The 57,671-nt window shown below is 65.3% G+C and carries 47 protein-coding genes and 5 tRNA genes (2 of these 52 only partly in view); 24 read left to right on the top strand and 28 right to left on the bottom strand.

Annotated elements, in window-relative coordinates; translation table 11 throughout:
- The 4 genes in view from QPK31_RS12925 to QPK31_RS12910 are tightly spaced (at most 57 nt apart) and all read right to left on the bottom strand, a layout consistent with a single transcriptional unit that may run on beyond the window.
- A protein-coding gene (locus QPK31_RS12925; RefSeq protein ID WP_290423335.1) for an SDR family oxidoreductase crosses the window boundary here: on the bottom strand, positions 1–89 show its 5' portion. It extends 808 nt beyond the left edge of the window; 89 of the gene's 897 nt are visible here — the first part of the coding sequence; its start codon is at positions 87–89; the stop codon falls past the left edge of the window.
- A gap of 11 nt (positions 90–100) precedes the next feature.
- The gene (locus QPK31_RS12920; RefSeq protein WP_290423334.1) at positions 101–883 is read right to left on the bottom strand and encodes an SDR family oxidoreductase; all 783 of its coding nucleotides are present in this window, start codon (positions 881–883) and stop codon (positions 101–103) included.
- 30 nt (positions 884–913) lie between these two features.
- Positions 914–1,216 carry a Dabb family protein gene (locus QPK31_RS12915; RefSeq protein WP_290423333.1) on the bottom strand — a complete coding sequence of 101 codons (303 nt, stop codon included), beginning with the start codon at positions 1,214–1,216 and terminating at the stop codon, positions 914–916.
- Positions 1,217–1,273: 57 nt separating this feature from the next.
- The gene (locus QPK31_RS12910; RefSeq protein WP_290423332.1) at positions 1,274–2,452 is read right to left on the bottom strand and encodes an acetyl-CoA C-acyltransferase; all 1,179 of its coding nucleotides are present in this window, start codon (positions 2,450–2,452) and stop codon (positions 1,274–1,276) included.
- Positions 2,453–2,772: 320 nt separating this feature from the next.
- On the opposite strand from QPK31_RS12910, the gene QPK31_RS12905 reads away from it, so the two are divergent.
- Positions 2,773–4,473 (top strand): MFS transporter, encoded by a 1,701-nt coding sequence (locus tag QPK31_RS12905; RefSeq protein WP_290423331.1) that lies wholly within the window; start codon positions 2,773–2,775, stop codon positions 4,471–4,473.
- 50 nt (positions 4,474–4,523) lie between these two features.
- Here the strand turns inward: QPK31_RS12905 and QPK31_RS12900 are convergent, their stop codons facing one another.
- Positions 4,524–4,907 carry a hypothetical protein gene (locus QPK31_RS12900; RefSeq protein ID WP_290423330.1) on the bottom strand — a complete coding sequence of 128 codons (384 nt, stop codon included), beginning with the start codon at positions 4,905–4,907 and terminating at the stop codon, positions 4,524–4,526.
- Between the two features lie 19 nt (positions 4,908–4,926).
- Between QPK31_RS12900 and QPK31_RS12895 the strand changes: the two genes are divergently transcribed.
- On the top strand, positions 4,927–5,151 hold the full coding sequence (locus tag QPK31_RS12895) for a hypothetical protein (RefSeq protein ID WP_290423329.1): 225 nt from the start codon (positions 4,927–4,929) through the stop codon (positions 5,149–5,151).
- Here the strand turns inward: QPK31_RS12895 and QPK31_RS12890 are convergent.
- The 3 genes from QPK31_RS12890 to QPK31_RS12880 form a co-directional block, all read right to left on the bottom strand.
- Positions 5,129–5,758: a metalloregulator ArsR/SmtB family transcription factor gene (locus QPK31_RS12890; RefSeq protein WP_290423328.1), complete on the bottom strand. Its 630-nt coding sequence runs from the start codon at positions 5,756–5,758 to the stop codon at positions 5,129–5,131. The two genes, QPK31_RS12895 and QPK31_RS12890, sit on opposite strands and share 23 nt — an antisense overlap.
- The gene (locus QPK31_RS12885) at positions 5,755–6,981 is read right to left on the bottom strand and encodes an MFS transporter (protein ID WP_290423327.1); all 1,227 of its coding nucleotides are present in this window, start codon (positions 6,979–6,981) and stop codon (positions 5,755–5,757) included. The genes QPK31_RS12890 and QPK31_RS12885 overlap by 4 nt, the downstream gene beginning before the upstream one ends.
- Positions 6,982–7,124: 143 nt before the next feature.
- On the bottom strand, positions 7,125–9,212 hold the full coding sequence (locus QPK31_RS12880; RefSeq protein ID WP_290423326.1) for a 3-hydroxyacyl-CoA dehydrogenase NAD-binding domain-containing protein: 2,088 nt from the start codon (positions 9,210–9,212) through the stop codon (positions 7,125–7,127).
- A gap of 183 nt (positions 9,213–9,395) precedes the next feature.
- On the opposite strand from QPK31_RS12880, the gene arfB reads away from it, so the two are divergent.
- The 3 genes from arfB (at position 9,396) to QPK31_RS12865 (ending at position 11,876) form a co-directional block, all read left to right on the top strand.
- Positions 9,396–9,794, top strand: a complete 399-nt coding sequence (gene arfB, locus QPK31_RS12875; RefSeq protein ID WP_290423325.1) for an alternative ribosome rescue aminoacyl-tRNA hydrolase ArfB — start codon at positions 9,396–9,398, stop codon at positions 9,792–9,794.
- Between the two features lie 9 nt (positions 9,795–9,803).
- On the top strand, positions 9,804–10,568 hold the full coding sequence (locus QPK31_RS12870; RefSeq protein WP_290423324.1) for a hypothetical protein: 765 nt from the start codon (positions 9,804–9,806) through the stop codon (positions 10,566–10,568).
- A 585-nt stretch (positions 10,569–11,153) separates the two neighbouring features.
- Positions 11,154–11,876 (top strand): MarC family protein, encoded by a 723-nt coding sequence (locus QPK31_RS12865; protein ID WP_290423323.1) that lies wholly within the window; start codon positions 11,154–11,156, stop codon positions 11,874–11,876.
- A gap of 25 nt (positions 11,877–11,901) precedes the next feature.
- Here QPK31_RS12865 and QPK31_RS12860 read toward each other — a convergent pair whose 3' ends face one another.
- Positions 11,902–13,410: a CYTH and CHAD domain-containing protein gene (locus tag QPK31_RS12860; protein WP_290423322.1), complete on the bottom strand. Its 1,509-nt coding sequence runs from the start codon at positions 13,408–13,410 to the stop codon at positions 11,902–11,904.
- 153 nt (positions 13,411–13,563) lie between these two features.
- On the opposite strand from QPK31_RS12860, the gene QPK31_RS12855 reads away from it, so the two are divergent.
- The gene (locus tag QPK31_RS12855) at positions 13,564–13,761 is read left to right on the top strand and encodes a hypothetical protein (RefSeq protein WP_290423321.1); all 198 of its coding nucleotides are present in this window, start codon (positions 13,564–13,566) and stop codon (positions 13,759–13,761) included.
- Between the two features lie 33 nt (positions 13,762–13,794).
- Here the strand turns inward: QPK31_RS12855 and QPK31_RS12850 are convergent, their stop codons facing one another.
- Positions 13,795–15,447, bottom strand: a complete 1,653-nt coding sequence (locus tag QPK31_RS12850; protein WP_290423320.1) for a 3-(methylthio)propionyl-CoA ligase — start codon at positions 15,445–15,447, stop codon at positions 13,795–13,797.
- Between the two features lie 120 nt (positions 15,448–15,567).
- Entirely contained in the window at positions 15,568–16,542 is a 975-nt protein-coding gene (locus QPK31_RS12845; RefSeq protein ID WP_290423319.1) for an IS1595 family transposase, read from the bottom strand.
- Positions 16,543–16,712: 170 nt separating this feature from the next.
- Here QPK31_RS12845 and QPK31_RS12840 point away from each other — a divergent pair, with 170 nt between their 5' ends.
- The 6 genes from QPK31_RS12840 (at position 16,713) to QPK31_RS12815 (ending at position 21,354) form a co-directional block, all read left to right on the top strand.
- The gene (locus tag QPK31_RS12840) at positions 16,713–18,203 is read left to right on the top strand and encodes a protein adenylyltransferase SelO family protein (RefSeq protein ID WP_308633772.1); all 1,491 of its coding nucleotides are present in this window, start codon (positions 16,713–16,715) and stop codon (positions 18,201–18,203) included.
- Positions 18,204–18,224: 21 nt separating this feature from the next.
- Positions 18,225–18,620, top strand: a complete 396-nt coding sequence (gene msrB / locus QPK31_RS12835) for a peptide-methionine (R)-S-oxide reductase MsrB (RefSeq protein ID WP_290423318.1) — start codon at positions 18,225–18,227, stop codon at positions 18,618–18,620.
- 36 nt (positions 18,621–18,656) lie between these two features.
- Positions 18,657–19,289 carry a septation protein A gene (locus QPK31_RS12830; RefSeq protein ID WP_290423317.1) on the top strand — a complete coding sequence of 211 codons (633 nt, stop codon included), beginning with the start codon at positions 18,657–18,659 and terminating at the stop codon, positions 19,287–19,289.
- Entirely contained in the window at positions 19,286–19,576 is a 291-nt protein-coding gene (locus QPK31_RS12825) for a BolA family transcriptional regulator (RefSeq protein WP_290423316.1), read from the top strand. Before QPK31_RS12830 ends, QPK31_RS12825 begins: the two co-directional genes overlap by 4 nt.
- A gap of 126 nt (positions 19,577–19,702) precedes the next feature.
- Entirely contained in the window at positions 19,703–20,485 is a 783-nt protein-coding gene (locus tag QPK31_RS12820; protein ID WP_290423315.1) for a peptidylprolyl isomerase, read from the top strand.
- Positions 20,486–20,577: 92 nt separating this feature from the next.
- Positions 20,578–21,354, top strand: a complete 777-nt coding sequence (locus QPK31_RS12815; protein ID WP_290423314.1) for a peptidyl-prolyl cis-trans isomerase — start codon at positions 20,578–20,580, stop codon at positions 21,352–21,354.
- A gap of 284 nt (positions 21,355–21,638) precedes the next feature.
- Here the strand turns inward: QPK31_RS12815 and purL are convergent, their stop codons facing one another.
- Positions 21,639–25,664 (bottom strand): phosphoribosylformylglycinamidine synthase, encoded by a 4,026-nt coding sequence (gene purL, locus QPK31_RS12810; RefSeq protein WP_290423313.1) that lies wholly within the window; start codon positions 25,662–25,664, stop codon positions 21,639–21,641.
- Between the two features lie 205 nt (positions 25,665–25,869).
- Here purL and QPK31_RS12805 point away from each other — a divergent pair, with 205 nt between their 5' ends.
- Positions 25,870–27,498, top strand: a complete 1,629-nt coding sequence (locus tag QPK31_RS12805; RefSeq protein WP_290423312.1) for a tetratricopeptide repeat-containing response regulator — start codon at positions 25,870–25,872, stop codon at positions 27,496–27,498.
- A gap of 292 nt (positions 27,499–27,790) precedes the next feature.
- On the opposite strand, the gene QPK31_RS12800 is transcribed toward QPK31_RS12805, so the two are convergent.
- Positions 27,791–31,405 carry a hydantoinase B/oxoprolinase family protein gene (locus QPK31_RS12800; RefSeq protein WP_290423311.1) on the bottom strand — a complete coding sequence of 1,205 codons (3,615 nt, stop codon included), beginning with the start codon at positions 31,403–31,405 and terminating at the stop codon, positions 27,791–27,793.
- 95 nt (positions 31,406–31,500) lie between these two features.
- On the opposite strand from QPK31_RS12800, the gene QPK31_RS12795 reads away from it, so the two are divergent.
- Entirely contained in the window at positions 31,501–33,003 is a 1,503-nt protein-coding gene (locus tag QPK31_RS12795; RefSeq protein WP_290423310.1) for an NAD(P)H-hydrate dehydratase, read from the top strand.
- 134 nt (positions 33,004–33,137) lie between these two features.
- Here the strand turns inward: QPK31_RS12795 and QPK31_RS12790 are convergent, their stop codons facing one another.
- Positions 33,138–33,854, bottom strand: coding sequence for an ABC transporter ATP-binding protein (locus QPK31_RS12790; RefSeq protein ID WP_290423309.1), 717 nt, complete (start codon positions 33,852–33,854; stop codon positions 33,138–33,140).
- On the opposite strand from QPK31_RS12790, the gene QPK31_RS12785 reads away from it, so the two are divergent.
- Positions 33,853–34,479 carry an arylesterase gene (locus tag QPK31_RS12785; RefSeq protein WP_290423308.1) on the top strand — a complete coding sequence of 209 codons (627 nt, stop codon included), beginning with the start codon at positions 33,853–33,855 and terminating at the stop codon, positions 34,477–34,479. The two genes, QPK31_RS12790 and QPK31_RS12785, sit on opposite strands and share 2 nt — an antisense overlap.
- A gap of 20 nt (positions 34,480–34,499) precedes the next feature.
- Positions 34,500–35,555: a tRNA 2-selenouridine(34) synthase MnmH gene (gene mnmH, locus QPK31_RS12780; RefSeq protein ID WP_290423307.1), complete on the top strand. Its 1,056-nt coding sequence runs from the start codon at positions 34,500–34,502 to the stop codon at positions 35,553–35,555.
- Positions 35,556–35,982: 427 nt separating this feature from the next.
- On the opposite strand, the gene QPK31_RS12775 is transcribed toward mnmH, so the two are convergent.
- The 13 genes from QPK31_RS12775 to QPK31_RS12715 form a co-directional block, all read right to left on the bottom strand.
- Entirely contained in the window at positions 35,983–37,896 is a 1,914-nt protein-coding gene (locus tag QPK31_RS12775) for a SurA N-terminal domain-containing protein (protein WP_290423306.1), read from the bottom strand.
- Between the two features lie 113 nt (positions 37,897–38,009).
- A tRNA-Asp gene (locus tag QPK31_RS12770) sits at positions 38,010–38,086 on the bottom strand.
- A gap of 19 nt (positions 38,087–38,105) precedes the next feature.
- Positions 38,106–38,182: transfer RNA gene (locus QPK31_RS12765), tRNA-Asp, on the bottom strand.
- 19 nt (positions 38,183–38,201) lie between these two features.
- Positions 38,202–38,278, bottom strand: a tRNA-Asp gene (locus QPK31_RS12760).
- A 19-nt stretch (positions 38,279–38,297) separates the two neighbouring features.
- Positions 38,298–38,374: transfer RNA gene (locus QPK31_RS12755), tRNA-Asp, on the bottom strand.
- A gap of 125 nt (positions 38,375–38,499) precedes the next feature.
- Positions 38,500–38,772, bottom strand: a complete 273-nt coding sequence (locus QPK31_RS12750; RefSeq protein ID WP_290423305.1) for an HU family DNA-binding protein — start codon at positions 38,770–38,772, stop codon at positions 38,500–38,502.
- A gap of 480 nt (positions 38,773–39,252) precedes the next feature.
- Positions 39,253–41,658: an endopeptidase La gene (gene lon / locus QPK31_RS12745; protein WP_290423304.1), complete on the bottom strand. Its 2,406-nt coding sequence runs from the start codon at positions 41,656–41,658 to the stop codon at positions 39,253–39,255.
- Positions 41,659–41,925: 267 nt separating this feature from the next.
- Entirely contained in the window at positions 41,926–43,194 is a 1,269-nt protein-coding gene (clpX, locus tag QPK31_RS12740; protein ID WP_229435564.1) for an ATP-dependent Clp protease ATP-binding subunit ClpX, read from the bottom strand.
- Between the two features lie 147 nt (positions 43,195–43,341).
- Entirely contained in the window at positions 43,342–43,959 is a 618-nt protein-coding gene (gene clpP / locus QPK31_RS12735) for an ATP-dependent Clp endopeptidase proteolytic subunit ClpP (RefSeq protein WP_267498632.1), read from the bottom strand.
- Between the two features lie 74 nt (positions 43,960–44,033).
- Complete coding sequence (gene tig, locus QPK31_RS12730) at positions 44,034–45,374, bottom strand: trigger factor (RefSeq protein ID WP_290423303.1); 1,341 nt, start codon at positions 45,372–45,374, stop codon at positions 44,034–44,036.
- Positions 45,375–45,405: 31 nt separating this feature from the next.
- A tRNA-Leu gene (locus QPK31_RS12725) sits at positions 45,406–45,492 on the bottom strand.
- Positions 45,493–45,821: 329 nt separating this feature from the next.
- Positions 45,822–48,908: an efflux RND transporter permease subunit gene (locus QPK31_RS12720; protein WP_290423302.1), complete on the bottom strand. Its 3,087-nt coding sequence runs from the start codon at positions 48,906–48,908 to the stop codon at positions 45,822–45,824.
- Positions 48,905–50,068 (bottom strand): efflux RND transporter periplasmic adaptor subunit, encoded by a 1,164-nt coding sequence (locus tag QPK31_RS12715; protein WP_290423301.1) that lies wholly within the window; start codon positions 50,066–50,068, stop codon positions 48,905–48,907. The genes QPK31_RS12720 and QPK31_RS12715 overlap by 4 nt, the downstream gene beginning before the upstream one ends.
- A gap of 171 nt (positions 50,069–50,239) precedes the next feature.
- Between QPK31_RS12715 and hpnC the strand changes: the two genes are divergently transcribed.
- From hpnC to QPK31_RS12675, 8 genes are all read left to right on the top strand, one after another.
- Positions 50,240–51,061, top strand: a complete 822-nt coding sequence (gene hpnC / locus QPK31_RS12710) for a squalene synthase HpnC (protein WP_290423300.1) — start codon at positions 50,240–50,242, stop codon at positions 51,059–51,061.
- A gap of 85 nt (positions 51,062–51,146) precedes the next feature.
- Entirely contained in the window at positions 51,147–51,980 is an 834-nt protein-coding gene (gene hpnD, locus QPK31_RS12705) for a presqualene diphosphate synthase HpnD (RefSeq protein ID WP_290423299.1), read from the top strand.
- The gene (gene hpnE / locus QPK31_RS12700) at positions 51,980–53,383 is read left to right on the top strand and encodes a hydroxysqualene dehydroxylase HpnE (protein WP_290423298.1); all 1,404 of its coding nucleotides are present in this window, start codon (positions 51,980–51,982) and stop codon (positions 53,381–53,383) included. Before hpnD ends, hpnE begins: the two co-directional genes overlap by 1 nt.
- A gap of 31 nt (positions 53,384–53,414) precedes the next feature.
- Positions 53,415–53,564 carry a hypothetical protein gene (locus QPK31_RS12695; RefSeq protein ID WP_229435557.1) on the top strand — a complete coding sequence of 50 codons (150 nt, stop codon included), beginning with the start codon at positions 53,415–53,417 and terminating at the stop codon, positions 53,562–53,564.
- A 16-nt stretch (positions 53,565–53,580) separates the two neighbouring features.
- A complete protein-coding gene (locus tag QPK31_RS12690) occupies positions 53,581–54,381 on the top strand; it encodes a DUF1700 domain-containing protein (RefSeq protein ID WP_290423297.1) in 801 nt (266 codons plus the stop codon).
- Positions 54,382–54,390: 9 nt separating this feature from the next.
- Positions 54,391–55,194 carry a head GIN domain-containing protein gene (locus QPK31_RS12685; RefSeq protein ID WP_290423296.1) on the top strand — a complete coding sequence of 268 codons (804 nt, stop codon included), beginning with the start codon at positions 54,391–54,393 and terminating at the stop codon, positions 55,192–55,194.
- 288 nt (positions 55,195–55,482) lie between these two features.
- On the top strand, positions 55,483–56,298 hold the full coding sequence (locus QPK31_RS12680; RefSeq protein WP_290423295.1) for a hypothetical protein: 816 nt from the start codon (positions 55,483–55,485) through the stop codon (positions 56,296–56,298).
- A gap of 81 nt (positions 56,299–56,379) precedes the next feature.
- Positions 56,380–56,769, top strand: coding sequence for a DUF6869 domain-containing protein (locus tag QPK31_RS12675; protein ID WP_290423294.1), 390 nt, complete (start codon positions 56,380–56,382; stop codon positions 56,767–56,769).
- 101 nt (positions 56,770–56,870) lie between these two features.
- Here the strand turns inward: QPK31_RS12675 and QPK31_RS12670 are convergent, their stop codons facing one another.
- Positions 56,871–57,671, bottom strand: the 3' portion of a protein-coding gene (locus tag QPK31_RS12670; RefSeq protein ID WP_290423293.1) for a TonB-dependent receptor. It continues 1,209 nt past the right edge of the window; 801 of the gene's 2,010 nt are visible here — the last part of the coding sequence; its start codon lies off the right edge, out of view; its stop codon occupies positions 56,871–56,873.

Below are 57,671 nucleotides of genomic sequence, written 5' to 3'. Positions count from 1 at the left end.
CCGAGGCTGGCCGCCGTGTCGGCGAATTCGCGTCCCAGGCCACTGCCCGCGCCGGTGATGACGGCAACTTTACCGCTGAAGTTTTTCATGTCGATTCCCCTCAGACCGCGGACACGCCGCCGTCGACAGCCAGGATCTGGCCCGTGATGTGCTTGCCGGCGTCGGAGGCGAACAGCACCACCGCGCCCTTCAAGTCCTCGTCGTCGCCCAGGCGCGCCAGCGGCGCATCCTTGGCCAGCACGTCGGCGCCGATGGTCGCCAGCACGCCCTTGGTCATTTTAGACGGGAAGAAGCCCGGCGCGATCGAGTTCACGGTAATCCCGTGGCGGCCCCATTCGCCGGCCAGCGCGCGCGTGAAGTTCACGATGGCGCCCTTCGAGGTGTTGTAGGCGATCGTGCTCATGGTGCCCGGCGGATTGCCGGCCAGGCCCGCAATCGAGGAGATATTCACGATGCGCCCATAGCCGCGCGGGATCATCGACAGCTTGCCCACCGCCTGGCTCACCAAAAAGATACTGCGCACATTCAGGTTCATGACCTTGTCCCAGGCGTCGAGCGGGTGTTCCTCGGCCGGGGCACCCCAGCTGGCGCCGGCGTTGTTGATCAGGATATCGATCTGGCCGAGGCGGCGCAGCGCTTCCTCCACAAAAGGCCCCACGTTCGCTTCGTGCGACAGGTCGGCCGCAATCGCCGAGGCCTCGATGCCTTTCGACGCCAGGTGGGCCACGGCGAGGTCGAGTTCTTCCTGCTTGCGCGAGGAAATGACCAGGCGCGCGCCCTGCTCGCCGAGCGCTTCGGCCATCTGCAGGCCGAGCCCGCGCGAGCCGCCGGTCACGAGGGCGGTCTTGCCTTGCAATGAAAAGAGTTCCTGGGTAGTGCGCATGCTGTCTCCGTTGTTATGGTGTGTTTCGGTTCAGGCTTCGTAATCCATGCACTGGCGCTCGTCGCGCACCGCCTTGAAGAAAGGCATCAACGCCTTGTGGGTCGGGTGGCTGGCATAGGCTTCCAGCGCTTCGCGGCTCTCGAAGGCCGAATTCAGGACCACGTCGTAGGTCGCTTCCAGACCCGGCTGGGCGAGCGCCACCTCGAATTGCAGGATGCCCGGGACGATGGCCGCGCATGCGTCCAGGCGGCGCTTCATCTCGCGGGCATTGCCCAGGCGGTCGGCGCCCTCGGCTTCTTCCTTCAGTTTCCACATCACGATGTGTCGAATCATATGTTTCTCGAATCTTTCTAACTATTTAGCAAGGCATTTGATATCACAGGGCCTGTCTTACAGCACTTCAAACAGCCCTGCTGCACCCTGGCCGCCGCCGATGCACATCGTCACCACGACATATTTCACGCCCCGGCGCTTGCCTTCGATCAGCGCATGCCCGACCAGGCGCGCACCGGACACGCCATACGGGTGGCCGACCGCGATCGCGCCGCCGTTCACGTTCAGGCGCTCCATCGGGATGCCCAGCGTGTCGGCGCAATACAGTACCTGCACGGCAAAGGCTTCGTTCAATTCCCACAAACCGATGTCGTCGACGCTGAGGCCGGCCTTTTGCAGCAGCTTCGGCACCGCATACACCGGCCCGATGCCCATTTCGTCCGGCTCGCAGCCGGCCACCGCAAAGCCGCGGAACACACCCAGCGGCGCCAGCCCCTTGGCTTCGGCCATGCGCCGGCTCATCACGATCGACACCGAGGCGCCGTCCGAGAACTGGCTGGCATTCCCCGCGGTGACCACGCCGCCCGGCAGCGCGGTGCGGATCTTGCTCACACCCTCGAGCGTCGTATCGGCGCGGATGCCCTCATCGGCGCCGATCGTCACTTCGCGCGTGAGCAGGCGGCCCGAGGCCTTGTCGGCCACACCCATCACGGTCGTCATCGGCACGATTTCCGCGTCGAAGCGGCCTTCGAGCTGGGCGGCGGCTGCGCGCAACTGGCTCTGCACGCCGTAGATGTCCTGGCGCTCCTTGGCGATGCCGTAGCGCTTGGCCACCATCTCGGCGGTCTGCAGCATCGACCAGTAGATCTCGGGCTTCTGCGCGCGCAGGGCCGGGTCGCGCAGCATGTGGGTATTCATTTCCTGCTGCACGCAGGAGATCGACTCGACGCCGCCGGCGGCGAAGATCTCGCCTTCGCCGGCCAGCACGCGCTGGGCCGCCAGGGCGATGGTTTGCAGGCCGGAAGAACAGAAGCGGTTGACGGTCATGCCCGGCACCGTCACCGGGCAGCCGGCGCGCAACGCGATCTGGCGCGCGATGTTGCCGCCGGTGGCGCCTTCGGGATTGGCGCAGCCCATGATCACGTCCTCGACTTCGCCGGGTTCGATGCCGGCGCGCGCGATGGCGGCGGCCAGCACGTGGCCGCCGAGGCTGGCTCCGTGGGTCATGTTGAATGCCCCTTTCCACGACTTGGCCAAGCCGGTGCGGGCGGTCGAAACGATGACGGCGTCTTGCATTCTGGTCTCCCTGGTTGTTGGTATTCGATCAAACCAGAATAGCACAGATAAGTACGGTCGTTCGTAAATCTGAAGCCTTGCGCCTCATCATATGCAAGCGGGATTTTTGCGGCCGGGGACGCTGTCGAACGCCTATATGAAACGGATGCCGCGCCGGCGACACGACACACCGGTGCTCCCGTCAAAGCCTGCCGTCAAGCTTTAGTAAGTTTGCAGTAAGTTTGGAGCAAGCATGACGTAAGTTTAACGGTCCACACTCCGTTCCAGCTGACCAAGTATCGGCTATCCGATGACTTACATTAAATACGGAGACACACAACATGGCTATCACACCCGGCATGACCGCAGGAGGCAAGGCAGCGCCCACCTCCAGCGCGATGACCAAGGAAGAACGCAAGGTGATCTTTGCGTCCTCGCTCGGCACCGTTTTCGAGTGGTATGACTTCTACCTCTACGGTTCGCTCGCCGCCATCATCGGCAAGCAGTTCTTCCTCGGCGACCCGACCACCTCGTTCATCTTCGCCCTGCTCACCTTCGCCGCCGGCTTCATCGTGCGTCCGTTCGGCGCGCTCGTGTTCGGCCGCCTCGGCGACATGATCGGCCGCAAGTACACCTTCCTGGTCACCATCCTCATCATGGGCGGCTCGACCTTCCTCGTCGGCCTGCTGCCGGGCCACGCCTCGATCGGCATCGCGGCGCCGATCATCCTGGTCACCCTGCGCATCCTGCAAGGCCTGGCGCTGGGCGGCGAATACGGCGGCGCGGCCACCTATGTCGCCGAGCACGCCCCGGAAGGCAAGCGCGGCGCCTTCACCGCCTGGATCCAGACCACCGCGACCATGGGCCTGTTCCTGTCGCTGCTGGTCATCCTCGGCACCCGTACCGCCGTCGGCGAAGAAGAATTCCTGGCCTGGGGCTGGCGCATTCCCTTCCTGCTGTCCGTGCTGCTGCTGGGCATCTCCGTCTGGATCCGGATGTCGATGAACGAGTCGCCGGCCTTTGCCAAGATGAAGGCCGAGGGCAAGACCTCGAAGCGTCCGCTGTCGGAAGCCTTCCTGCAATGGAAAAACGCGAAGATCGTCATCCTGGCCCTGGTCGGCCTGACGATGGGCCAGGCCGTGGTCTGGTACACCGGCCAGTTCTACGCCCTGTTCTTCCTCACGCAAACCCTGAAGATCGACGGCGCCACCGCCAACATCCTGATCGCCATCGCCCTGCTGCTGGCCACCCCGTTCTTCCTGGTGTTCGGCGCGCTGTCGGACAAGATCGGCCGCAAGTGGATCATCCTCGGCGGCTGTGTCATCGCCGCGGCCACCTACTTCCCGATCTTCAAGGCCATTACCCACTACGGCAACCCGGCCCTGGAAAACGCCATCAACACCTCGCCGGTCGTCGTCGTCGCCGACCCGGCATCGTGCAACTTCCAGATCGACCCGACCGGCACCAAGAAATTCCCGGCCTCGTGCGACATCACCACCCGCATGCTGACCAACGCCTCGGTCAGCTACACCCAGGTCGAAGCGCCAGCCGGCACCGTCGCCAGCGTCAAGGTCGGCGACAAGGTGTTCCAGGGCTTCAACGCCACCATGACCCCTGACGGCCTGAACTTCGACGCCGACAGCAAGGCCAAGGAAGACGCGCTGAAGAAAGAAATCACCGGCGCCCTGAAAGCGGCCGGCTATCCGGACAAGGCCGATCCGACCCAGATCAACAAGCCGATGGTCGTGCTGCTGCTGTTCATCCTGGTGCTGTACGTGACCATGGTCTACGGCCCGATCGCCGCCATGCTGGTCGAGATGTTCCCGACCCGCATCCGCTACAGCTCGATGTCCCTGCCTTACCACATCGGTAACGGCTGGTTCGGCGGCCTGCTGCCCACTATCTCGTTCGCCCTGGTGGCGGCCAACGGCAACATTTATTATGGCCTCTGGTATCCGATCATCATCGCCCTGATCACCGTCGTGATCGGCGCCCTGTTCGTTCGCGAAACCAAGGACAACAACATCTACGCCGCCGACTAAGCGCTTTCTGCTTCGTCGAACGCAAATGCCGCTGGAGACAGCGGCATTTTTCATTTCCAACTCCCCGGCGTCGCACGCCGGCATCCGGCGAGGCCAACACCAAGATCGCCCAGGCCGGTCTCATCAATACGCTGATGAAGTCGCTCACCAGCCCGAATCCGCAGGAACGCAAGCTGGCCGTCCAGGCCGTGCTGATCGCCCTGCCGGAACAGGGCCCGTTCCTGGCGCGCACCGTCGCCCAGAGCGACGAGGACGAAGCCGTGCAGGTGGCGGCCAGGTCGTCCTTGAAACAGCGCCGACACGCTGATCCGCCAGCTGTTCGCGGACGACGCCGGCACCCGGGTCGAGGCGGCCCGGGAACTGGTCCAGGGCTGGCGCAGCGAGGGCAACGCCGTCGGCACCCTGCTCGATGCGGCGTTCCAGAACAGCGACAACGACAACGGCATCTACAACGTGGCAGTCGTCCTTGCCGAGTGCGCGCCGGCCGCACTCGCACCCCATCGCGAGGAGGTACAGAAATTCATCGCCCTGGCGAAGACAAAAGGCCCGAGGACCGCGGCCAGGACCGCGGTGCTGGAGAAACGCCTGGCGGACAGCCGGGCCGGCGAAGCCGCGCCGCCCGGACCAGGCGGCCCGGCGCCAGGCAACAACGCGCTCAGCCCGGTTCCACCTGGCTGACCAGGTAGGCACAACGCCGCGCCCCCTCCAGCTGATGCTCGATCCGCACCACCGACACCCCCGGCCCCAGCACGCGCCGGAACACGTCCAGCTCGGAACGGCAAAACTGCTGGCAAGCCTGAGCCGCCGCACAGATCGGACAATGGTTCTCCAGCAGCAGCACACTCCCATCCACGCGCGGCTCGACTTCCGCCATATAGCCTTCGAGCGAGCGCGCCGCCGCCAGCGCCGCCACCTGCTGGTCCAGCGTCCCGGCCGGGTCGACCTGTTCGCGGTAGGCCCGCTCGCTTGCCGCTTCCCGCGCCACGATCAATTTCTCCAGCCCGCTCTCGCCGAACAGCGTGCGCACGCCGTCGATCAAATCCAGCGTCACCTCCGCATGCCGGTCAGGGAAGCGTGCATGCCCGGCCTCGCTCAGTTGCCAGCGCCGCACCGGCCGCCCGACCTTGCCGGGCGTATCGTGGAAGCTCACCAGCCCTTTCTCGACGCCAAGTTCCAGCTGGCGCCGCACGCCCATCGCCGTCATGCCGAGCAGCCCGGCCAGCGCCTGCGCGGTCTGGGCGCCGCGTGTCTTCAGCATCATCAAGACCTGGTCAAAGGTATTCATTTCGCCCCCACATGCAATGCGAGCGCAGGGTCGCTCCCGGCCTGCCTGCTCCATCGATGCAGCGCCAGCGCCGCCCAGGCCGCCAGCAGGCCGCCGACAACCAGCACCAGGCGCGTGTCAAACAGGGTCAGCACGCCGCCAACCAGCGCCATCACGATGTTCGCCAGGCAGAAGGTCGTGGACAGCAGGCCCATCACGGCGCCCTGGCCATGCCCGGCAAACCGGTCGGCCGACCAGCCCTGCAGCGTGGCGTTGTAATAGGCGTGCGGCAGCCCGAACAGGACGATCGCCGCCAGCCCGATCCACAAGCTGCCGAAGCCCACCGCCAGGATCGCCGTCGCCGCACACGCGGCCTGGACGCTGGCCCGGCGGCGCGGCTCCATAGGGCTGGCGCGGCCGGCGAACAAGGCGGCAAACGTCATCAAGGCGCACATGCCCATGTTCACCAGTGCGATGCGGCGCGTGTCGTAGCCGCCGATGTCCACCAGCCACAAGGGAAAGAATTCATAGAAGGCCGCCACGCCGCAGGCATAGGCGAAGTGGACGGTGAACAGCGTGCGCAGCGGCCTGTGGCGCAGCAGGGTCAGTGCATGGCGTTCGCGCGCCACGGCCCACCAGCTGCCCGGCTGCGCCTCGATACGCTCGCGGTCCAGCGCCAGCGCCGCCAGGCCCGCACCCAGCAGCAGCGCGCCGGCCGCGATATAAAACGGCAGCGTGATCCCGGCAGCCACCGTGAAGCCCGCCAGCAGCGGCCCCACCAGCCAGCCCAGGTGGAAAGCCCCGTTCAGCCACGACAGCGCATGATTGCGCAAGCCGCCGGTCAGGCGCTCGGCCAGCATGGCGCGCATGATCGATCCATTCCCTTCCAGCAGGCCGGTGACGAAGCGCGCCAGCAGGAACAGGGGATAGGATTGGGCCACCAGGGCTGCGGCGGTGAGCGCATGGCCGACAGCCGCGCCGACCGCCGTGATCAACAGCACCCGGCGCCGCCCGAAGCGGTCCGACACCGGCCCCAGCATGGCGCTGCCGAGCAGCAGCCCGACCGGATTGATCATCAGCGCGATGCCGAACAGGAGTTTCGGCGGCAGGCCGAGGAAGTTCGTCAGCGCATTCCCCGAATCCGCGGCGAACAGCGGCGGCAGGATCGGATACGGCAGCGAGGCGCCGGTGGTGGACAGCAAACCCAGCAGGCAAGCGCTGGCGATCAGGAGCACGGTTTTCATCGGACAGAATCAACGTTGCAATACCAGCATCGTATGCCTGAGTCAGCAATAAGTAAACGGATTTGTTTATTTATCCGAACAACCAAAAAAAACGCCGCTGGTACCAGCGGCGTTCTTCACATCACGGGTCGATCGACTACAGCTCAGCCATTAAAGCCCTTGCCTTCGCCCGCCAGGCGCTCCAGCAGCGGCGCCGGCTGCCAGGCCTCGCCATGGCGTCCACGTGCGAACTTGCGGATCGTCTCCAGCACGTTCGGCAAGCCCACCGTGTCCGCGTACAGCATCGGTCCGCCGCGGTGCAGCGGGAAGCCGTAGCCGGTGAGATAGACCATGTCGATATCCGAGGCGCGCAGGGCGATGCCTTCTTCCAGGATGCGCGCACCTTCGTTCGCCAGCGCAAACACCAGGCGCTGCACGATCTCCGCGTCCGAAATCGTGCGGCGCTCGACGCCGGCTTCCTGCGAATACCCGGTGATCATGTCGTTCACCAGCGCCGAAGGTTGCGGCTTGCGGTCGCCCGCCTGGTAGTCGTACCAGCCGGCGCCGGTCTTCTGGCCGAAGCGCCCCGCTTCGCACAGGCGGTCGGGAATCGGCGAATACACCAGCTCCGGCGACTCGGCATAGCGGCGCTTGCGGATATACCAGCCGATGTCGTTGCCGGCCAGGTCGCTCATGCGGAACGGCCCCATGGCGAAGCCGAACTTTTCGATGGCCTTGTCCACCTGCTCCGGCAATGCCCCTTCTTCCAGCAGGAAGAAGGCCTGGCGCAGGTACTGCTCGACCATGCGGTTGCCGATGAAGCCGTCGCACACGCCCGATACCACGCCGGTCTTGCGGATCGTTTTGGAGAGCGCCAGCGCCGTGGCCAGCACGTCCTTGCCGGTCTTCGCGCCGCGCACGATTTCCAGCAGTTTCATCACGTTGGCCGGGCTGAAGAAGTGCAGGCCGATCACGTCCTGCGGGCGCGAGGTGAAGTCGGCAATCTTGTTCAGGTCGAGCGTCGAGGTATTCGAGGCCAGGATCGCACCCGGCTTCATCACCTCGTCCAGCTTGCGGAACACCTGGCCCTTGACCTCCATGTCCTCGAACACGGCTTCGACCACGATGTCGGCCTGCCCGATGTCTTCATAGGCCAGCGTGCCCGTGATCAGCCCGATGCGCTGCTCGGCCTTCTCCGGCGCCAGCTTGCCCTTCTTGACCGTGTTCTCGTAATTCTTGCGGATGGTCGCCAGGCCTTTGTCGAGTGCTTCCTGCTTCGTTTCGAGGATGGTCACCGGGATGCCGGCGTTCGCGAAGTTCATGGCGATGCCGCCGCCCATGGTGCCGGCGCCGATCACGGCGGCGCGTTCGATGCTGCGGGTCGGCGTATCGGCTGGCACGTCCGGTACCTTGCTGGCCGCGCGCTCGGCAAAGAAGGCATGGCGCAGCGCCTGCGATTCGCTCGTCTGGGCCAGGGCGAAGAAGCGCTCGCGCTCGAAGGCCAGGCCATCCTCGATTTTCTTGGTCACCGCCGCCGCCACGCACTCGACGCATTCGAGCGGCGCCGGGAACGGGCCGGCCATCGCTTTCACGGTGTTGCGCGAGAACTGCAGGAAGGCCTCGGCGTTCGGATAATCGATCTTCAGGTCGCGCACCTTCGGCAGCGGACGTACGTCGGCGATGCTGTTGGCGAAGTCGACACTGGCCGCGACCAGGTCGGCGCCGGCATCGAACACGCGGTCGAAGAGTTTGGTCTCGGCCAGTTTTTCCGACAGCACCGGGTTACCCGAGACGATCATGTTCAGGCCCAGTTCCAGGCCCACCACGCGCGGCAGGCGCTGGGTGCCGCCGGCGCCGGGCACCAGGCCGATCTTCACTTCCGGCAGGCCGACCTGGGCGCCGGGCAGCGCCACGCGGTAATGGCAGCCGAGCGAGAGCTCCAGGCCGCCGCCCATGCAGACGCCGTGGATCGCGGCGACCACCGGTTTGCCCAGGTTCTCGGCAGTGGCGATCAGGGTGTGCAGGTTCGGCTCGGCCAGGGCTTTCGGCGAATTGAATTCGCGGATATCGGCGCCGCCCGAGAACACCTTGCCGGCGCCGGTGATCACGACCGCCTTCACGGCGGCGTCGCTCTCGGCGCGGCGCAGGGCGGCAACGGCGGCCGTGCGCGTCTCGAAGCCGAGGCCATTGACCGGCGGATTGTTCAGGGTGATGACGGCAACGCTGCCGTGAACGACGTAGTCTGCACTCATGTCTCTTCCTTTTTTAGTAGTCACACTTTGTTGGTCGCACTGCGCTTGAACTGCTCCGGCAACTATAGCGCAAAAAAGTACGGTCGTCTTATTTCTTCGACAGCCTATTCACCCTGGATAGTGGCGCCCGGACCCGGCCAGCCGTTATCATGCGGCCATGACTGTCTCGAACCACCACCCCACATGAAACCCCTGATCGATCCCGGCGAGGTCGCATTCAGCGCCATCCGCGCCCAGGGGCCGGGCGGGCAGAACGTCAACAAGGTGTCGTGCGCCGTGCATGCGCGCTACGACATCCCGGCGTCCTCCCTGCCCGCGGCCGTCAAGGAGCGCCTGCTGGCGCTGCGCGACAGCCGCATCTCGCAGGACGGCGTGCTGGTGCTGAAAGCCCAGCAATCGCGCAGCCTCGAGCAGAACAAGGAAGATGCGCTGCGCCGCCTGCAGGAACTGGTCGACGCCGCCGCCGAGGTGCCGCTCGTGCGCCGCGCCACCCGGCCGACGCGCGGCGCGCAGCTGCGCCGCCTCGACGGCAAGACGCGCAGCAGCCAGGTCAAGGCGCTGCGCCGCAAAGTTACAGACTGAAAGGAATCCATGCTCAAGCTTATCCAGGAACTGATGCGGCTCTACCTGCCGCAAGGCGTCGTCACCGAAGAGGCGCTGCAATCCCACATCCTCGGCCAGCAGACCCTGCCGCCCGACATCACCACCGTCGAGGGCCTGACCCGCACCATCGTGATCCCCTTCCACAAGATCCCAAAAGCCGAGGAAAGCCGCCACTGGGCCCTGCTGTGCGAGGTGGCGAATGCCCTGCAGGAAGAGCTCGACCTGCCGGCGCCGGCCGTGAGCATCGCCAGCCAGGAAGGCTTCTGCCTGTGGCTGTCGCTGGCCACGCCGCTGCCCTCGATCGAAGCGGGCCAGTTCGTCGAACTGCTGCGCCAGGCTTACTTCCCGGAGGTCGAGCCGGGCCTGGGCGCACCGGTCGAGCTGCCGCCCTGCCTGAACCGCGACACCGGGCGCTGGACCGCCTTCATCAACCCGGGCATGGGCGCTTCCTTCGTCGGCGAGCCGGGGCTGGAGATCGCACCGCCGCAAGCGGCCCAGGCTGCCTTCCTGGAAGGCCTGGAGAGCATCGATGCGGCGCGTTTCGGCGCGGCGCTGGAGCGCCTGCAGGCGCGCGGGGCCGGTGCGGCGGCAACGAACAACAACCTGGCGCCAGCCCACCCTGCGTCAACCGGCGCCACGCCGGATGGCCTGCTGCTGAGGGACGCGCGCCTGGAAGACATCGTGCGCCACCTGCATGCGATGAACATCGAGCCGACGTTCCGGCATGTGCTGCCGTCGGGGCGGTCCAGCTGACAGAGTCGGTTCCCTCACCTGCCATGCAAGTTCCATTATTTAAGTACTTTATTGTGTTCAAGTATTTACGCAACATACTTGATAAATCACTTTAAGTTACGTGTTGCATCTGGTAAGTTCTATGCAACGGGAGGGGAAGCATGGCAGCGCAAAGCAAAAACGATATTCGCACTGATACGGAAACCGCGCGCCATGTCGATGCGGGGATCAGGTTATGCTCGGAGCAAGGGCTGCACCCAGCCCTGCAGTTCCTGGAAGAAGGCGGCGTGCCGAGGTCCGTCGCGCTCAGGGTGCTGGCCTCTCCACATCATTTTCGTCAACAAGAACGCCGCCGGCTTCCTCGTCCCTGTCGATGACCTGACCCAGGATCGGAGCAGCGCCGGGCAGGTCTTTATCTAGCCGGACGCGGACATGGAAGCAAGACGAATCGCTCCTTCCCGGCGCGCACGGATGCCATCTCACGCAGCAGTGTGTTCGCCCTGGCGCCACTTCCTGTAGATTAAGGTCTTTCCCATCCGGTCTGCCGGGAGGCGCCGTTTGCCTGCATGACGGCGCCCCGCGCCTGGCAGACGTCATCCGTATCCCATGACTGTCGACCTCATGCTCGCCGCTGCGAGGAGCTTCCTGTTCGTCCTCGTGACGATGCTGCCCATCCTTAATCCCGCCGCCACCGCGCCGATTTTCCTGAGCATGACCGAGGGCGCGTCGCCCGCCACACGCATCCTCCTCGCCAGCCGCATTGCGCGCAACATGTTCTGGCTGATGACGGGATCGATGCTCATCGGTTCGTACGTGCTCGACTTCTTCGGGATCTCGCTGCCGATCGTGCGCATCGGCGGCGGCCTGATACTGGCTTCGGTGGCATGGCGGCTGCTCGGCGCCACACCGCAAACGCAAGACAGCCGCGCAGCCCTGGCCGAGGCCTACACGCTCGACCACGCGCACCGCCAGGCCTTCTATCCGCTGACGTTCCCGATCAGCTGTGGGCCGGCGTCGATCTCGGTCGCCATTACGGTGGGCGTCACCCTGCATGACGTCGAGCTCGTGATGTCGGCGGCGCGCATGGGAGCGGCGCTGCTGGCGCTGGCCCTGATCGGGGTGCTGCTTTACCTGGCGTTCCGCTACGGCGAGCATTTCCTGCGCCTGATCGGCGAAGCGGGAACCGCGGTGTTCCTGCGGCTGACCGCGTTCATCCTGCTCTGCCTGGGCGTGCAGATCGTCTGGGATGGTGTGCGCGAACTGCTGCTGGAGATCATGGCGTTCTCTTCGCAGCCCACGACGATCCACACGGTCGCACTGTGGCGCTGAGCTGTGGCAATGAGTTTTGCCGCTGTCAGGTGACCCGGCGTCCCGCCACCGAGGCCAGCGCCTTGCCCAGCCGGTCGCTGCGCGCCGCGGTGCTCGCTGCCAGGTAGCCACGCGCATACGCCGCCTGGCGCGCCACCTGCGCATTGCTGCCCTTTAGCGCATCCAGCAAGCGGTCGGCCACCGAGTAATCGTTGAGCATGCCCAGCCTGTCCTGCAGCTTCGACAAACGCCCGACATACGGCTTCACGCGCTTGGCCGGCAGCAGGTCCTGGAAGAACTCGGCCGCATAGCGCGCCTTCTTGGCCGCGATACGGGTGCGGTGGCGCGCGTGCGCGTCCGCTGTGTCCAGTCCGTCGATGCGCTTGTCGAGCCGCTTTTCCGCCTTGCGCAGCAGCGGCCGCATGCCGCGCCCGGCCGGCGCCGCCAGCGGCGTATCCTTCGCCAAGGCGTCGCCTGCACGCCATGCGCGCCCGTGCAGCCAGCCACCGACCTGCAGCAGCACCCCGGTGAAATGCGGGGCGCGCAGGGTCTGGGCCAGCTGGCGGTGATGCGCCTCGGCCTTGGCCTGCGCCGCCTGGCGCAGGGCCGCCGGGTCCAGCCCGGCGATGCGCTCCAGCGTGGAGCCGGCCAGCACATCCCAGTCGCGCGCGGCGCCGAGTTCGCCGGCCAGCCAGTCCAGCCCTTCGCGCACGGCGGCCGGCGGCTGCACCAGCTCGTCGAACATGTCGACCAAAGCGCGCAGGCGGCGCAGGCCGACGCGCATCTGGTGCAGGCTTTCGACGTCGCGCTTCAGCACGCCCGGCACATTCGATTCCAGCTGCGCCAGGCAATTCGCGCCGATGGCGACAAAGGCCTGTTCCAGCGTCATCCTGGCGCGCAGGCGCACCGGCGCCGCCTTGTGGGCGCGCAGCGGGGCGGCGTCGAGCAGCGCATAGCCGCGCGCGGCCTTGCTGTCGCCCGCCAGCTGCAGCGGCACCTCGTGGTGCAGGTCCAGCGCCAGCCGGAACAGCTGGGCCGGATCGCCCTCCTTCAGTTCGAGCGCGAGTTCGGCGATCGACGCCTGCCGGGCGCCGGCGGCAATGCTGCCGGCGTCCAGTGCGCATTCGAGCTCCTGGCCGCCCTCCAGCGCGATGCGCCAGGTGGTGCGGTGGGTCGTGTTCTGGAACAGCGGCGCCAGGTCGGCGGCGATGGCGGCGCTGCGCAGCAATTCGGCCATCGCCGCCGGCTTGACCTGGCGCGCGACCAGGTCGGGGCGCGGCTGGGCGTCGGGGAGTGCGCATTCCCACTCGCCGCGCCGGTGCAGGCTGCCCGAGGCATCGCCGGCCGTCTTCACGGTCTGGATCCAGCGTCCGCCGTCGGCGCGCACGCGCAGGGTCAGGCCAGCCTTCCACAAGGCCCGTTCGGGCGTGTCGTAATAGGTGTCGACCAGGTGATGCTCGACGGGTTCGCCGAGCGCGCGCTCGAGCAGCATCGGGTGGCGGCGCAGGCGTTCCAGCTCGTCCGCCGGGACTTTCAGTTTGAGTTCGGTTTCCATGCGGGGTGTCCTCCTTTGCTTCTACTACAGCACAGGCGGCACGGATGAGGCGCACGGACGGTCACCGGGTGGCAGCAACTATCGGTGACGCGGTAATGCGGTGGTCATAATGGGCGGTCACACTGGCGCTATCCAACCTGTATGAGGCCGATTGTGGGAACAGAGAACGAAAAACCGATCGAACAACTGACGGTCGACGCGCAAACCGCCGCAGCGGCGCGCGCCATCCAGCTCGACGCCGGCACGCCGAGCGCCGTCGAATTCCTGAAGGCGCGCGACGTCGAGGGCAGCGTCATCGAGCAAGTGCTCAAGAAAGAGTTGCCGGAAGGCCTGCCCCCGGCGCTGGATTGATGCCGCCCGCACGCTGCGGGCGGCGCCACGGGCTCACGCCGTCGGCAGCTTGTGCTCCCGGTACTGGTCGCGCAGGCGGTTCTTCTGGATCTTGCCGGTCGCGCCCATCGGCAGCGCCTCGGTGAACACCACGTCGTCCGGCAGCCACCACTTCGCGATTTTGCCCTCGAAGAAGGCCAGCAACTCCTCGCGCGACACCTCCTGCCCGGGGCGCTTGACCACCACCAGCATCGGCCGTTCGTCCCATTTCGGGTGGGCCACGCCGATGCAGGCCGCCTGCATCACGGCCGGGTGCGCCATGGCGATGTTTTCCAGGTCGATGCTGCCGATCCACTCGCCGCCGGATTTGATGACATCCTTGCTGCGGTCGGTGATCTGCATGTAGCCGTCGCCGTCGATGGTGGCCACGTCGCCGGTCGGGAACCAGCCATCCTTCAGCACGTCTCCCCCTTCGTTGCGGAAGTAGCCCGACACGATCCACGGCCCCTTCACATACAGGTGGCCATAGGTCTCGCCATCCCATGGCAATTCCTCGCCATCGTCGTCGACGATCTTCATGTCGACGCCGAAGATGGCGTGACCCTGCTTCTGCAGGATCTTGCGCTGCGCTTCCTTCGGCAGTTCGCGGTGCTTGGCCTGCAGGCCGCCGGTGGTGCCCAGCGGCGACATCTCCGTCATGCCCCAGCCGTGGATCACGTGCACGTCGAGCTTGTCGATCAGGGTGTCCATCATCGCCGGCGGGCAGGCCGAACCGCCGATCACGGTACGGCGGAAAGTCGAGAACTGCAAATTGTTCTGCAGCGCGTGGTTGATCAGGCCGAGCCAGACGGTCGGCACGCCGGCCGAGAACGTCACTTTCTCCGCCTCGAACAGTTCGTACAGCGACTTGCCGTCGAGCGCCGCGCCCGGGAACACCATCTTGGCGCCGGACAGCGGCACCGAGTATGGCAGGCCCCAGGCATTCACGTGGAACATCGGCACCACCGGCACCACGGTGTCGAGGCAGGACACGTTCAGCGCGCCCGGCATGCTCGATGCATAAGCGTGCAGCAGGGTCGAGCGGTGCGAGTACAGGGCGCCCTTCGGGTTGCCGGTCGTGCCCGAGGTGTAGCACAGCGAAGCCGCCGAGTTCTCGTCGAACAGCGGCCAGGTGTAGTCGTCGCTGCTCGACGCGATGATGTCTTCGTAGCAGAGCAGGCTCGGGATCTTCGTTTCCGCCGGCATGTGGGCGCGGTCGCTCATCAGGATGAAGGACTTCACCGTCTTGCAGTGCGGCGCGACGGCTTCGATCAGCGGCAGGAAGGTCAGGTCGAAGAACAGGTACTGGTCTTCGGCGTGATTCACGATGTAGGCGATCTGCTCGGGATGCAGGCGCGGGTTGATCGTGTGCAGCACGGCGCCCGAGCCGGACACGGCGTAGTACAGCTCCATGTGGCGGTAGCCGTTCCAGGCCAGGGTGGCGACGCGGTCGCCCATCGTCACGCCCAGGCCCTGCAGCGCATGCGCCATGCGGCGGGCGCGCCCCTCGCATTCGCGGTAGGTATAGCGGTGGATGTCGCCTTCGACGCGGCGCGATACGATTTCGTTGGCGCCGAAGTGGCGCGCCGCGAACTCGATGATGCTCGAGATGAGCAGGGGCTGGTCCATCATCTGGCCCATCAGCGGGCTCTTCGGGTACGGCGTCATCGAACGTCTCCTGTGATCTGTTTAACAAGCTCGAACGAGTGTGATTCGGCTTGATGCAGCGCGTCAACATGTTTCGATGCTGCGGCGCAGCAGGGCGCGATTGCAAAGTGTTAGGCGCTGTCACCGTTCGCTATGGATGAGCCCGATTGCAAGGCGAAACAATTGATCGGCAGACGTCACCTTTCCGCCATCGAGCATCCGGCGCCAGCCCAGGTAGTTCGGCAGCCAGCGTGACGCGACACCATGGAAGGGCGCCAGCCACTCGCGAAGACGCTGGTGATAGGCGTTTACGTTCTGCACATGAATGGCGCCGTTGCGGCTCGGGCGGACACGCTCGCCGGCGCTGACATTCACGGCCTGGTGCGCCAAGCCGTGGGCGCGGGCGAAAGCCCGGTAGGCCGCGTTCGCGTCTGTCACGAGCAGCACGTCTCGGTCCAAAAACGGCAGCAGATGGCGCTCCAGCTGGACTTTGCTGACGGGGCCGCGGCCGGTGACGGCATCGATGGTCTGCTTGTTGCGGTCGCGCGCCACGAGGATGCAGTCGAGGTCGCGTGAGATGCCGCGCCTGCTGGCGACGCCGCCGCGCTTGCGCGCCGGCCGGTCGAGCTTGCGCGAACCTTTCTGCGATTCCAGGATGAACATTTCGTCGGCCTCGGCGATACCGTTCAGGCAACCCGGGCGGTCTTCCTTCACCCGATCCAGGAAGCGATGGCGCCAGCGGAAAGCCGTGTTACGGTGCACCTTGACAGTGTCCGCCGCCGCGCGCACCGGGCGCGACACAAGCAGCGCATCGAGATAGTCTAGCCATTTCCCGCGCAGTCGCAGGCGCGCCAGCGGGGTGCCGGTCAAGTCGTTGAAGGTGCGCCGGCATGAGAAGCAGCGGTAGCGCTGCAGATCGTTGGCGTGGCCGTGCCGGTGCCAGCGTTCGCACTGGCAATGCGGGCAGCGGCGCCCGGCCGCCCTGCATTGTGCGATCAGCGCCAGCACCTGGTCCAGCCCGGCAGCCGGACGCAAGGCGTCGAGGACGCGCAGCCGCTGTGGCCGGTTCAGTGCGGGCAAGGCTGCAAACCACTTCGTGAAGCGCGGTTCTTTCATGGTCGACCCGTGTCGATGGCGAGACGGGTTGGACCACGAATGAACTCAACAGTTCATCGCTCATCCATAGTTAACGGTGACAGCGCCAAGTGTTATCGGATGTAAGCACGCTTGCCGGAGCGGCGTGCGCGAATAGAATCTGCCCGGTACGGTAGAATTCCGATGTCGTCCTGAACACGCTTTATACTGGAACCGCCATTACACCCAACGATCTCCCCTTCGGCAACGGCTTTGCCGCCCTGCCGCCCGCGTTCTACACGCGGCTGATGCCGACGCCGATGCCCGCGCCGTATTTCGTCGCGGCAAGCAGCCGTGCCGCGGCCCTGGTCGGCCTCGACGCGGCGACCCTGGCGCAGGAAGACTTCGTCGCCGCCTTCACCGGCAACGCGGTGCCCGAGGGCGCCCAGCCGCTGGCGGCCGTGTACTCCGGCCACCAGTTCGGCGTCTGGGCCGGCCAGCTCGGCGACGGCCGCGCCATCCTGCTCGGCGACCTGCCCGGTCCGGAAGGTCGGATGGAGCTGCAGATGAAAGGCGCCGGCAAGACGCCCTACTCGCGCATGGGCGACGGCCGCGCCGTGCTGCGCTCGTCGATCCGCGAATTCCTGTGCTCGGAAGCGATGGCCGCGCTCGGCATCCCGACCACGCGCGCCCTGGTCGTCACCGGCTCCCAGCAGCGCGTGATGCGCGAGTCGCTGGAAACCGCGGCGGTGGTCACGCGCATGGCGCCGTCCTTCGTGCGTTTCGGTTCCTTCGAACACTGGCACTACCGCGACAAGCCGGAAGAACTGCGCACCCTGGCCGACTACGTGATCGACACCTTCTACCCGGAGCTGCGCGCGGCGGCCAACCCGTATGCCGCCCTGCTGGCGGAAGTCACGCGCCGCACCGCGCGCATGATCGCCCATTGGCAGGCGGTCGGCTTCATGCATGGCGTGATGAACACCGACAACATGTCGATCCTCGGCCTGACCCTGGACTACGGCCCGTTCGGCTTCATGGAAGCCTTCGACGTCAATCACATCTGCAACCACACCGACCAGGGCGGACGCTATTCCTACGCCAACCAGGTGGCGATCGGCCACTGGAACTGCTATGCGCTGGGGAATGCCCTGCTGCCGCTGATCGACACCGTGGAAGCGGCCCAGGAAGCGCTCGATGTCTACATGCCGGCGTTCGAACAGCAGCTCGACGTGCTGCTGCACGCCAAGCTCGGCCTGATTGACACGCGCGACGGCGACCGCGCCCTGATCGACGGCCTGTTCACCATCATGCAGGCCAGCCACGTCGACTTCACCCAGCTGTTCCGGCGCCTGGCCGACATGAAAATCGACGAAGCAGGCAGCGAGGAAGCCGTGCGCGACCTGTTCATCGACCGCGCCGCCTTCGACGGCTGGGCCGGGCGCTACCGCGAGCGCCTGCGCGCCGAGGGCAGCGTCGACGCCGCGCGCCGCTCCGCCATGAACCGCGTCAACCCGAAGTACATCCTGCGAAACTATCTGGCCCAGCAGGCGATCGAACGGGCACAGAATGGCGATTTCAGCGAAGTGACGAAGCTGCTGGCCATCCTCGAACAGCCCTTCGACGAACAACCCGAACACGAGGCCTATGCCGCGCTGCCGCCGGACTGGGCCGCGCATCTCGAAGTCAGCTGTTCCTCCTGAGTTTTAACAAGAAAGACCGACATGACCGATAAAGTGACCAAGACCGACGCCGAATGGCGTGCCCAGCTCGACCCGATCGAATACCAGGTAACGCGCCACGCCGCCACTGAACGCGCCTTCACGGGCAAGTTCTGGGACCACCACGAGCACGGCATCTACACCTGCGTCTGCTGCAACACCCCGCTGTTCGAGTCCGACGCCAAGTTCGAATCCGGCTGCGGCTGGCCCAGCTATTTCAAGGCGCTCGACCCGGACAACGTGATCGAAAAGGTCGACCGCACCCACGGCATGGTGCGCACCGAGATCATTTGCGCCGTCTGCGACGCCCACCTCGGCCACGTGTTCCCGGACGGCCCGCCGCCGACCGGCCTGCGCTATTGCATCAACTCGGCCGCGCTCAGCTTCAAGCCGCTGTAAGCACGCATCCGCTACCCAAGCACCACCTGGAGCCCCATGAAATTTTTGTTCGACTTCTTTCCGCTGATACTCTTCTTCGCGGTCTATAAATATGGCACCGGCAACGAGGCGGCCGCGGTCGCCCTCGCCGAGACCTGGCTTGGCGGCCTGGTCTCGGGCGGCAAAATCATCGCCAGCCAGGCGCCGATCATGCTCGCCACCGTGGTCGGCATCATCGCCACCGTGCTCCAGGTGGGGTATTTGCTGGTACGCCGGCGCAAGGTCGACACCATGCTCTGGGTGTCCTTCTTCGTGATCGTCGTGTTCGGCGGCGCGACCATCTATTTCCACGACGAGACCTTTATCAAGTGGAAGCCGACCATGCTGTACTGGATCTTCGCGGCGGCCCTGTTCGTCAGCCAGGTCTTCCTGAAGAACAATCTGATGCGCAAGGTGATGCACGAAGCCCTGCCCCTGCCGGAAGCAATCTGGCCGCGCGTCGGCTACCAGTGGATGGGCTTCCTGTTCTTCCTGGGCGCGCTGAACCTGGTGATGGCCTTCGTGGTCTTCAAGAACGATACCGGTGCCTGGGTCAACTTCAAGGTCTTCGGCATGACCGCCATCTTCTTCCTGTTCAGTGTCGGACAGGCGATGATGCTCGTAAAACACGTACCGCAGGAGGAAGCATGAGTCTGGATAACCGCGTCGACACCCGCGTCGAGCGCATCGAAGCGCGCCTGACCGAGGCCCTGAACCCGCTCGACCTGGCCGTTGGCGACGACTCGCACCTGCATGCCGGCCACGCCGGCGCGGCCTCGGGCGGCGGCCATTACAGCGTGCGGATCGTCTCCGAGCGCTTCGAGGGACTAAGACTCGTCATGCGTCATCGACTGGTGTATGATGCCGTGCACGATATGATGAAGGCCGAGATACACGCCCTCGCGATCACGGCCCTCGCGCCATCCGAGCTGCACTGATGAACGAACCGACGAACGGGTCCCAGGCCCGTTCAGGATAGCTTAAGAAATCTGTCGCACAATTGAACTGCTCTGCAAAACAATTCTAATTCCGTCCAAGCAACTCCCTCCCACAGGAACACCATAATGACTTTTAAGCCAGCACAACTGCTGTTAGCCCTGATCGCCGTTATCGCAGCACCCGCGTTTGCCCAGAACCTGGCCGTCGTCAACGGCAAGGCCATCCCGACCTCGCGCGTGGACGCGATCGTGAAGCAGTTCGTGGCGCAAGGCCAGGGCCAGGATTCGCCGCAGCTGCGCGACGCGATCAAGAAAGACCTGATCCAGCGCGAAGTCCTGATGCAGGAAGCGATCAAGCAGGGCTACGACAAGAAGCCGGAAGTCAAGCAGGCCCTCGACAGCGCCCGCCAGGCCATCGTCGTGAGCGAACTGGCGCGCGACTACATCAAAAAGAACCCGGTGACCGATGCCGAGATCAAGGCCGAGTACGACCGCTTCGCCAAGACCCAGGCGGCCGAGAAGGAATACCACGTACGCCACATCCTGCTGGCAACCGAAGACGAAGCCAAAGCCGTGATCGCCAAGATCAAGGGCGGCGCCAAGTTCGAAGAACTGGCCAAGCAGAGCAAGGACACCGGTTCGGCCAACAGCGGCGGCGACCTCGACTGGGCCAGCCCATCGGCCTTCCCGCCTGAATTCGCAGCCGGCTTCACCAAGCTGCAAAAAGGCGGCGTGACCGAGACCCCGGTGAAGACCGGCGCCGGCTTCCACGTGATCAAGGTCGACGACACCCGCGCCGTGAAAGTTCCGGCGATGGACGAAATCAAGCAGCAGATCGCCGAGAGCCTGACCCAGACCAAGCTGGCTAACTACCAGGATGAAATGGTCAAGAAGGCCAAGGTACAGTAAGATGTTGTGCCTCCGGCGCGCTCCCTGCTGTGCGGCGCGCCGGGTTTCGTCGCCAGCGGGCGACTTATCGCGTTTTTAATAGGATCCGAACAATGATTTTGAAGCCCACCCGCCTGTTGCTCGCCATGACCGCGCTGGTTGCCGCACCTGTGTTCGCACAGAACGTCGCGACCGTGAATGGCAAGCCGATCCCGGCGGCAAAGGTCGACCAGGTGGTCAAGCAGATCGTCGCCCAAGGCCGCGCCGCGGACACCCCTCAGCTGCGTGACATGATCAAGAAAGACCTGATCGGCCGCGAAGTGCTGATCCAGGAAGCCGACAAGCAAGGCATCGGCGGCCGCGCCGACGTCAAGGCCGCGATCGACAACGCCCGCCAGAGCATCGTCATCAACGCCATGCAGGCCGACTACCTGAAGAAAAACCCGGTCAAGGATGCCGACATCAAGGCCGAGTACGACAAGGCCAAGGCGCAGGCGCCGGAGAAGGAATACCACGCCCGCCATATCCTGGTCGAGAAGGAAGACGAAGCCAAGGCCCTCATCGCCAAGCTGAAAGGCGGCGCCAAGTTCGAAGAGCTGGCCAAGCAAGGCAAGGACGGCACCGCGCAGAACGGCGGCGACCTGGGCTGGGCCGACCCACGCGGCTTCGTTCCTGAGTTCTCCAAAGCCATGACCTCGCTGCAAAAAGGCGCGATCACCGACACCCCGGTGAAGACCCAGTTCGGCTACCACGTCATCAAGCTGGAAGACGTGCGTCCGGTGCAGGTTCCACCGCTGGAGCAGGTCAAGCAGCAGGTGGCGGAATCGCTGCAGCAGAAGAAGCTGGCCGAGTTCCGCGAAGGTCTGCTGAAGAAGGCCAAGGTCCAGTAATCCGGATCGGTCAGTAGGTAGGACGAGAAAGGCGCTTCCACGGAAGCGCCTTTTTTGTAGGGTGGGTTCTCGAACCCACCACGTGCACATCTGCGCATGCGCGCGGCCGGTCAGAAAGTAGGGTGGGTTCAAGAACCCACCCTACTTTCTGACGACACGTTTCGACCCGCGTCCTACCTACCGCGTGGACTCGGGAGTCCACCCTACAACGCCCCTGCACGTCCGGGGCCGGACAAAAAACGCCTCCCGAGGGAGGCGTTCTTCATTCCTGCGTCAAGCGGACATCAGCCAACCCACTTGCGCGCATTGCGGAACATGCGCATCCATGGCCCATCTTCGCCATAGCTCTCCGGCGCCCACGAGTGCACCACGGTGCGGAACACGCGCTCGGCGTGCGGCATCATGGCCGTGAAGCGCCCGTCCAGCGTGGTCACCGCCGTCAGGCCGCCCGGCGAACCGTTCGGGTTGAACGGATACTGTTCGGTGGCCTGGCCGCGGTTGTCGACGTAGCGCAGCGACTGCACCACCTGCGACAGGTCGCCGGTCAGCGAGAAGTCGGCAAAGCCTTCGCCGTGGGCAATCGCCAATGGGGCCTGGGTGCCCGCCATGCCGTCGAAGAAAATCGACGGCGAGTCCAGCACCTCGACCATGCCGAAGCGCGCCTCGAACTGTTCCGACTTGTTGCGGGTGAACTTCGGCCAGGCGTGGGCGCCCGGGATGATCGGCTTCAGGTTGGCCAGCATCTGGCAACCGTTGCACACGCCCAGGCCAAAGGTGTCCTGACGCGCGAAGAAGGCGGCAAATTGATCCGCCAGCTGGGCGTTGAACAGGATGGTCTTGGCCCAGCCCTCGCCCGCGCCCAGCACGTCGCCGTAGGAGAAGCCGCCCACCGCGATCACGCCCTTGAAGTCGTCGAGCTTCACACGGCCCGCGATCAGGTCGCTCATGTGCACGTCGACGGCGTTGAAGCCGGCCTGGTACATGGCGAACGCCGTCTCGATATGCGAATTGACGCCCTGCTCGCGCAGGATGGCCACGCGCGGACGCACCCCCGTGGCGATGAAAGGCGCCGCCACGTTGTCGTTCATGTCGAAGGCGATCTTCGGCGCGAAGCCGGGATCGGTTTCGTCCAGCAGGCGATCGTATTCCTGGTCGGCGCAGTCCGGGTTGTCGCGCAGGCGCGCGATGCGCCAGCTCGTTTCCGACCACAGGCGGTGCAGGCTGCTGCGCTTTTCGTGGTAGATCACTTTCGCGTCGCGCGTGAACTCGACCACGCCTCTGTCGTTGACCTTGCCGATGATGTGGCTGCAGGCGCCCAGGTTCAGTTCACGCAGCACGTTCATGACCGCGCTCTTGTCCTCGATGCGTACCTGCACCACGGCGCCCAGTTCTTCCGAGAACAGCGCGCGCAGCGTCATCTCGTTGCGGCGCTCGCCCACTTGTGTGGCCCAGTTCTTGGCGTCGCCCCAATCGGAGGCGTGTTCGCCTTCCATGGTCAGGATGTCGAGGTTCACCGACACGCCGGCGCGGCCGGCAAAGGCCATCTCGGCCAGGGTCGCGAACAGGCCGCCGTCGGAGCGGTCGTGGTAAGCGAGCAGCTTGCCGTCGGCGTTCAGGCGCTGGATCGCGGCGAAGAAGGCTTTCAGGTCTTCCGGCGAATCGACGTCCGGCACCGCGTCGCCCAGCTGCTGGGTGACTTGCGCCAGCGCCGAGGCACCCATGCGGTTCTTGCCGCGTCCCAGGTCGATCAGGATCAGGGCGGTCTCGCCGGCATCAAGGCGCAGTTGCGGCGTCAGCGTGCGGCGCACGTCCGGCACCGGCGCGAAGCTGGAGACGATCAGCGACACCGGCGAGATCACCGATTTGGCTTCGCCGTCGTCGCTCCAGGTGGTGCGCATCGACAGCGAATCCTTGCCGACCGGGATGCTGATGCCGAGCGCCGGGCACAGTTCCATGCCGACCGCTTTCACGGTATCGAACAGGGCCGCGTCCTGGCCCGGCTGGCCGCAGGCGGCCATCCAGTTGGCGGACAACTTGATGTCTTCGATGCTGCGGATCGGCGCAGCGGCGATATTCGTGATTGCTTCACCGACGGCCATGCGGCCCGAGGCGGCGGCGTCGATCACGGCCAGCGGCGTGCGCTCGCCCATCGCCATCGCTTCGCCCACATAGCCCTCGTGGCTCATGACGGTGACGGCGCAGTCGGCGACCGGCACCTGCCACGGGCCGACCATCTGGTCGCGCGCGGTCATGGCGCCGACGCTGCGGTCGCCGATGGTGATCAGGAAGGATTTGTCGGCCACGGTCGGCAGCAGCAGCACGCGCTTTGCGGCTTCTTCGAGCGCAATGCCGGTCAGGTCGACGGCAGGCAGGTCGCGCTGCACGTGTTCGACGTTGCGCTGCATTTTCGGCGGTTTGCCGAGCAGGACTTCCATCGGCATGTCGACAGGGTTGTTCCCTGCTTCGGGATCGACCACGCGCAGCTGGCGCTCCTCGGTGGCAACGCCGATCACGGCGAACGGCGCACGCTCGCGCTCGCACAGGGCCGCGAATGTTTCCAGGTTCTCCGGCGCAATTGCCAGCACATAGCGTTCCTGCGATTCGTTCGACCAGATCTCCTTCGGCGCCATGCCCGACTCTTCGAGCTGGATCTTGCGCAGGTCAAAGGTGGCGCCGCGCTTGGCGTCGTTGACGATTTCCGGGAAGGCGTTCGAGAGGCCGCCGGCGCCGACGTCGTGGATCGAGATGATCGGGTTGTCCGCACCCAGCTGCCAGCAGCCGTTGATGACTTCCTGGGCACGCCGCTCCATTTCCGGGTTGCCGCGCTGGACCGAGTCGAAGTCGAGGTCGGCGGTATTCGTGCCGGTGGCCATCGACGACGCGGCCGAGCCGCCCATGCCGATGCGCATGCCAGGGCCGCCGAGCTGGATCAGCACGCTGCCCGGCGGGATGTCGTTCTTGTGGGTATGTTGATCCGCGATATTCCCGATGCCGCCCGCGATCATGATCGGCTTGTGGTAGCCGTAGACGCCGCCCGCCGCCTGCGCGTTCTGCTCGTAGGTGCGGAAGTAGCCGCCCAGGACGGGACGGCCGAATTCGTTGCTGAAGGCGGCGCCGCCGAGCGGGCCGTCGATCATGATCTGCAGCGGCGAGGCGATGCGTTCCGGCTTGCCGTAGACAGGCGCCGCGGTCTTCTCACCCGTGGTGGTGACGTCGGCCGCGTTTTCCCACGGACGCTGGGCATCCGGCAGCAGCAGGTTCGAGACCGTGAAGCCGGTCAGGCCCGCCTTCGGCTTGGCGCCGCGGCCGGTCGCACCTTCGTCGCGGATTTCGCCGCCGGCGCCGGTCGAGGCGCCCGGGAACGGGGAAATCGCGGTCGGGTGGTTGTGGGTCTCGACCTTCATCAGCGTGTGGGTCAGCTCGGAGAGGGTCGCATACTCTCCGTTCTCGCGCGGGAAGAAGCGCGTCACGGTGGCCCCTTCCATGATCGACGAGTTGTCGCTGTAGGCGACGATCGTGCCCTTCGGCTGCAGCTGGTGCGTGTTCTTGATCATGCCGAACAGCGACTTGTCCTGCTTCACGCCGTCGATCACCCAGTCGGCGTTGAAGATCTTGTGGCGGCAGTGTTCCGAGTTCGCCTGGGCGAACATCATCAACTCGACATCCGTTGGATTGCGCTGGGCCTTGGTGAAGGCGTCGTTCAGGTAGTCGATCTCGTCGTCCGACATCGCCAGGCCGAGTTCGGTATTCGCGCGCACCAGGGCGTCGCGGCCCTGCCCCAGCACGTCGACCGATTCCAGCGTCTTGCCTTCGAGCTCGTCGAACAGGCGCACCGCATCGTCGGCGCTGCGCAGCACGGATTCGGTCATGCGGTCGTGCAGCAAGGCCGACACAGCCGAGAGTTCTTCGGCGCCGAGCTTCTTCGGCGCGCCGATGCTGCTGCCGAGGATGCCGCTCTTGAGCACAACCTTGTAGGCCACGCCGCGCTCGATGCGGTGCACGTGCGCCATGCCGCAGTTGTGCGCGATGTCGGTCGCCTTTGACGCCCAGGGGGAAATCGTGCCCAGGCGCGGGATGACGAAGAACTCTTCGACGGCGCCCTCGTACAGGGTCTCGGGCACAGGCTCGCCGTAGGTGAGCATGGCGCTCAAGCGCTCGGTGTCCTCTGTGGACAGCGGTGCGCTGGCGTCGATGAAGTGGTAGAAGCGAGCCTGGACCGAGGCAATCGTGGGAGCGACTGCTTGCAGCTGGTTCAGGAGGCGTTGGCTACGAAATACCGAAAGGGCGTTGGAACCCGGCAGAATCAACATGGCTGGAAGTCGGTTGATGCAGCGTGGCTGCGGGTGAAAGATAGCCCGCTATTATACAGTGTTGACAAGCCTGCCCACGCCCCGTGGTCGACCGGTGGTTGCTGCGGTGGTTGCCGCGGTAGTTGCCGCGGTAGTTGCCGCGCTCATTGCTTGCCGGTATTGTAGCGTTTGGAGATGGCAAGTTTGTAGGAACGAAAGAGAACACATGCAAGAAAACAGCAACCTGTCGGTCCTGGTCATCGACCCGAATCCGGGCATGCGCAGCAACCTGCAAAACATGCTGAATGCATCGAGCATCAGCAAGGTCGAATACGCGGTCAATTCCGGCACGGCGATCCGTCAATTGACGCGCCGCGCCTACGACATCATCCTCTGCGAATACGACCTCGGCAGCAGCGCGGGCGACGGCCAGGATGGCCAGCAGTTGCTGGAAGACCTGCGCCACCACCGCCTGATCGCGCCCTGGGCCATCTTCATCATGCTCACGTCCGAGGCGGTGCACGGCAAGGTGGTCAGCGCGGCCGAACTCACACCCACGGACTACGTGCTGAAACCGTTTACGGCCGAGACCCTGGGCGCCCGCATCACGCGCGCGCTGGAACGGCGCGCCGTGTTCCTGCCGACCTGGCAGCTGGTGGCGCAGAACAACCTGCGCGAAGCGATCCGCTCGGCCGCCGCCGCCGAACTCACCCACACCCGCCACGCCCTCGAGTTCGCGCGCCTGCGCGCCGAGCTGCACGTGCAACTGAAGGAGCACGGCGAGGCCGAGCAAATCTACCGTAAGGTCATCGCCTACAAACCGCTCGGCTGGGCCGGCCTCGGCCTCGCGCGCGCCCTGTTCGCGCAGGGCCGCATCGACGAGGCGCGCGAGACCCTGCAAGCGCTGATCGCCGCCAATCCGCAGCTGATGGGCGCCTACGATTTGCTGGCGCGCTGCCATGAAGCGGCCGGCGCCCATGCCCAGGCCCAGAAGATCCTGGAAGAAGCGGTGGGCTTATCCCCGCACCTGGTGCGGCGCCTGCGCAAACTCGGCGAAGTGGCGCTGGAAGCGGGTGATCCGGGCGTGGCCGAGAAGTCGTTCAAGGCGGTGGTGACCAAGGCGCGCTATTCGGAATTTCGTGACCCCGAAGACCATGTAAAACTGGTCAAGGCCCTGGTGAAGCGCGGCGACGTGCTGCAGGCGACCGGCGTGGTGCGCGACCTGGAACGCTCGCTGCGCGCCAGCCCGGAGGTCGATGCCTGCCTGGCGATCGCCCATGCGGCCGTGCACGACGCGGCCGGCAACCGTCAGGCGGCGGTCAACGATTTGCACACGGCCGTGACGGCGGTACGCGCCAGCAGCGGCCTGTCGCTGGCGCTGCGCGTGGGCCTGGTGCGGTCCTGCCTCGATCATCGCCTCGATGGGCAAGCGCAGGAAGTGATGATGACGGTGGTAAACGATCCGGCTGCCGGCATGACCACCCAGAACGCGCTGCAGATCTTCGCCGACGCCGGCCGGCGCGACCTGGCGGACGGGATGGGGCAGCAGCTCAAGGCCCAGGCGCAGATCCTGCTCGGCGTGGCCGACGAGAAGCGCAACATGGGCGACGTGCGCGGCGCGGTCCAGACCCTGCTCGAGGCCCTGCGCATGGCGCCGGGGAATCTGCAGGTGATGATCGCGGTGGCGGGCGGGGTGCTCAGGCAGATCAACGAACTGGGGTGGGATCACCCGCTTGGCGAGCTGTGCTTCACGCAGCTGGAGCATATCCGGGCGATCGATGCGCAGCATCCGAGGCTGGGGCCGCTCACGGACGAGTACATGGCGATGCGGCGCAAGTACGGTATTTCGTCGTAAGCTTTCGCCTCAGCGTTGACGGTTCCCGTACGGTGGGCACTCCGTGCGCACGCGGTTACGTGCGCGTCCTTTGAGCGTTGGCCGCCGAGATCCAGTAGGTAGCATCAAGCCAGGCCAGGCACCTGTCGAACGTGTTCTGGCTACGCTCAGCGATACGAGCGACACCTCGCCGCACGTGTCCGCATCATGAACACGTAACCGCGTGGGCACTTCGGTTAAGAGCCCCCCGGGCTCTTAACCCCCACCGTACGGTTGAACGCAGCGAAGGAACAGCGCTGCCAGGACGCGGACGTTACGTACCGTACCCGCCCCCACCCGGCGTCTCGATGACGAACACATCCCCCGCCGCCATCTCGACCTTCCCGATGTGCCCGACCTGCTCGACACGGCCATCGACACGCACAACGCTGTTGACCCCGCGCGCCCCCGGCTCGCCGCCCGCCATTCCGAACGGCGCATACGTCCGGTTGTTCGACAGGATCGCCGCCGTCATCGGCTCCAGGAAGCGTACCTTGCGCACGCCGCCGTTCCCGCCCCTCCAGCGCCCCGCCCCGCCGGAACCGGCGCGGATCGCATAGCTCTCCAGCCGCACCGGGAAGCGGAACTCCAGGATCTCGGGATCGGTCAGGCGCGAGTTGGTCATGTTGGTCTGCACCACATCCGTGCCATCGAAACCCGCGCCCGCGCCGCTGCCGCCGGAAATCGTCTCGTAGTACTGGTACTTCGCGTTCCCGAAGGTGAAGTTGTTCATCGTCCCCTGCGAAGCCGCCATCACGCCCAGCGCGCCATACAGCGCATTCGTGATGCAGGTCGAGGTCTCGACGTTCCCCGACACCACCGAGGCCGGATAATGAGGATTGAGCATCGACCCCGGCGGAATGATCACCTTCAAGGGCTTCAGGCAGCCGCCGTTCAGCGGAATCTCGTCCTCGACCAGGGTGCGGAAGACATACAGCACCGCCGCCATGCACACGCTCGACGGCGCATTGAAGTTGTTGTCCAGCTGGGCCGAGGTGCCGGTGAAGTCGATCTCGGCGCTGCGCGCGGCGCGGTCGACCCGGATCGCCACGTCGATGCGGGCGCCGTTGTCCAGTTCCACGGTAAACGCGCCATCCTTCAGCGCGCCGATCACGCGCCGCACCGCTTCCTCGGCGTTGTCCTGCACGTGGCCCATGTAGGCGCGCACCACGTCCAGTCCGAAATGCGCGACCATGCGGTGCAGCTCCTCGACACCCTTCTGGTTCGCCGCCACCTGGGCCCGCAGGTCGGCCATGTTCTGGTCGGGATTGCGCGCCGGGTAGCGCGCGCCGAGCAGCAAGGCGCGGGCTTCGGCCTCGCGCAGCACGCCATCGGCGCCGTCGACCAGCTTGAAGTTGTTGATCAGGACGCCCTCCTGCTCGATGTGGTGCGAGTCCGGCGGCATCGAACCCGGCGTGGTGCCGCCGATGTCCGCATGGTGGCCGCGCGAGCCGACGTAGAACAGGATCTCGGCGCCCGCTTCGTCGAACACCGGCGAGATCACGGTCACGTCCGGCAAGTGGGTGCCGCCGTTGTACGGGTCGTTCAGCACGTACACGTCGCCGGCGCGCATGCGGCCCGCGCGCCCTCCATCTCCATTCTCGCGCATCACGGTCTTGATCGATTCGCCCATCGAACCCAGGTGCACCGGCATGTGCGGCGCGTTCGCGACCAGGTTGCCGCTCGCATCGAAAATGGCGCAGCTGAAGTCGAGGCGTTCCTTGATGTTCACCGAATACGCCGTGTTCTGCAGGCGCAGGCCCATCTGCTCGGCGATCGACATGAACAGATTGTTGAAGATCTCCAGCATCACCGGATCGGCCGTGGTGCCGATGGCGCGCCGCTGCGGCAACGCCTCGACCCGTTTCAACACGAGGTGGTTGTAGGGCGTGACCTGCGCCTGCCAGCCCGCTTCGACCACGGTGGTCGCGTTGTTCTCGGCGACAATGGCCGGCCCCTTGATGATGTCGCCCGGGTGAATATCTGCGCGACGGTGGATGCCGGTGTCGCGCCATGCGCCGTTACCGAACATGCGCACATGCTCCGACGGCGCCGGCGTGCCGGCCTGCCCGCTGCTGCCGACCATCGCCTCGGGCGGCGCTTCCGAACGGCCCAGCGCTTCCACCGACACCGCTTCCACCACCAGCGCGCGCGACGGCATCAGGAAGGAGAAGCGCCGTTTATAGGCCGTCTCGAACTGCGCCTGCATGGCGTCAACCGGGCCGAAGTCGACCAGCAGCGCCGAATCCGTGCCTTCGTAGCGCAGGTGCACGCGGCGGATTACATCGATGCGCTCGGCGCCCACGCCCTGCCCCAGCAGTTCCTCCCGCGCGGCATCGGCCAGCGCGTCCAGGCGCGCATCGAGGTCGCTCCCCGCGCCCAGCTTTTCCTCGACCGCCTGCTCGCGCATCGCGCTCTGGTCGGCCAAGCCCATGCCGTAGGCCGACAGCACGCCGGCCAGGCTGTGGATGAACACCGTCTTCATGCCCAGCGCGTCGGCCACCAGGCAGGCGTGCTGGCCGCCGGCGCCGCCGAAGCTGGTCAGCGCATATTCCGTCACGTCGTGCCCGCGCTGCACCGAGATCTGCTTGATCGCGTTCGCCATGTTCCCGACCGCGATCTGGATGAAGCCCTCGGCCACCTGCTCGGGCGTACGGCGGTCGCCGGTGGCCGCGAAGATCTGCTCGGCCATCTCGGCGAAGCGTGCGCGCACGGTCTCGACATCGAGCGCTTCGTCCGCATCCGGGCCGAACAGCTTCGGAAAGTGCGCGGGCTGGATCTTCCCGAGCATGACGTTGCAGTCGGTGACCGCGAGCGGTCCGCCGCGCCGGTAGCTGGCCGGGCCGGGATTGGCGCCGGCGCTGTCGGGGCCGACGCGGTAGCGGCTGCCGTCGAAATGCAGGATCGAGCCGCCGCCCGCCGCCACCGTATGGATGCTCATCATCGGCGCGCGCATGCGCACGCCCGCGACCTGGGTTTCGAACACGCGTTCAAACTCACCCGCGTAGTGCGAGACGTCGGTCGAGGTGCCGCCCATGTCGAAACCGATGATTTTTTCGAAGCCGGCCTGGCGGCTGGCGCGCACCATGCCGACGATGCCGCCGGCCGGGCCGGACAGGATGCTGTCCTTGCCCTGGAAGGCGCGCGCATCGGTCAGGCCGCCGTTCGACTGCATGAACTGCAGGTTCACGCCGGGCAGCTCCGACGCTACCTGGTCGACGTAGCGGCGCAGGATCGGCGACAGATAGGCGTCGACCACCGTGGTGTCGCCGCGCGCCACCAGCTTCATCATCGGGCTGGTCTCGTGCGAAGTGGAGATGTGCGTGAAGCCGATCTCGCGCGCGATGCGGGCCACTTGCGCTTCGTGTGCGGTATGGCGGTAGCCATGCATGAAGACGATGGCCAGCGCGCGCAGGCCCTTGTCGTAGGCCTGCTGCAGCCCGGCGCGGGCGGCGGCTTCGTCCAGCGGCTGGACCACCTCGCCATGCGCGCCCATGCGCTCATCGATCTCGACCACCTGCGTATACAGCAGTTCGGGCAGCACGATGTGGCGGTCGAACAGACGCGGGCGGTTCTGGTAGGCGATGCGCAGCGCGTCGCGGAAGCCGCGCGTGATGGCCAGCGCGGTCGGCTCGCCCTTGCGCTCGAGGAGCGCGTTGGTGGCGACCGTGGTCCCCATCTTGACCGCTTCGATCGCGTCGACCGCCTGCGCCGGCAGCGGCGCGCCGGCCGCGACACCGAGCAGGTGGCGGATGCCGGCCACCGCCGCGTCGCGGTACTGTTCCGGATTCTCGGACAGGAGTTTGTGCGTCACCAGCTGCCCATCGGGGCGGCGCGCCACGATATCGGTGAAGGTGCCGCCGCGGTCGATCCAGAACTGCCAATCCATTGTGTCTCTCCGTGCAGGTTGGTATTTTGCATATTGTAGACGCTGAAACGCCAGGATCGGGCACAATGCGGGCATCCGACATGATTGAGAATGATATGAATAGCAAGATTGACTGCGCCAAGCTGTACAGCGTTACGCAGATCCGCGCCATCGAGGAAGCGGCGATGCAGGAACTGGAAACCGGCACCCTGATGACGCGCGCAGGCCGCGCCGCGGCCGACCTGGCGCTGCAACTCGTGGGCGAGGCACGCACCCGTCCGGTGCTGGTGCTGGCCGGCCCCGGCAACAATGGCGGCGACGCCCTGGAACTCGCCGCCAACCTGAGCGACGCCGGCCTCGACGTGGTGGTGCTGTATTTCGCACCGACCGGCCAGCCGTCGCCGGAATCGGCCCAGGCCCTGGCCCGCGCACGCGCCAGCCGCGCCAACTTCGCCGACGTCGCGCCGGACACGCGCGACTGGGCGCTGGTGGTCGACGGCCTGTTCGGCATCGGCCTGGCGCGCAACCTGGTGGGCCGCTACCCGGAACTGGTAACGGCGCTGTCCGACGTGCGCTGCCCGGTGCTGGCGCTGGACGTGCCGAGCGGCCTGGATGCCGACACCGGCGTGCCGGTGGGCGAAGGCGGCGTTGCCGTGCACGCCACCCACACCCTCACCTTCATCGGCGACAAGCCGGGCCTGCACACGGCCTGCGGCCGCGATCACGCGGGCCAGGTGGTGGTGGCCGACCTCGGGATCGCGCCCGAGCTGTTTCCGCCGGCGGCCGCGCTGGTCGCCGCGCCGGCGCTGTTCGCGGCCCAGCTGGCGCCGCGCCGCCAGAATACCCATAAGGGCAGCTTCGGCGACGTGGCGATCGTCGGCGGCGCCCATGGCATGCTCGGCGCGGCCGTGCTGGCCGGGCGCGGCGCGCTGTATGCCGGCGCGGGCCGCGTGTTCGTGGCGACGGTCGACGTCGGGCCGGGCTACGACAGCGCCCAGCCGGAACTGATGTTCCGCACCTCGCACGACTTCGCGATCGAAGGCCGCACCCTGGTGCTGGGGCCGGGCATGGGCGACGCGCTGGAAGCGATGCGCGTGCTCGGACACGGCATCGATGCGAGCGGGCCGGTCGTGATCGATGCCGATGGCTTGAACCTGGTAGCGAGCAGTACCGACCTGCAGGCGCGCGTCGCCAGGCGCGTGGCCGAGACGGTGGTGACGCCGCATCCGCTGGAGGCGGCACGGCTGCTGGGGATTTCCGCGGGCGAGGTGCAGGCGGATCGCCTGGGTTCGGCGCGCACGCTGGCCAAGCGCCTGAACGCGGTCGTGGTGCTGAAGGGTTCGGGCACCGTGCTGGCGGCGCCGGATGGGGCGCTGGCGATCAATCCGACCGGGAATCCGGGGCTGGCCACGGGCGGCACCGGCGACGTGCTGGCGGGTGTGGTGGGCGCGCTGCTGGCGCAGGGCTGGCCGGCGTGGGAGGCGGCCGTCGGCGCCGTGTGGATGCATGGCGCGGCGGCGGATGCGCTGGTGGCCGATGGGATCGGGCCGGTTGGCTTGACTGCGGGCGAACTGCCGGCGGCGATCAGGAAGGTGCTGAACGGGCTAGTGGCGCGCTAGGTTTTGTCGTTTTGTAGGGTGGACCGGGCCGCGCAAGGCTCCCGAGTCCACGCGGTCGTACCGTGGCCTACCGTGCCGTTACCGGGACGCCGACGGTCAGACAGCGTGGACACAGGTGTCCACCCTACGAACCCCTACGCCAGGCGCCCCGCCGCAATCGTCAAGGTCCGCCCACAACGCGCCGCCATCGCCGGATCATGCGTCACCAGCACCAGGGTCGACCCACGCTCGCGGTTCAACTCGAACATCAATTGAATCACCGCCTCCCCGGTCGCCGCATCCAGGCTGCCGGTCGGCTCGTCCGCAAACAGCAGCGGCGGCTCGGTGACGAAGGCGCGCGCCAGGGCCACGCGCTGCTGCTCGCCGCCCGACAGGTACTTCGGATAATGCTTCAAGCGGCTCGACAAACCGACCCGTCCCAGCATCGCTTCCGCCTTCTCGCGCGCATCGGCATCGCCGCGCAGTTCCAGCGGCAGCATCACGTTCTCGAGCGCATTCAAGTGCGCCAGCAACTGGAAGGACTGGAACACGAACCCCAGCTTGGCCTTGCGGAAAGCGGCACGGCCATCCTCGTCGAGGGCGAAGATATCGGTGCCGTCGAGCAGCACCTTGCCGCTGCTGGGCGTATCCAGGCCGGCCAGCAAGCCGAGCAAGGTCGACTTGCCCGAACCCGATGCGCCGACGAGCGCGAGCGTCTCGGCCACTCCCACGGTAAAATCGATGCTGTGCAGGATGGTGAGTTCGCCGCTGGCGTCCGCCACCCGCTTCGACAGCCCGGTCACCTCGATGGCGGCCGGTCGCCCCGCTGCGGCGGTCACGTCATTTTTCAAGGCTTCGGGATTATCACGCATGCTTGCTTTTCTCAAGAAATTGTCTGTCGGTGTGCTCATGCTGGCTGCATCAGCGAGCGCTTATTCTGCACCAAAAACCGTTCTGGTGGTGGGCGACAGCCTGTCGGCCGAATATGGCCTGACCCGCGGCACGGGCTGGGTCGCCCTGCTCGAACAAAAACTGAAGGCCGAAAAGATCGATGCGCGCATCGTAAATGCCAGCATCAGCGGCGAGACCACCAGCGGCGGCCGTGCGCGCCTGCCGGCCCTGCTCACCCAGCACAAGCCGCAGATCGTGGTCATCGAACTGGGCGCCAACGATGGCCTGCGCGGCCTGCCCGTGGCCTCGGCCGAAGCCAACCTGCGCCAGATGGTCACTCTCTCGCAAAAGCAGGATGCCAAGGTCATGCTGATCGGCATGCGCATGCCGCCAAACTATGGCCGCGCCTACACGGAGCGCTTCTTCAACATGTACGGCACGCTGTCGAAAGACATGAAGGCGCCGCTGGTCCCCTTCATGCTGGAAGGCGTGGCCGACAAGCCGGCGCTGTTCCAGGCCGACCGCCTGCACCCGAACGCCCAGGCGCATCCGATCATCCTGAATAACATCTGGCCGGCCTTTTCGACTATGATCCGGCAACGCTGAATCCATCCCATCCGATACCGATGAAATACCCTGCCGTACTGCCCTTCGCCGACATCCTGCCTGAACTCGACAGCTTCGATACCATCATCGACGTCCGCAGCGAAGGAGAGTTCGCGCTCGACCACCTTCCGGGCGCGATCAATTGCCCGGTGTTGAACAACGAGGAGCGCATCCGGGTCGGCACCCTGTACAAGCAGGTCGGTTCCTTCGAGGCCAAGAAGGTCGGCGCGCCGATCGTGGCCGCCAACATCGCGCGCCACATCGAGACCCTGTTCGCCGACAAGCCGCGCGAATGGAAGCCCCTGGTGTACTGCTGGCGCGGCGGCAACCGCAGCGGCTCGATGGCGCTGATCTTCGCCAAGATCGGCTGGCCGGTGGTGCAGCTCGAAGGCGGCTACAAGGCCTACCGCGCCGGGGTGAGCACGGCGCTGGAAAATCCGCCGGAGGTGGACTTCCGCGTGATCTGCGGCACCACCGGCAGCGGCAAGAGCCGTCTGCTGGAGACCCTGGAACGTGTGGGCGCCCAGGTGCTGGATCTGGAACGCCTGGCCGCCCATCGCGGCTCGGTGCTCGGTCACTTGCCGGACGCGCCGCAGCCGACGCAGAAAATGTTTGAAAGCCAGATCTGGGACAAACTGCGTCACTTCGATCCGAACCAACCGGTGTTCGTGGAATCAGAGAGCAAGAAGGTGGGCAACTTGCGCGTGCCGGATGCGGTAATGGCGCGCATGCGTGCGTCGCCCTGCATCGCGGTGAATCTGTCGCGCCCGAACCGGGTGCGGCTGCTGATGGAAGACTACGAACACTTTGCGCGCGATGCCGATGCCTTGAATGGGCAGCTGGATCACCTCGTTCAATTGCATGGGCGCGCGAAGATCGATGCCTGGCATGCGCTGGCGAACGAGGGGGCGATGCCGGAGCTGGTCGATCAATTGCTGGTGGAGCATTACGATCCGGCCTACCTGCGCTCGATCGACCGGAATTTCACGCAGTATGCGCAGGCGCAGGTGCTCGATCTGAACGACATCGCGCCGGAAGATTTCGTCGCTGCCGCAAAGGCCCTGCACGCGGCCTGATCAACTCGCGGCCTGACTACCCCTCGGCCCTCGCCCGATACGCGGCCTGAACCGTACGGTGGGCACTCCGTGCCCACGCGGTTACGTGTTGATCCGCGAGTCCGCAACGGCGACTCTTCGCTCCGCGACGCCAACAACATCGATGCGCTAACACGGCGCTCCTGACACGCTTGCCGCGATGCGTGGTGCGTGATGGTGACAACTGCTAACACTGACCGGCGTTCCGCGTGGGCACGGGGTGCCCACCCTACGGGTACCTTCGCGATCACGCGAACAGATCGAATACCACAGACGTCGCCACCCCCATCACGCAAGCATGCCGGATACCCCAACGTCGCCCCACCATCACGCAACCTGTCATATACATCAGACGTAAAAAAACCCGGCTGCTCGCACAGCCGGGTTTTCTATTTCAGCACCGCTACCTTCAGTCAGCCTGCTCGGCCGGCTTCGCGCCGGCGGCATTGATCTTCGCCTTGTTCTTGACCTTGATGGCCTCGACGAAGTTGTACAGCTCGGCCTGGCCCACCAGGCCGCCGATCTGCTGGGCTTCCTGGGTGCGGCGGGTCGTGTCCAGCTGGGCCGGTTGCGACACCTTGCCGATGCGGTACACGCCATAGCCCACGCCCGGCACGTCCACGCCCACATAGGCAGGCAGCTTGGTCACGTCGGCCTTGAACACGGCCAGCGCGCCGGCGGTGTTGACGGTCGGCTCCTTGGTGCGCGACAGGATCTTCACGTCGCCGAAACCGCTCGCATCGCCCGATGCCTTGGCGGCAGCCAGCTTCGCTTCGCCGGCCTGGCGCGCCAGGCGCAGGGCTTCTTCCTGGGTCACGCGCTGGCGGATCTGGGCTTCGACTTCGGCCAGCGGACGCTTGGTGGCCGGCTTGAATTCGACCACACGGCCGGCGATCAGGGTGGCAGGCGCCACTTCGACGGCTTCGGTGTTGCGCTTGTTCTTGATCGACTCGTTCGAGAACAGGGCGGTCAGGAATTTATCGTTGTTGTACGGCGCAGCGCCCAGTGCCGGGTTCGCCTTGCGGCCCAGGCCATCGACGGTCTGGATCTGCAGGCCGAGCTTATCCGCGGCCGGCTTCAGGCTGTCCGATTGCTCGAAGACGATGTCGTTCAGGCTTTCCGCCAGTTCCGAGTATTTCTTCGACAGCTTCGACTTCTTCAGCTCGTCGGTGATCTCGGCCTTGGCGGCTTCCAGCGGCTTCTGCACCGATGGCTTGACCGAGGTGACCTTGATGATGTGGAAGCCGAACTCCGAAGCCACGATGCCGCTGACTTCGCCGTCCTTCAGCGCGTAGATCGCGTCTTCGACCGGCTTCACGAAGCCGCCACGCTCGACCGTGCCGAGGTCGCCGCCTTGTGCGGCCGAGCCCTGGTCTTGCGACTGTTTCTTGGCGATCTCGGCAAAGTCGGCCGGGTTCTTGCGCACTTCGGCCAGCACTGCTTCGGCCTTGGCCTTGGCAGCGGCTTCCTCGGCCGGCTTGGCGCCCTGGGCCTTGGTGATCAGGATGTGGCTGGCGGTACGCTGTTCCGGCGTCACGAAACGCTTCTGGTTGGCGTTGTAGAAGGCGGCCACTTCGGCGTCGGTGACCGAGACCTGCTTCTCGACGGCAGCGGCGTCCAGCACGACGTACTCGGCCTTCACCTGCTCCGGAATCTGGAACAGGGTGGCGTTCTTGTCATAGAAGGCCTTGACCATGTCGTCGGTAACTTTTACCTGTGGCAGGTAGTTCGCGATCGGGAACAGCAGTTCCTGGACTTCGCGTTCCTGGTCGTTGATGTCGGAGATGCGGCTGGCCACCGAGCGCGGCGCGAACGCGGTGCTCTGGATCGAACCGGCCAGCTGCTGGATCGCCATGTCGCGGCGCATGCGCGCGTCGAACATTTCCGGGGTCATGCCCTGGGCGGCCAGCGCGGCTTTGTACGCGTCCATGTCGAAGCTGCCGTCCGGCTTCTTGAAGCCGGTGCCCTGGATCGCGGTGATCAGGGCCTGGTCGCTCACGGTGAGGTGGCTGCGCGCGATTTCCGCATTCACGGCGCGCTCGGCAACCAGGTTCTCCAGCACTTCGCGCTTGGCTTCCGGCGTCTCGAACATCTTCTGGTCGAACTGCGGGCCCATCTGCTGGCGCGCCTGGTCGATCTGGCGGCGCTGGGCATCGTCCCATTCCTGCTGGGTGATGCTGCGGCCATCGACGCTGGCGACGCCGTTGTTGCTGTCGCCGCGGTTCTGATAACTTTCGACGCCGACCAGCACGAACGAAGGAATGATCAACAGCAGCAAGACGCCCTGCAGGATGCGCTTGTTGTTACGTACAAAATCAAACATGGTCACCAATCACTCAGGAAATGGCCTTAAAGCACAGTTAAAAAAAAAGGCGAACTCGCGTTCGCCTCTTCTTATTGAGGCGCCGTGTCGTGGCGCCCCGGTACTACTGCATCTGGCGGAGCGGACGGGGCTCGAACCCGCGACCCCCGGCGTGACAGGCCGGTATTCTAACCAACTGAACTACCGCTCCAGAATCTGTGTATGGTGAGTGGCGGAGCGGACGGGGCTCGAACCCGCGACCCCCGGCGTGACAGGCCGGTATTCTAACCAACTGAACTACCGCTCCAGAATCTGTGTATGGTGAGTGGCGGAGCGGACGGGGCTCGAACCCGCGACCCCCGGCGTGACAGGCCGGTATTCTAACCAACTGAACTACCGCTCCAGAATCTGTGTATGGTGAGTGGCGGAGCGGACGGGGCTCGAACCCGCGACCCCCGGCGTGACAGGCCGGTATTCTAACCAACTGAACTACCGCTCCACTTCACATACTAGGTACTGCATACCAGGCCGCAGAAAGCAGAGAGGCCAAAGCTTCCCACTTTGCGAGACACATAGTCTCGCTTTACCGCCTGGTGTTCTCTGCATGTCGCTGCAGAGAAGGCATTAGTTTACAGCATCTTTTAGCGCTTTACCAGCCTTAAATTTCGGAACCTTTGCAGCTTTAATCTTGATCGGTTCCTTGGTGCGCGGATCGCGGCCGGTACGTGCGGCGCGCTCGCCCACGGTGAAGGTGCCGAAACCGACCAGGGTCACGCTGTCGTTCTTCTTCAGCGTCGCGGTGACGGCTTCGATCATGGCGTCGAGTGCACGCGTTGCCGAGGCCTTGGTAATGTCCGCGGACTTTGCGATTTCTTCGATCAGTTCTGTCTTGTTCACTCTATTCCCTCTTGTTCGTTCTGACGCGGCGGCGCTGCGCCTTATGCAAAAAACTGCAAGCGCGTATTAAACAAGGGGGATTTGCTTCTGTCAAGCAACACGTTGGACCCACGGCGCATGTGAAACCGCGGCATGCATGACCGCGGGCGCATTTGAAATCGCGATATGCATGGCCACCGGCGTTTCCGAAATCGCGATATGCATGGCCATCGGCGTGTCTGAAATCGCGATACGTAGGGTGGGCACCCCGTGCCCACGCGGAATGGTGATTATTGTTGGCCGATCAAACAGCACAGCGTTAGCGCCGAAAGTACTGCGTGCGTATCGAGCGAAGTTTCCAGGCAGCGGGCTCCGGACACGCACGTATCCGCGTGGGCACGGCGTGCCCACCGTACGATATCGATCTGCCGTGTCCATGGCAATATCCCAAAAAAAGAGGCGCCACCCGGCGCCTCTTCATTTACTGCGATCGATTGCCGATCAGTGCTTCACGACACCGCCCTGCCCTTCGGCCGCCGGGGCCGGCGTCACCGACACCGCCGGCACATCGGCCAGGGCTTCCGGCTGGCGCTCCAGCGCGATTTCCAGCACCTTCTCGATCCAGCGCACCGGCACGATCTCGAGCTTGTTCTTGACGTTGTCCGGAATCTCGGCCAGGTCCTTCACGTTCTGCTCGGGGATCAACACCGTCTTGATGCCGCCGCGATGCGCCGCCAGCAGCTTTTCCTTCAGGCCGCCGATCGGCAGCACTTCGCCGCGCAGCGTGATCTCGCCCGTCATCGCCACGTCGGCACGGACCGGGATGCCGGTGAAAGCCGACACCAGCGCCGTCGTCATGCCGATACCGGCCGACGGACCATCCTTCGGCGTCGCGCCCTCCGGCACGTGGATGTGGATGTCGCTCTTCTCGAACGCTTCCGCCTTGATGCCGAAACGCTGGGCACGCGAGCGCACCACGGTGCGGGCCGCTTCGATCGATTCCTTCATCACGTCGCCCAGGGTACCGGTGCGGATGATGGCGCCTTTACCAGGCACATTCACGGCTTCGATGGTCAGCAGGTCGCCGCCGACTTCGGTCCAGGCCAGACCCACCACCTGGCCGATCTGGTTTTCCTTCTCGGCCACGCCGAAGTCGTAGCGGCGCACGCCCAGGAACTTGTCCAGGTTCTTGGCGTTGACGACGACCGCTTTCTCGCCTTTCTTGAGCAGCAGCATCTTGACGACCTTGCGGCAGATCTTCGAGATTTCACGCTCCAGCGAACGCACGCCGGCTTCGCGGGTGTAGTAGCGGATGATGTCGCGGATCGCCGACTCTTCCACCTTGATCTCGCCGTCGCGCAGGCCGTTGGCCTTGACCTGCTTCGGCAGCAGGTAGCGCTGGGCGATGTTGGTCTTCTCGTCCTCGGTGTAACCCGACAGGCGGATGACTTCCATCCGGTCCAGCAGTGCCGGCGGGATGTTGAACGAGTTCGAGGTCGCCACGAACATCACATCCGACAAGTCGAAGTCGACTTCCAGGTAGTGGTCCGAGAAGGTGTGGTTCTGTTCCGGGTCCAGCACTTCCAGCAGGGCCGACGATGGGTCGCCGCGGAAGTCCGCGCCCATCTTGTCGATTTCATCGAGCAGGAACAGCGGATTGCGCACGCCGACTTTTGCAAGCGATTGCAAGACCTTGCCCGGCATCGAGCCGATGTAGGTGCGGCGGTGACCGCGGATCTCGGCTTCGTCGCGCACGCCGCCCAGGGCCATGCGCACGAACTTGCGGTTCGTGGCGCGGGCAATCGACTGGCCCAGCGAGGTCTTACCCACGCCCGGAGGACCGACGAAGCACAGGATCGGGGCTTTGAGCTTGTCGACGCGCTGTTGCACCGCGAGGTATTCCAGGATGCGTTCCTTGATCTTGTCGAGGCCGTAGTGCTCGGCTTCCAGCACTTTCTCGGCGTTTTCCAGGTCGTTGGCAACCTTGGATTTCTTTTTCCACGGCAGCGACACCAGGGTGTCGATGTAGTTGCGCACGACGGTGGCTTCGGCCGACATCGGCGACATCAGTTTCAGCTTCTTGATCTCGGCGGTGGCCTTGTCCAGCGCTTCCTTCGGCATCTTGGCGGCGATGACTTTCTTCTCGAGCTCGTCGATGTCGGCGCCGTCTTCGCCCTCACCCAGTTCCTTCTGGATGGCTTTTACCTGCTCATTCAGGTAGTACTCGCGCTGCGATTTTTCCATCTGGCGCTTCACGCGGCCGCGGATGCGCTTCTCGACTTGCAGGATGTCGAGTTCGCCTTCCAGCTGGCCGAGCAGGTGCTCAAGGCGCTTGGCGACGTTGAAGATTTCCAGGATGACCTGCTTCTGCTCGAGCTTCAGCGGCAGGTGCGCGGCAACGGTGTCGGCCAGGCGGCCGGCGTCGTCGATACCGGCCAGGGATGCGAGGATCTCCGGCGGGATTTTCTTGTTCAGTTTGACGTACTGGTCGAACTGCTGGACGATGGCGCGGCGCATGGCTTCGACTTCGGAGTCGTCGCCGATTTCCGAGCGCACAGGGGTCAGCTCGGCCACGAAGTGGGTCGGGGCGTCGGTGATGTGATCGATACGTGCGCGCTGGGCGCCTTCGACCAGCACCTTGACGGTGCCGTCAGGCAGCTTCAGCATTTGCAGGATGTTCGCGACGCAGCCGATCTCGTAGATGTCCGCGGCGGAAGGTTCGTCTTTGGCAGCAGCCTTTTGGGCGGCGAGCATGATGCTCTTGCCCTGCTCCATCGCAGCTTCCAGGGCTTTGATCGATTTCGGGCGGCCAACGAACAGTGGTATCACCATATGGGGAAACACGACCACGTCGCGCAACGGCAGGAGGGGCAGCGTCGTGTGCTCGGTTAATTTCGAAGTTGTCATGGCATACCTTATAAAAAGCGTGTAGACGATGTTGGGCGCACACGGTGAAAACACAAGACCGGCAATCGAATATTTCTCGAAATAAAAAAGACATTCAAGAGAAAGACTTGCCGTTCCAATAAATGCCCCTGTTTCAAATAAAAAAGCCACTACACGGCACGCGGCCGAGAGTGGCTTTTCGATTGAAGCCGGATGCTTTTATTGAGGTAAATTGTACCTTCAAGCTCCCGGCGCACAAGTGGATTTGTGCTTTCCGTGCGGAATTTTTTAGTTTTCGCCCGAGGCTTTTGCGCTTTCGCTGTAAATCAGCAAAGGTTTGGCGCCGTTGGTGATGGTATTTTCATCAACCACCACCTTGACCACGTTTTGCTGGTTCGGCAATTCGTACATCACGTCGAGCAGCGCGTGTTCCAGGATCGAACGCAAACCACGAGCGCCGGTTTTGCGCGCCAATGCTTTTTTCGCAATCGCGTGCAATGCGGCCGGGCGAATTTCCAGTTCGGCGCCTTCCATTTCGAGCAGTTTCGAATACTGCTTGATGAGCGCATTCTTCGGCTCGATCAGGATCTGGATCAGCGCCTCTTCCGTCAATTCATTCAGCGTGGCGACGACCGGCAGACGGCCGACGAGCTCGGGAATCAGGCCGAACTTGATCAGGTCTTCCGGCTCGGCTTCCATCATGATTTCGCTGTTCGAACGCTGGGTCTGGCTCTTGACGCTGGCCGCGAAACCGATGCCCGACTTTTCCGAACGGTTCTGCACGATCTTGGCCAGGCCGTCGAAGGCGCCGCCGCAGATGAACATGATGTTCGTGGTGTCGATCTGCACGAAGTCCTGGTTCGGGTGCTTGCGCCCGCCTTGCGGCGGTACCGAGGCCATGGTGCCTTCGATCAGTTTCAGCAGCGCTTGCTGCACGCCCTCGCCGGAGACGTCGCGCGTGATCGACGGGTTATCGGACTTGCGCGAAATCTTGTCGATCTCATCGATGTAGACGATGCCGCGCTGCGCCTTTTCCACCTCGTAGTTGCAGCTTTGCAGCAGCTTCTGGATGATGTTCTCGACGTCTTCGCCCACGTAGCCGGCTTCGGTCAGCGTGGTGGCATCGGCGATGACGAACGGCACGTTCAGCATGCGCGCCAGGGTTTGCGCCAGCAGGGTCTTGCCGGAACCGGTCGGGCCGACGAGCAGGATGTTGCTCTTGGCCAGTTCGACGTCGTCCTTCTTGCCGAGGTGCTTGAGGCGCTTGTAGTGGTTATAGACCGCCACCGACAGGATGCGCTTGGCAGTTTGCTGGCCGATCACGTACTGGTCGAGCAGTTCGGCGATCTCGTGCGGGGTCGGCAGGTCGGACTTGGCGCCCGCCACCGATTCGACGTTCGAAGTCTCGTCGCGGATGATGTCGTTGCACAGGTCGATGCACTCGTCGCAGATGAAGACCGATGGTCCCGCGATGAGCTTTTTCACCTCGTGCTGACTCTTGCCGCAGAACGAGCAGTACAGAAGCTTTTCGCCGCTGGAGGATTTTTTGTCAGACATGGGGGCAGGTTTCTATTGAATATGGATATAACGTCATGACGACGCGCGCGCTGTCGGCGCACACACCCTCATGCTACCCGAAATAAAAAACAAACGCCCGAACGTGTTTGCGCCCGGGCGTTTTTCAGCAACACCTTGTGGGGTGCATCAAGCGCGATTCGTCAGAACCTTGTCGATCAGGCCGTATTCCACGGACTCTTCCGCCGACATGAAGCGGTCGCGGTCGGTGTCCTTGTGGATCTGCTCGATGGTCTGGCCGGTGTTGTCGGCCATGATGCGTGCCAGGCGTTCGCGCAGGTACAGGATTTCCTTGGCCTGGATTTCGATATCCGAGGCCATGCCCTGCGAACCACCCGACGGCTGGTGGATCATCACGCGCGAGTTCGGCAGCGAGAAACGCTTGCCCTTCGCGCCAGCGGCCAGCAGGAAGGCGCCCATCGACGCCGCCAGGCCGGTGCACAGGGTGGAGACATCCGGCTTGATGAAGTTCATCGTGTCGAAGATCGCCAGGCCTGCGGAAACCGAACCGCCCGGGGAGTTAATGTAGAGCGAGATGTCCTTGTCCGGATTCTCGCTCTCCAGGAACAGCATCTGGGCGACGATCAGGTTGGCCATCTGGTCGTTGACAGGACCGACCAGGAAAATCACACGTTCCTTCAGCAGGCGCGAGTAAATATCGTACGCGCGCTCGCCGCGGCCGCTTTGCTCCACGACCATCGGCACGAGGCCGAGTGCTTGGGTGTCCAATGCCGGATTATGGTTCATACCTGTCTGGTTCCTTGAAAAAGAGGCTTGTAAAAGGTGAAGGGTAGGCTCGAAGGATGAGCCTACCCATCCGATCAAGCCTGTGGGTTGCTACCCATCAATTCATCGAAAGCGATGGTCTTGGTGCTGACCTTCGCCTTGCCAAGCACATAGTTAACGACGTTTTCTTCCAAAACAAGGCTTTCCACTTCACCCAGGCGGCGGCGGTCGCTGTAGTAGTACTTCAGGACTTCCTTCGGATCTTCGTAGCTTTGTGCGAAGTCTTCGATCTGGGCCTTCACCTGCTCTTGGGTTGCTTGCAGGTTGTTGTCAGCGACCAGTTGCGACAGGATCAGACCCAGGCGCACGCGGCGCTCGGCCTTTTCGGCGAACAATTCGGTCGGGAACGGCAGGTTCTTGACGTCCATGCCGCGCTGGGCCATGTCCTGGCGGGTCTGCTCCGCCAGGCGCTGCGAATCCTGCTCGATCATGACTTTCGGCACGTCCATCTCGGTCACTTTGACCAGGGCGTCCATCACGGCTTCCTTGTTGCGGGCCTTGATGCGGGCGTTGACTTCGCGCTCGAGGTTGGTCTTGATGTCGGTGCGCATTTTTTCGATCGAACCGTCTTCGATGCCCAGCGACTTGGCGAACTCGGCGTCGACTTCCGGCAGGTGCGCCCATTCCAGGTTCTGCAGGGTGATGGTGAACTCGGCGGTTTTACCGGCGACGTCCTTGCCGTGGTAGTCCTCAGGGAAAGGCAGCGGGAAGGTCTTGCTTTCGCCGACTTTCAGGCCGACGGTGGCGGCTTCGAATTCCGGCAGCATACGGCCTTCGCCCAGCACGAAGCTGTAGCCTTCGGCCTTGCCGCCGTCGAATTCCACGCCGTCGATCTTGCCGACGAAGTCGACGGTCACGCGGTCGCCATTGGCTGCAACGGCTGCGCCGCCGTCGCCGTGTTCGCCGGCTTCGCCCTTGGTGTGGTAGTGCACGCGCTGCTTGCGCAGGATGTCGATGGTCTTGTCGATTTCGGCATCGCTCACGTCGGTGGCGACGGTCTCGACTTCGACGCCGGCCAGGTCGCCGACTTTGACTTCAGGGAAGACTTCGAAGGTGGCGTCGAAAGCCAGCATGCCTTCCGGCGCTTCCTGCTTCGGCTCGATCTTCGGGAAACCGGCAACGCGCAGGCCCGCTTCGTTGGCGGCGTCGTTGAAGGCGCGGCCGACGCGGTCGTTCAACACGTCCGATTCGATCTGGTAGCCGTATTGGGCTGCGACCATTTTCAGAGGCACTTTGCCTGGGCGGAAGCCAGGCGCCTTGGCGGTCTTGGCCTGTTTCTTGAGGCGTTTTTCAACTTCCGTACGAACGTCGCTCAGCGGAAAAGTGATCGTCAAGCGGCGCTCGAGTTTATCCAGGGTTTCGACTGCAGTTGCCATCGTAAAAATCGTCCAAAAAAATAATTATTCGTGGTGCGAGGAGGGGGACTCGAACCCCCACACCATTGCTGGCGTCAGGACCTAAACCTGGTGCGTCTACCAATTTCGCCATCCTCGCGCAGGATTGCATATTGCCACAAAAACAAAGGGCGCCCGACAGTAGAAACCGGCCGCCCTGCACTCCATTGTTTAGGGGCTACAACTTCAACCCGGTATTTTACTGGATTTTCTGACACTAGAGGGAGTGAATTTTACAAGGGTGCGGTGGGGTTTATTCATGCATATGACGAATAGGGTTTTCATCCGGTGTCATGCCAGTTGAATTGGCCTATAGCGAGGTAGGGTGGGTTCTCGAACCCACCATTGCGCGGGCCACATATTGGTGAGTTCGAGAACCCACCATTGCGCCGGCCACGTATTGGTGGGTTCGAGAACCCACCCTACGCATTAACGGACGGGTTTCTTGACCCTGAACCACGCCGCATACAGCGCCGGCAGGAACAGCAAGGTCAAGGCCGTCGCCACCAGCAAGCCGCCCATGATCGCCACCGCCATCGGTCCCCAGAACACGGAACGGGACAAGGGAATCATGGCCAGCGCCGCCGCGGCCGCCGTCAGCAGGATCGGACGGCAACGGCGCACCGCCGCTTCGACGATCGCATCCCAGGCCTCGGCCCCACCCTTGATGTCCTGCTCGATCTGGTCGACCAGGATCACCGAGTTCCGGATGATCATGCCGAACAGCGCAATCACGCCCAGGTTGGCCACGAAGCCGAACGGCCGCCCGAGGAGCAGCAAGGCCATCGCCGCCCCCGCCACGCCCAGCGGGCCGGTGAGGAAGACCAGCAGCGAGCGCGAGAAACTATGCAGTTGCAGCATCAGCAAAGTGAACACGATGAACAGCACCAGCGGCACGTTCGCCGTGATCGAGGCTTCCGCCTCCGAACTGTCGGCCGCCGCACCTTCCAGCGTCACGCGGTAGCCGGCCGGCAGCCTGGCGCGAATGTCCGCCAGCTTCTCGCTCACCTGCCCGGACACCGTCGGCCCCTGGATGCCAGCCACCACGTCCGACTGCACCATGATCGCCCATTCCCTGCCCTCGCGCCAGATCACGCCCGGCTCCCACACGAATTGCACGCGCGCCACCTGGCCGATGGTCACCGAGCGCCCGGAGGCGGTCGGAATGTTCGTATCGCGCAGCACGGTGATCGTCGAACGCTCTTCCACCGGCTGGCGCACGACGATGTCGATCAGCTCGTTCGTTTCGCGGAACTGTCCGACCGTGGTCCCCGACAACACGGTATTCACCGCGCGGCGCACCGATTGGGAAGTCACGCCGAGGGCGCGCAGCTTGTCCTGGTCCAGGTCCAGCCGCAGCACCTTCACCGACTCGTTCCAGTTATCGTTCACGCCCACCGCATTCGGGTTCGCACGCAAGACGTCCTTGACCTGGTCGGCCACGCCGCGCACTACGCCGATATCCGGCCCGGCCACCTGGAACTGCACCGGGTACGGCACCGGCGGCCCGTTCGGCAGCAGTTTCACGCGTCCGCGCACTTCAGGGAATTCCTCGCGGAAGACCTTCTCGATCTTGACCAGCAACTCCTGGCGGTGCGCCGCGCTCGTCGGCAGCACCACGAACTGCGACACGTTCGACTGCGGGAAAATCTGGTCCAGCGGCAGGTAGAAGCGCGGGCTGCCGGTGCCGACATAACTCGTGATGCTCTCCACGTTCGGCTGCTCCCGCACGAAGGCCTCGAACTTCTTCACCAGCGCCTCGTTGGCGGCAAAGCTCGTCCCTTCCGGCAGCCACATCTCGACCATGAGTTCGGGGCGGCTGGAATCCGGGAAGAACTGCTTCTCGATGAACTTGAAGCCGAATACGCCCAGCGCAAACACGGCCAGGCTCAGCACGATCGTCGTCTTGCGGAACTCGACGCACCACGTCACCAGCGCGCGGAAGCGGCGGAACATCGGCGTATCGAAGACGTCGTGCTCGGAATGCCCCTGCCCGTGCGGCTTCACCTTCAGCAGCAGGAAGCCGATGTAGGGCGTAAACGTGACGGCCACGATCCACGACACGATCAGCGCGATCGCATTCACCGAGAACATCGAGAAGGTGTATTCGCCGGCCGCCGACTTGGCCAGCCCGATCGGCAGGAAGCCGGCCGCCGTGATCAGGGTCCCGGTCAGCATCGGGATCGCGGTCGAGGTGTAGGCAAAGGTGGCCGCCTCGAAGCGCGACAAGCCCTCCTCCATCTTCCGCACCATCATCTCGACCGCGATGATGGCGTCGTCCACCAGCAACCCGAGTGCGATGATCAACGCACCGAGCGACACCTTGTGCAGCGAGATGTCGAGCATGCGCATGAAGAGGAAGGTGATCGCCAGCACCAGCGGAATGGTCAGCGCCACCACCAGGCCGGGACGCACGTCGATGCGCAGCTTCGGTTTCGTGTGCAGGCCGAGCGCGAGGAAGCTCACCGCCAGCACGATGATCACCGCCTCGATCAGGGTATGGATGAATTCGCTCACCGACGCGGTCACGGCCTGCGGCTGGTTCGACACGCGCTCCAGCTCGATCCCGACCGGCAGCTGGGAACGGATGCGCGCAACGGTGGTGTCCAGCGACTCGCCCAGTTCGATGATGTTGCCGCCCTTCTCCATCGAGACGCCCAGGCCGATCACCTCCTTGCCGTTGAAGCGCATCTTGTCCTGCGGCGGGTCCTGGTATTCGCGCTTGACGGTGGCGAAGTCACCCAGGCGGAACGTCGTGTTCCCGGCGCGCAGCTGCAGGTCTTCGAGTTCCTTGGCCGTGCGAATCGCCCCGGTGACGCGCACCTGCAGATTCTCAAGCGGCGTCACCAGCACGCCAGAGGCCTCGATGCCGTTCTGGGTGGCGATCTGGTTCACGATCTGCTCGAAGGGCACGCCCAGTTGCGCGAACTTCTTGTTCGAGAACAGGATATTGACCTTCTCGTTCTGCACCCCGAACTGTTCGACTTTCGCCACCAGCGGCACGCCGAGCAGCTGCTGGCGCACGAAGTCGGCATAGTCCTTCATCTCGGCATAGGTAAAGCCGTCGCCGGAGAGGGCGAAGATCGAGCCGTAGGTATCGCCGAATTCGTCGTTGAAGAAGGGCCCGATCACGCCCTGCGGCAGGGTGCCCTGTATGTCGCCGATCTTCTTGCGCACCTGGTACCAGGAATCCGGTACATCCTGCGGCGGGGTCGACTCGCGCAGTTCGATCAGGATGGTGGTTTCACCCGGCTTGGAGAAGCTGCGGATCTTGTCGACGTGCGGGGTTTCCTGCAGCTTGCGTTCCAGCTTGTCGGTCACCTGTTCGGCAACCTGCACCGCCGTGGCGCCCGGCCACAGCGCCTTGACCACCATCACGCGGAAGGTGAAGGGCGGGTCTTCGTCCTGGCCCAGCTGCTGGTAGCTGAAGATGCCGCCGAGGAGCAAGGCGGCAATCAGAAAACGTGTGAGCGGGATGTGCTCGAGCGCCCAGCGCGACAGGTTGAAGCCCTTCATTTCCGGGCCCCGGCAGCGGCGGCGCCTTCAGGCGCGACACCCGCGGCTGCTTTTTCGGTGTCGCCGCGGCGCGCGACGTCGCTGGTGAGGATGCGCACCTTCTGGCCGCTGCGCAGCAAATTGACGCCGGCCGTGACCACGGTCTGGCCCGGCTTGACGCCGGCGCCGAGCAGCACGTCGTTGCCGGCCTGGCCGGCGATCTGCACCGGCACCAGTTTTACCACATTGTTCTCGACGATCCAGACGCTGGTCACGCCCTTTTCGTGGTGCAGCGCGGTGAGCGGCGCACGCAGGCCGGCGGCGCCCGAGCGTGAAGCGAATTGCACGGCGGCCGTCATCCCCAGTCGCACGTCGGCACGCGGCGGGATCGCCACCTTGGCGGTGTAGGTGCGGGTGGCGGCATCGGCCACTGGCGACACTTCGCGCACGCGGCCGGGAATCGCTTCGCCGGGATTCGCCCACAGGCGCACGGTCACGGAATCGACCTTGCGGATCTCGTCGACGCGGTCTTCGGGAATGCCGATCACGACTTCCATTTCGTCGGTCCGGGCCACGCGCACCACCGGGGTGGCGGCGTTCACCACTTGGCCCACCTCGGCGTCGATGCCGGTGACCACGCCGTCGATGTCGGATACCAGGTTGCTGTAGCCGGCCTGGTTCGACTGGCCGCGGAAGCCCGCGCGCGCGGCGTCGGCTTCAGCCTGGGCTGCGCGCAGGGCGGCGCGCTTCGAGTCGAGTACCGACTGGCTGACGAAGTTCTTCTCGCGCAGTTCCTGGTAGCGCTTGTAGTCGGAGTTGGCCAGGTCGCGGTTGGTTTCGGCGGCGCGCAAACTGGCCTGGGCCTGGCTCGCGGCCAGCTTCAAGTCCTGCGGGTCGAGCTGCATCAGGACGTCGCCCTTCTTCACGGTGGCGCCGATGTCGACCTTCCGTTCGACGATCTTGCCCGCCACCCGGAAACCGAGGCGCGATTCGATGCGCGGGCGCACTTCGCCCGAGAATTCGGCGCTGGCGCCCGCGTCGCCCTGGGCCAGCACGATGGCGCGCACCGGGCGCACGTCCTCTTGTTTCGGCGCCTCTTTCGAGCAGGCGGTGATCAGCAGCGCGCACAGGGGCACGGCCAGGGCGGCCAGCGGCCGGCGCAGTTGGTTCGGAGCGGACACGTTCTTTTCCTTTTAATTGCGGTGTTCGAGCACGGACGACATACGGGCCCCAGCGGGCCGGCACAGCCAGGTTTGGGTGCATTATCCATGCAAAAGCAGGCCGCCCCAAAGCCCGGCAATTATAATCATGCAAACACACAGCGTAAATGACCCGCCAGTCACTAGATTTGCATGCCCGTCGACCATTACGAGAACTTCCCCGTCGCTTCGATCCTGATGCCGCGCCGCCTGGTGCCGGCCGTCGAAGCCATCTATGCCTTTGCGCGCGGCGCCGACGATGTCGCCGACGAAGGCGATGCCAGCCCGGCCGAGCGCCTGGCCGGCCTGGCCGAGTACGAAGCGGCGCTCGACGCGATCGCCGCCGGCGCCACGCCGGCGCACCCGATGTTCGCGCGCCTGGCCGGCGTGGTGCGCCAGTTCCAGCTGCCGCTGCAGCCGCTGCGCAATCTGCTGTCGGCCTTCCGCCAGGACGTGGTCACGACGCGCTACGCCGACTACCCGCTGCTGCTCGACTACTGCCGCCGCTCGGCCGATCCGGTCGGACACTTGATGCTGGCCCTGTACGGCGCGGTGGACGACCGCAACCTGCGCGACTCGCATGCGATCTGCAGCGCGCTCCAGCTGATCAACTTCTGGCAGGACGTGGCGATCGACATCGAGAAGGGCCGCATCTATCTGCCGCTGGAAGACCTGGACCGCTTCGGCGTGGGCCAGCAGCAGCTGGAGGAGATGCGGCGCACCGGCGCCGCCACGCCGGCCTGGCGCGCGCTGATGGCCTTCGAGGTCGAGCGCGCGCGCGCCCTGATGTTGAGCGGCACGCCGCTGGCCAAGCGCCTGCCGGGCCGGATCGGCTGGGAACTGCGCCTGATCGTGCAGGGCGGCCTGCGCATCCTGGAGCGCATCGAGGCGGCCGAGTACGACGTGTTCCGGCGCCGGCCGAAGCTCGGCAAGCACGAATACCTGCTGATGGGCTGGCGCGCGCTGCGCATGTAGGCTAAAAAGCCGCATTTGACGGCCACCGCCACGCGCGCTTCGGCTAAGATAGCGGATTCGCATCGCCAAATATTGCATCTTTTACATGTCTCCTGACGAATACTGCCAGCAAAAGACGGTCCAGAGCGGTTCCAGCTTTTATTACAGCTTCCTCTTCCTCGAACCGGCACGCCGTCGCGCGATCACCGCGCTGTACGCCTTCTGCCGCGAGGTCGACGACACGGTCGACGACGCCACCGACGGCTCGGTCGCGCGCATCAAGCTGGCCTGGTGGCGTACCGAAGTCTCCAACATGTACAAGGGCACGCCGACGCACCCGGTGACCCAGGCCCTGCAGCCTCACCTGAGCGCCTACAATCTGCAGGAGCAGCATTTGCAGGCGATCGTCGACGGCATGGAGATGGACCTCGACCAGAGCCGTTACCTCGATTACGCCGGCCTGAAGAAGTACTGCTGGCACGTGGCCGGCGTGGTCGGCATCCTGTCGGCCAGCATCTTCGGGTACAAGAATCCGCAAACCCTGGAGTACGCCGAAAAGCTCGGCCTGGCCTTCCAGCTGACCAACATCATCCGCGACGTCGGCGAAGATGCGCGCAAGGGCCGCATCTACCTGCCGGTGAACGAGCTGCAGCAGTTCGGCGTGACCGCGGCGGACCTGCTGAACGCGCGCCACAGCGAGAAGTTCGAGGCCCTGATGGCCTTCCAGACCGAGCGCGCCCAGAAGATGTACGACGAAGCCCTGGCCGCCCTGCCGAAGGAAGACCGGCGCGCCCAACGCCCGGGCCTGATGATGTCGGCCATCTACCGGACCCTGTTAGAGGAAATCGCGCGCGACAAGTACCACGTGCTGACCCAGCGCATCTCCCTCACGCCGCTGCGCAAGCTGTGGCTGGCGTGGAAAACCTATGTGCGTAACTGATGTCCGCAACTAAGACCGGGCTGCGCGTCGCCGTAATCGGCGGCGGCTGGGCCGGCTGCGCCGCCGCCGTCGAACTGGCGCACAAGGGCCTCCACGTGACCCTGTTCGAGGCCGCGCGCAGCCTGGGCGGGCGCGCACGCGGCGTCGAGGTGCAGGGCAAGATGCTCGACAACGGCCAGCACATCCTGCTCGGCGCCTACAAGGAAACCCTGAAGCTGCTGAAGCGCGTCGGCGTCGACCCGCGCGCGGCCCTGCTGCGCCTGCCGCTGCAGATGCGCTATCCGGCGGGCAGCGGCGGCATGGACTTCGTGGCGCCGCGCCTGCCCGCGCCCTGGCACATGGCGATCGCGCTGATGCGCGCCCAGGGCCTGGCGCGCGAGGACAAGCTGGCCCTGGCCCGCTTCACCACCAGCGCGCGCTGGATGCGCTGGGGCCTGAACGACGACGTGCCGGTCAGCGTGCTGCTGGAACGCTTCGACCAGACCGAACGATTGATCCGCCTGATGTGGCGGCCCCTGTGCCTGGCCGCCCTGAACACGCCGCCCGAGCGGGCCTCCGCCAACGTCTTCCTGGCCGTCCTGCGCGACAGCCTGGGCGCCAAACGCGCCGCCTCCGACATGCTGGTCCCGCGCCTCGATCTCGGCGCCCTGTTCCCGGTGGCCGCCGCGCGCCATCTTGAAGCAAAGGGCGGCGCCGTGCATGTCGGCGCCAAGGTCGGCGCACTGGCACGCGCCGGCGCCGGCTGGGAAGTGCAAGTGGGCGCAGACTGGCACAGCTTCGACGCCGTGGTGCTGGCCACGCCGCCCACGCAGGCGGCCAGCCTGCTGGCGCCGCTGGGCGAAACGGCCATCGCCGGCCAGCTCGATGCCTTCGAATACGAGCCGATTTCCACCTGCTACCTGCAGTACGACGCAACCGTGCGCCTGCCGCTGCCGTTCTGCGCGCTGCTCGATGCGCCCGACGACGGGCGTTTCGGCCAGTTCGTCTTCGACCGCGGCCAGCTCGACCCCGAGCAGGCCGGCCTGCTGGCGGTGGTCGTCAGCGCCGCCGGCGCCGCCGCCGCGCTCGACCAGGATGCGCTGGCCGCTGCGATCGCCCGGCAACTGGCCGCTGCCCTCGGGCTGCCGGGGCTGGCCACGCCGCTCTGGACCCGCGTGATCACCGACAAGCGCGCCACCTTCGCCTGCACCCCGGGCCTGGCGCGCCCGGGCAACGCCACCTCCCTGCCCGGCCTGGTGCTGGCCGGCGACTACACCGCCAGCGACTACCCCGCCACGCTCGAGTCGGCCGTGCGCAGCGGCCAGGGCGCGGCAACGGCCATCCTCGCCTACGCCCGCCTGCCCCGCGAAAACAGCAGCCTGTCGCACGCGGCTGGCGGCACGGCCGCCGGTTCCGTACAGTAGCAGCATCGACAACCACATCGTGGACAGGAACATGACTTACCAACTCGGCGTGCGCACGCTTGGCTTACTGGCCGTGGTGGCCGCCAGCACGGCCGCCCTGGTCGCACCCGAACTCTTCGGCGGCCAGGCGAACGCCACCGGCCCGGCGCTGCGCGCCATCCTTCTGCTCGGCCATGCCTGAGGCGGGCGCCGCATCCATGGGCAAACTCGAATACCTCGACGCGCTCAAGCGGGCCATGCTCGGCCTGCCGCCCGAGCTGCAGGCCAAGACCCTGGCCTGGTACGAGCAGCGCTTCGTCGACGGCGCCGCCGCCGGCCGCCTGGAAACCGACATCGCGCGCGAACTCGACGACCCGAAGAAGGTCGCCCTGACCCTGCGCGCCAACAGCCACATGGCCGCCTTTGCCGAGCAAAAGAACCCGGCCAACCTGCTGCGCATGTGCGTGTCGGTGGTGGGGCTGCTGATCTTCAACCTGTTCATGGTGATCCCGGCGGCCGTCTTCGGTTCGCTGCTGGCCACGCTGTACGTCGCGGCGCTGGCCTTTTACGTGGGCGGCATCGCGATCACGGCCAGCGGCCTGTCGGGTGCGAACGAACTCGTGCTCGACGGCCCGCTGCGCCACGTCAGCTTCGGCGACGGCGGCGAGACCGAAAGGGTCCGCACCCGTATTTCGATCAGCGAAACAGGCATCGAGATCGACGACGCCGGCGACGCGGCTGCCGAGCGCGACGCAGAAGCCGAGGCGGCCGACGCGGCCGAGGGGCCTTCGATCGAATCATCGCGCGTGGTGCGCGGCGCCGAGCGCGTGGCCGGCAGCAGCGTGCGCATCTCGACCGACCTCGACGAAGACGCGCGCATGACCCAGACCGTGCTTGGCTTCGCGCTGGTGCTGGGCGGGATTGTGCTGTTCCTGGTGTCGATCGTGGTCACGCGCTACGCCGCCAGCGGCGTCAAGCGCTACCTGCAAATGAACATGTCGCTCCTGCGCGGCAGCTGAGGAGAGCCGATGCGCGCCCTGTTACGAGTCGGCTTCGCCCTCCTGGTCCTTGCGGTCGTCCTGATCGGCCTGACCTACACCATGCTGCGCGCCCAGGGCGTGCCGACGCGCCTTGAGGGCCGCAGCGTGACCAGCGACACCCGCAGCATCGGCCGCGACGTGCGCGCCATCGAACTCAGCGCACCGGTGGACCTGAGCGTGCATTACGGACCGCAGCCCGGCCTGGTGGTGCGCGGCGAAGCGCGCCTGCTGCAGAACATCGACACCGCCAGCCGCGACGGCCTGCTGCGCATCGGCACCCAGGGCATCCTGCTGCGCCACCGCCAGCCCCTGGAAGTGGAAGTCACGCTGCCGATGCTGGACCGCCTGAGCGCGGACGGCAGCGGCGACACCCGCATCAACGGCTTCTCCGGCGAGCGCATCGAGCTGTCGCTGAGCGGCTCGGGCAGCGTCCAGTTCAACGGCCGCTACCGCCAGGCGCGCGCCGTCCTGCACGGCAGCGGCGACCTGAGCGTGGACGCCGGCAACAGCGACAGCATCGAGGCCGAACTGATGGGCTCCGGCGCCCTCAGCCTGGCCGGCGCCACGCGCCGCTTCCAGTACGAAGGCAGCGGCACCGGCATCCTCGACGCCCAGCGGCTGCGCGTGGAACAGGCGCAGCTGCGCCAGAGCGGTTCGGGCAGGGCCAGCATCACCGTGCGTGATACCGTAACCGCCGCGGTCAGCGGCAGTGGCGACATCGAGGTGCATGGGGAGCCGTCGCAACGCAGCGTGTCGCGCAGCGGCAGCGGAAACGTGCAGTTCGTCGAGTAGACGGATCGCCCGCGCGTGACAAAGCGCGCATTTCCGGCGAGTGCGCGCTGCTACACTGTCAGGCAGGCCGGACCACGGGGTCCGGCAACGTCCTGGGAGTGAGCTGCATTGCCTCCGAACCGAATTCGCGCACCACACCTGTGCTGCGCATCCTTCCTGGCCGTGGCCTGCCTGGCAGCGCACGCAGCGGACGCCCCTGCGGTGGTGCCAGGGCTGCCGGCACTGCAAGCGGCCTGCCGTCCCGACGCGACGCCCGATGCCGCGCTCGCGCAGGTAGAGGTAAGCGCCATGCCCGCCCTGTCCGGCGACCTTCCCTACATCGAAGCGCGCTCCAGTATCACCGGTGCACGCGTGCGCATCTACCACGACCCCGAACTCGGCGCTGCCGCCGCCTCCAAGGCCGCCTGTTTCATGGGCATGCTCGACCTGCTGCCGGCGGCCATGCCCGAAGCGCGCAGCCAGGCCGTCTGGTCGCCGATGGTCTTGTCGCGCAACCACGCCTACCTTCCGCCAAAACGCGACGGCGAACTGCGCTGGCTGAACACGTTCGACGCACAGGCATGGTCCGACGCGTCGATGCGCTTCCTGGTCAGCGTGATGCCGCATGAGGAAGTCCATCTGGTCCAGGGACGTCGCGGCCTGCACCTGCCGCGCTGGTTCACGGAAGGTCATGCGGAATGGGCCGGCCTGCAGGTGACCGGACAGGTTCGTCCGGACCTGGCCCGCGCGGCGCGCGAGCAGCGCGCGCAGGATTTCCGCGCACTGGGTGCGGCCCGTCTCGGGGCCTGGGGCGGATTGCAGGTCAAGCCGGAGGCCGTCGAGCGCCAGCTCTCGCCGGAAGACCGTGCGCGGCGCGCAGAGGACCCGAGCTACAATCCGCCAGGACCGTTCAGGTTCACACCCGACGACATGGTCGCGGATAACAGCGACGAGCAGGGCCGCTATGGCGCCGCGCTGGCGCTCTTCGACGGACTCGAGGCGCGGCACGGCCGGGCCGCGGTGCAGGCCTGGGTCGGCGCGGTCCTGGGCAGCAAAGGCGATCCCGATATTCCGGCCCTGGCGCTTCAGATGCTCGGCGAAGACATCGGACCGCTGCTGCGGTGAGCGCCTGATGACGGACGATTGCCTGCGTGCGCTCGGCATTTGGCGCTCCGTCACACTTGGCCGCATTGTGGAGCAAGCGGAATGAATGGATCGCAATCCCTGGAAAGTGTGCTGGACGAGTGGTACCGCTGGGTGAATTGGGTCACCCGTGACGCCCGGGATGAGAGGGAGAGCGAGGGTCTGACCGGGTACTACGATTTCATGTATCTGGTAGAGACCGACCCCGAGCTGGCCTGGAAGGCAATACTCGCAGCCATCGACCAGCCCCGGATGGAGCCATTCCTGGGCAATCTCGCAGCCAGCCCGCTTGAAGAGCTGCTCGATCTGCACGGCGCCGCCTTCATCGGCCGGGTGGAGCAACGTGCCCGGTCCGATCCAAGGTTCGCCAGGGTCTTGGGCGGAGTCTGGCAGTCTGCCATGCCGGACGCGATCTGGCAGCGAGTGCAGGCAGTATGGAACACCGAATGCTGACAGCGCAGGCAAGCTTCGCCCGCATCGGCCGCTGAGACGGAAGGCCGCCTTGCAAGCGCCTGCCCGGAGGCAGGCGTCATGCCGAACGGCCCGTCACCCCTTCAGAACTTGGCGCGCACCCCGAACACGAAGTTCCGGCCCGGCAGCGGCGCGATGTCCTTCAGCACCGAGGTCGACACGCGGATGTCGTCGTTCAGCAGGTTCTTCGCCAGCAGGAACCAGGTGAGGTCGGTACTTGCCAGGTGCTGGGTGTACGAGACATTCGCGTTCAGCTGGTTGTAGGCCGGCGTGGCCGTGGTCTCCGATGCCGCCAGGCGGTCCTGGCCGCGCGCATGCACCAGCGACAGACCGCCGCGCCAGTCGCCCTGGCGGTAACCGACGCTGGCGCCGACGCGGTCGGCCGGCTGCAGCGGCAGGCTGCCGCCCGCATCGAGCTTGCCGCGCGAGGTGTCGGCGAACAGGCGGCCAGACCAGCCGGCGCCGGTCTGGTTGTAGGTCACTTCGGCCTCGGCGCCACGGATGTGCGCGTCGGCCTGCTCGAAGACGCGGGTGCGCAGTTCGTCGCCCGGGTTGCCTTCCTCGTCCACCAGCGCGTCGTTGTCGATCCGGCCGTAGATGAAGTTGGACACGTTGTTGCGGTAGGCATTCGCCTTCCAGCGCACCAGGCCCGTGGTCTTGGCCACCGACAGCTCGATGTTGCGCGAGATTTCCTTGTCCAGGTTCGGGTTGCCGATGTCGAAGGTGGCGGTGGCGTCGTGCGGGCCGCCCGAGTACAGTTCCTCGATGGCCGGTGCGCGCTGGGCGTAGGACACGGTCGCGCCCACGCTGTAGCCCGGCGCGAACGGCCAGGCGGCGCCGAAGGAGCCCGAGCCGAGGTCGAAGCTGCGCTTGAGGTTGCCGAC

This window comes from Massilia sp. YIM B02769, from assembly GCF_030411995.1.
Taxonomy (GTDB): Bacteria; Pseudomonadota; Gammaproteobacteria; order Burkholderiales; family Burkholderiaceae_D; genus Telluria.
Note: the sequence above shows the minus strand (reverse complement) of the source record. Positions and strands in the feature narration are given on the sequence as shown.

Excerpts from the sequence above, each read along its gene's own strand:
- QPK31_RS12920 (WP_290423334.1), bottom strand. The coding sequence starts at position 883 with ATGCGCACTACCCAGGAACTCTTTTCATTGCAAGGCAAGACCGCCCTC.
- QPK31_RS12915 (WP_290423333.1), bottom strand. The coding sequence starts at position 1,216 with ATGATTCGACACATCGTGATGTGGAAACTGAAGGAAGAAGCCGAGGGC.
- QPK31_RS12910 (WP_290423332.1), bottom strand. The coding sequence starts at position 2,452 with ATGCAAGACGCCGTCATCGTTTCGACCGCCCGCACCGGCTTGGCCAAG.
- QPK31_RS12905 (WP_290423331.1), top strand. The coding sequence starts at position 2,773 with ATGGCTATCACACCCGGCATGACCGCAGGAGGCAAGGCAGCGCCCACC.
- QPK31_RS12890 (WP_290423328.1), bottom strand. The coding sequence starts at position 5,758 with ATGAATACCTTTGACCAGGTCTTGATGATGCTGAAGACACGCGGCGCC.
- QPK31_RS12885 (WP_290423327.1), bottom strand. The coding sequence starts at position 6,981 with ATGAAAACCGTGCTCCTGATCGCCAGCGCTTGCCTGCTGGGTTTGCTG.
- QPK31_RS12880 (WP_290423326.1), bottom strand. The coding sequence starts at position 9,212 with ATGAGTGCAGACTACGTCGTTCACGGCAGCGTTGCCGTCATCACCCTG.
- arfB (WP_290423325.1), top strand. The coding sequence starts at position 9,396 with ATGAAACCCCTGATCGATCCCGGCGAGGTCGCATTCAGCGCCATCCGC.
- QPK31_RS12870 (WP_290423324.1), top strand. The coding sequence starts at position 9,804 with ATGCTCAAGCTTATCCAGGAACTGATGCGGCTCTACCTGCCGCAAGGC.
- QPK31_RS12865 (WP_290423323.1), top strand. The coding sequence starts at position 11,154 with ATGACTGTCGACCTCATGCTCGCCGCTGCGAGGAGCTTCCTGTTCGTC.
- QPK31_RS12860 (WP_290423322.1), bottom strand. The coding sequence starts at position 13,410 with ATGGAAACCGAACTCAAACTGAAAGTCCCGGCGGACGAGCTGGAACGC.
- QPK31_RS12850 (WP_290423320.1), bottom strand. The coding sequence starts at position 15,447 with ATGACGCCGTACCCGAAGAGCCCGCTGATGGGCCAGATGATGGACCAG.
- QPK31_RS12845 (WP_290423319.1), bottom strand. The coding sequence starts at position 16,542 with ATGAAAGAACCGCGCTTCACGAAGTGGTTTGCAGCCTTGCCCGCACTG.
- msrB (WP_290423318.1), top strand. The coding sequence starts at position 18,225 with ATGACCGATAAAGTGACCAAGACCGACGCCGAATGGCGTGCCCAGCTC.
- QPK31_RS12830 (WP_290423317.1), top strand. The coding sequence starts at position 18,657 with ATGAAATTTTTGTTCGACTTCTTTCCGCTGATACTCTTCTTCGCGGTC.
- QPK31_RS12825 (WP_290423316.1), top strand. The coding sequence starts at position 19,286 with ATGAGTCTGGATAACCGCGTCGACACCCGCGTCGAGCGCATCGAAGCG.
- QPK31_RS12820 (WP_290423315.1), top strand. The coding sequence starts at position 19,703 with ATGACTTTTAAGCCAGCACAACTGCTGTTAGCCCTGATCGCCGTTATC.
- QPK31_RS12815 (WP_290423314.1), top strand. The coding sequence starts at position 20,578 with ATGATTTTGAAGCCCACCCGCCTGTTGCTCGCCATGACCGCGCTGGTT.
- purL (WP_290423313.1), bottom strand. The coding sequence starts at position 25,664 with ATGTTGATTCTGCCGGGTTCCAACGCCCTTTCGGTATTTCGTAGCCAA.
- QPK31_RS12805 (WP_290423312.1), top strand. The coding sequence starts at position 25,870 with ATGCAAGAAAACAGCAACCTGTCGGTCCTGGTCATCGACCCGAATCCG.
- QPK31_RS12800 (WP_290423311.1), bottom strand. The coding sequence starts at position 31,405 with ATGGATTGGCAGTTCTGGATCGACCGCGGCGGCACCTTCACCGATATC.
- QPK31_RS12795 (WP_290423310.1), top strand. The coding sequence starts at position 31,501 with ATGAATAGCAAGATTGACTGCGCCAAGCTGTACAGCGTTACGCAGATC.
- QPK31_RS12785 (WP_290423308.1), top strand. The coding sequence starts at position 33,853 with ATGCTTGCTTTTCTCAAGAAATTGTCTGTCGGTGTGCTCATGCTGGCT.
- QPK31_RS12790 (WP_290423309.1), bottom strand. The coding sequence starts at position 33,854 with ATGCGTGATAATCCCGAAGCCTTGAAAAATGACGTGACCGCCGCAGCG.
- mnmH (WP_290423307.1), top strand. The coding sequence starts at position 34,500 with ATGAAATACCCTGCCGTACTGCCCTTCGCCGACATCCTGCCTGAACTC.
- QPK31_RS12775 (WP_290423306.1), bottom strand. The coding sequence starts at position 37,896 with ATGTTTGATTTTGTACGTAACAACAAGCGCATCCTGCAGGGCGTCTTG.
- lon (WP_290423304.1), bottom strand. The coding sequence starts at position 41,658 with ATGACAACTTCGAAATTAACCGAGCACACGACGCTGCCCCTCCTGCCG.
- clpX (WP_229435564.1), bottom strand. The coding sequence starts at position 43,194 with ATGTCTGACAAAAAATCCTCCAGCGGCGAAAAGCTTCTGTACTGCTCG.
- clpP (WP_267498632.1), bottom strand. The coding sequence starts at position 43,959 with ATGAACCATAATCCGGCATTGGACACCCAAGCACTCGGCCTCGTGCCG.
- tig (WP_290423303.1), bottom strand. The coding sequence starts at position 45,374 with ATGGCAACTGCAGTCGAAACCCTGGATAAACTCGAGCGCCGCTTGACG.
- QPK31_RS12720 (WP_290423302.1), bottom strand. The coding sequence starts at position 48,908 with ATGAAGGGCTTCAACCTGTCGCGCTGGGCGCTCGAGCACATCCCGCTC.
- hpnC (WP_290423300.1), top strand. The coding sequence starts at position 50,240 with ATGCCCGTCGACCATTACGAGAACTTCCCCGTCGCTTCGATCCTGATG.
- hpnD (WP_290423299.1), top strand. The coding sequence starts at position 51,147 with ATGTCTCCTGACGAATACTGCCAGCAAAAGACGGTCCAGAGCGGTTCC.
- hpnE (WP_290423298.1), top strand. The coding sequence starts at position 51,980 with ATGTCCGCAACTAAGACCGGGCTGCGCGTCGCCGTAATCGGCGGCGGC.
- QPK31_RS12695 (WP_229435557.1), top strand. The coding sequence starts at position 53,415 with ATGACTTACCAACTCGGCGTGCGCACGCTTGGCTTACTGGCCGTGGTG.
- QPK31_RS12690 (WP_290423297.1), top strand. The coding sequence starts at position 53,581 with ATGGGCAAACTCGAATACCTCGACGCGCTCAAGCGGGCCATGCTCGGC.
- QPK31_RS12685 (WP_290423296.1), top strand. The coding sequence starts at position 54,391 with ATGCGCGCCCTGTTACGAGTCGGCTTCGCCCTCCTGGTCCTTGCGGTC.
- QPK31_RS12680 (WP_290423295.1), top strand. The coding sequence starts at position 55,483 with ATGCCCGCCCTGTCCGGCGACCTTCCCTACATCGAAGCGCGCTCCAGT.
- QPK31_RS12675 (WP_290423294.1), top strand. The coding sequence starts at position 56,380 with ATGAATGGATCGCAATCCCTGGAAAGTGTGCTGGACGAGTGGTACCGC.